Genomic DNA, 57,671 nt, shown 5'->3' with positions numbered 1-57,671 from the left:
ATCCGATCGATAAAGTCCTGTTCGCCGTCATTCGGCCTGCCGGTCATCATTCCCAACATAACGGCTGCGATGGAGGCACCGGAGCCGCTGGCAGCAATACCTGATTGCGGTCACGTTCTTCAGCCAGTTGTTTTGCTCTTTCTTCTTTTGCGGCCTTACGTTCAGCAACTAATGCTGCATTTCTAACACTCTCTAAAGCCCGGTTTACCATTAACCTGACGCCATTGCTTTACTTCCTGAACAATACCTTCGGGGCTGTCATCCTTCCCATCCTCTGGGTAGAAGATAAGGTCGGAGCCTGATGGATGTTCAGCAAGTCGCCTGAACTCCCTGACTCGGCGATTATCGTCCTCTTCTGTTGGCCCCTCTGCTCTGCAGATTTTACGAACTAAATCTAAAAATTCGCTTTCTGAATAGTCGGATAATGTTTTTTTATCACTCATATTATCTACCCTGCCTTATTGAATGAATTTCGATATGACGCTTCGGAGTGGTTACTCCCATATTATCAACGTTATAAACGTCTCCACCTTTACTTATTGGAATAATATGATGAATTTCATAGCGTTCTCTTCCTCCAGCACGATCTACTTCGCGTGTAAAAGGTGAATTACCATTGCGGACATTAGTCTGGTTATGAGGTTTAAATTGTCCTGATAATTCAGGATCTTCTGAAACCTCTAACCAAAATGCCTTGCGGAACTGGTCAAAGTTCGCAAACGTTCGGCCTCGTAGTTTATCTGCTATCTGACCTGGAATCGGGGAACCATTACCGGTATTGGCATCCGACAACCATATCCCGCTGACCTTTTGACCTTTACCAGTAACCTGTCCAGGATTATTTCGTAGATAAACATAAATCGGCGGAATATTCGATACTGGCAGAATAAGAATATAATCCGCAAAATGCTTCTCTTCCGCTGCCGGGGTAGTTGTAGCTCCAATACGGGTATTTTCCAGCAGCGGATCAACCACAACCGGATTGGGTATCCTTACCGGGTTCCGGTTACCTGTATTTAAAGGAACATTGACACCTGAACTGTCTGGCGTCCAGATGATGGTAATATGCGGCTCTTCCTCTGTGGTGAACGTATACGCTTTTCGGCTGCTGTCCCACGCCATTTTACGCACACGCACCATATCCTGACCCGGTGGCGTATGCCAGCCATGAGGAACCGGGTTACCGTGGCTGTCATCTTCCCATGTATAACGCACACGTGTGGGCGCTTCATGCATCTGCTCCAGTCTCAACCGGTCAATAAAGTCCTGTTCGCCGTCATTGAGCCTGCCGGGCATCATTCCCAGTACAACGGCAGCGATAGGGGTACCGGGGCCGCTGGTAGCAATACCCGATTGCGGTCACGTTCTTCAGCCAGTTGCTGAGTTCTTCTTCTGCGGCTTTACATTCAGCAACTAATGCTGCATTTCTAACACTCTCTAAAGCCCGGTTTACCATTCGCCTGATACCATTCTTTGACTTCCTGAACAACGCCTTCGGGACTATCTTCACTCGGATAGTAAATAAGATCCGAGCCATCAGGATGTTCAGTCAACCGTTTAAACTCAAGGATATTTTGGATATCTTCAGCTTCTGTAGTGCTACCGACATCAAATAACTTACGGAAAAAATATAAAAAATCACCCTCTGTATAATCACTAATTTCTTTCATATTATCCGCTTCTGTGAATATCAATATGACGTTTCGGAGTCAGCCCATATTATCGACATTAAGAAAAGGGAATCTACCAACGAAGGGCTGAAGTTGGGAGAAAAGTTATTTTTTTTACCATATCGTCCAGATCATAGCTGACTTGCATTGTTATAGGCATATGAAAATCCTCTATAGTATACCGTTCAGTCCATCCAAAGGATTTGTTTGCTACCTTACGTGGCGGAGCCTCTTTATCTGGTTCCCCGAAGGTGTCATGCATCCACTGTCGTGACATTTCTGCTTTGAGTGGTGTAGGTAAATCATTAGGGAAAATCCACCCTTTTATACCATCCCGCTGAATTCGTAACGTTATTTCCTGAAGGATCATCCCATCTCGTTTGAAAGAAAGAAACACTCCCTCTTTGTCCATATCAAGATTAAGGTCAGGATCTCCATATTCTCCAGAAGGTTTTGTTTTATATGGTATAATGTCCTGATCAACCATTTCGTGATACGTTTGGCCTAAGCAACGGATCAATGTCTCAATATTTATTGTCATTTATATAATCCTATTGCTGAGAAAGGATAAAAAATGAAGCAGCACCCAGAATTTGTGTGCCGATGCTTTTATGAGAAGAGCGAACGCTACCAGCGGAGGTCTGAAGCAGGGAGAAATGTCACAGACCTGACTTGATCTGCTGTGTCATAGCTTATCTGCATCATTGTAGGTATTGGCCGATTTTGGATTTCATAAAGATCTGTCCAGCCAAAAGCTCGTCGCATAACTACCTTTGGAGGACTGCTTCTTAATGGCACACCTATATTTTCATGAACCCATTCCCTCGACATGCTTCTCTGTAATGGCTCTGGTAATTTATTTGGAAATATCCAGTTTTTAGCCTTGTCATTCTGGATTTTAACGACAATAGCCTGCAAGATCCGACCATCCCGCTTGAAGGACAAGAAAAGACCTTCTTTTGCCATATCAAGACTTAAGTCAGGATCCCCGGATGAGCCTGCAGGAGGGCTTTTGTAGGTGATCAATTCATTATCAATAAGTTCCTGATATGTTCTTCCTAAACAGTTTATTAAAGCATCAATATTCACCGTCATTTATATAATCCCATTTCACTGTTTAGTTTATGCATTTTCGCCCTTGCAGCTTCTATCTGACTTTCTGTTGCCCCATGTTCTTTTAAAGCGGGTTTAATGGCATCCAGATTACAGTCAAGAGCAGTCCTGAGATTTTTTGAGTCCAGTTCAATTTGTGTAGATGTGTTACGCCCACCGTAGGTTTCGCTGATTTGCTGATGTACCTTTTTAGGTATCACTATTGCAGCAACATCCTGAGAAGCAAGCTCAATATCTTCAGGTGTCATATCAGGGTAATGTGCTTTCAGATATGCCTTAACTGCTGCTTTCGATGGCATATGATCTGCCTCATATTTTCCCTGCCTTGAGCGCCGAATAAAATCACTGTAAAGCTCAACCTCCAAAAACTCAACAGGTGGTTTGCTCAGGTATATATAAACCGGCGGAATATTCGGCAATGGCAGAATAAGAATATAATCCGCAAAATGCTTCTCTTCCGCTGCCGGAGTGGTTGTAGCCTCAATACGGGTAGCTTCCGGCAGCGGATCAACCACAACCGGATTGGGTATCCTTACCGGGTTCTGGTTGCCTGTTAGAGCAATAATTCAATCAAACAGGTCGAAAAGCCAGCTGATAATTATATCGTTGCAAATCCAGTTGATGCTGAAAGTACGGTTGTATATATGGCAACCATTCTACTATTACATCATATACACCATCATAGATCTGAAGCTCGTTAGATAGACCAATTTTATCCAAAAAATAAACATTATTATCTAAAACATCTGAAAATTTCTTTCCTTCCCCTTCAGCGGTTTGCTTATTAAACCACTGTAGTCTCATTTTATAAGACATATCTGCTCCTATAACGACCATTTATCTCGATAATCAAATGAAATAAAATACTCATAGGATAATAAATCAATATGATGTGTGAAATAAGGTTGTAAATGCTTGACCCAATCACTTTTTAACTCAAAAGAACCATTATTTACAATGTCTTTTGTTGGTAAACCTAAGTCATCAGTCATGACATTGGCATCATCACCAAAATCAATAGAATATTCCTTACCTACTTCCAATTCTGTTAGCTTATCGAACCATTGTAGTCTTAATTTTAGGCCCATCTTAACCTCATAAATAAAGTTTAATATTTCGCCCTAACACAAATCAGAAACTTATAACACTTTACTTTTAAGATATGCAATAAATTCTTTTACTTCATTAACGGTTGTATACCACTCAGAAACTTTTTCCCCATCTGAATATTCATCATACTCCCCAGCATAGTCATTTAACTTATGAGTAGAAAAGCCTTGTATCTCGCCAGCAAAAATCATTTTGTTTTGAATGATAACTTGCTCACCATTATAATAAAGAACCCATGAAAATATAAAGTTAACTGTCTCTGGATTATACATAGATACCGCCAGCACAGAATGATCGCCATTCTTTAAACCTTGTTCAATAGCCTCAAGCCAACTCTCCTGATATTGCTTTATACTCCAATAAGTTAATGGTATTTGAATTCCTTCCTCAAAATCACCAATGACTATTTTAGCTGGCAAGACTATTTCGTTAAATGCAGATTGAATAGCTTCACTCTCTGTAAAAATACCAAACATATCATTATCCCTTTATTCTATTTAAATCTTTGTCATATGTACCTAAACGAACACCTTTTTTACTGATTTTTTTCCAACCATAAGATACGTTGTGTCCATCAACATCAGGAGTTATATAATCTTTTCCATTAAAGAATGCTGGCTGTCCGTGAGAATTAAATGGCACTTTATCCGCTGAAATCCGGCGATCATAACCAAGCTTTCTGGCTGCTTCTTCCGCATATTTTCCCTTCAGTACAGAATTTAAATAAACATAAACTGGCGGAATATTCGGCAATGGCAGAATAAGAATATAATCCGCAAAATGCTTCTCTTCCGCTACCGGAGTGGTCGTTGCCTCAATTCGGGTATCTTCCGGCAGCGGATCAACCACCACCGGATTGGGTATCCTTACCGGGTTCTGGTTGCCTGTATTCAACGGAACATTGACCCCTGAACTGTCTGGCGTCCAGATGATGGTGATACGCGGCTCTTCCTCTGTGGTGAATGTATACGCCTTTCGGCTGCTGTCCCACACCATTTTACGTACACGCACCATATCCTGACCCGGTGGGGTATGCCAGCCATGAGGAACCGGGTTACCTTTAGCATCCTGTTCCCATGTATAACGCACACGTGTGGGGGCTTCATGCATCTGTTCCAGACGCATCCGGTCAATAAAGTCCTGTTCGCCGTCATTGAGCCTGCCGGGCATCATCCCCAACATAACGGCTGCGATGGGGGCGCCGGGGCCGCTGACAGCAATCCTTCCGAGTCCTGCAGCCATCTCACCCGCTTTTACCGCCCACGTTCCTGACGTAATGGCACTTCCACCTGTCAGTCCAAGCGCGAAGGCACCTTCAAGCGCCATTTGAACATTAGCAGTACTCGTCGCTGCGGCTATTGCCCGCTGGTATTCGATTTCTTCATGATTACCGTACCACCATTTATACAACGCACCTCGTTTCCTGGGTTCCGGAATTTCCTCTGCCGGTTTTTTTTCCCTCGCAGACTGAGCGTGCTGGACTACTTCATTATCCGAAGCTGGATCGTCAGGTGGAATCGCCTGATAAAATGCCATTGATGCAAAATTAGTGTGGGGTTCCTGCTCTTTCCCGGCGTCATTACAACCCTCGCCACGAAGGCAGGATTTGGCGAATACCCGATTACGGTCACGTTCTTCAGCCCGTTGTTTAGTTCTTTCTTCTTCTGCGGCCTTACGTTCAGCAATCAGGGTTGCAAGGGCTGCAATAGAAGGATTCGGGCCCACGCCAACCCATTGTCCTGCGGGTGCGATAATTCGGTTAGTTCCGGAAGGACAGCCACAGTGCACGATTGAACCATCCACCGCCGCTATTTTACCATTATTGGTATCACGGGGTTCACCGGATACGATAACCCCTACCTCACCACATTCAGGACAGGGGGTTGTTTTATCCCCAACACGAACCACCCTCCGTCCATGTTCAGTATCATTGGACATAGAGGCGATACATTCAGCACCCGTAGTTGTTTTATCACCCTCCAGTGCTGTTCCTCTTCCATAACAGTCAGATCGATTTCCCATTACGCCACCTCTACAGATAGCAGGAAATCCTCCGGTATCTCTTCTCCTTCGCGACCTGCAATCGTTTCATTATTCATCCCGGACAGTTGTTCTGCTGTAAACGGAGATTTATCCATTGTTGCCAGCAGTTCCGGAGTCAGTTCATTATTATATTGACGATCCATCTCCATTTCCTTGTCATTTAGATGGTTTGATTGATTCAATATTAACCGATTTATAATTTGACTTAAAAGTGATGTTTGTCATGAAGTTATAAAAACCAACGACAGAATCAACAATGATGACGTATTCAGCTTAGAGCCTGGCCCATCAGGCTATTTTACTGGCCATTCTGGCCCTGGGCAGTGCTCGAAATCCTCACGTACTCCGTGTACGCTGTGGTTTCTCCGCGCTGTCCGTATCCAGACTGGCTGCGCCAATAACGCCTGATGGGTCAGGCTCTTAATGACAGAAGAAAGCGAATAAATCATGATTGCATTAATTCAACGTGTGTCTCAGGCGCGTGTGACAGTGGAAAATGATATCACCGGTGAAATTGGGCCAGGGCTTCTGGTGTTATTAGGTATCGAGAAAAATGACGATCAGCAAAAGGCAAATCGTCTGTGTGATCGGGTACTGGGCTATCGTATTTTCAGTGACGCAAGCGGGAAAATGAATCTCAATGTACAGCAGACAGGTGGTAGCGTATTGGTCGTTTCGCAGTTCACCCTGACGGCGGACACCGCGCAGGGCATGCGCCCCGGCTTTTCCCGAGGTGCTGCTCCTGATATCGCCGAGACACTGTATGACTATTTTGTTGCCCGCTGTCGTCAACAGATAAATACCCAGACCGGCAGATTTGCCGCGAATATGCAGGTTTCATTAGTCAATGATGGCCCGGTGACTTTCTGGTTACAGATTTGATATTCTCGCTATTACGATGGCCAGCCGTGCCATCCCGAAAGCGTGCTGACCGAGATACAAACAATACGGACAACAGGACGTCACAACATAAATCAGCTAATAATATCGTTGTGCCATAAACTTTATAATCTCTGGAATATTGCATGAAACAAGTACAACGTCATGACGCCATTATCGAACTGGTAAAAAAGCAAGGCTATGTCAGTACCGAAGAGCTGGTTGAACAATTTGCTGTTAGTCCCCAGACGATTCGCCGTGACCTTAATGATCTCGCCGAACAAAAAGTGATTTTGCGCCATCATGGGGGGGCAGCACTCTCCTCCAGTTCGGTCAATACCTCCTGGCATGACCGGAAAGCGACCCAGACCGCAGAAAAAGAGCGCATTGCCCGCAAAGTTGCCAGCCAGATCCCCAATGGTGCGTCACTGTTTATTGATATCGGCACCACCCCAGAAGCGGTCGCTCATGCCCTCCTGACACACACTAATTTACGTATTGTCACCAATAATCTCAATGTGGCGACGACACTGATGGTAAAAGAGGATTTTCGTATTATTCTCGCCGGTGGTGAGGTGCGCACCCGGGATGGTGGCATTATCGGTGAAGCGACACTGGACTTTATCTCCCAGTTCCGCCTCGATTTCGGTATTCTGGGTATCAGTGGTGTGGATAGTGATGGTTCATTGCTGGAATTTGATTACCATGAAGTACGAACAAAACGAGCCATTATTGATAACTCACGCCATGTGATGCTGGTTGTCGATCATTCAAAGTTCGGGCGTAATGCCATGGTTAATATGGGGAGTATCAGTATGGTCGATGCCGTCTACACCGATGTTACGCCGCCCGCCAGCATACTGAAAGTGATTAAGGATAACAATCTGCAACTGACGTTATGTTAAACCGTCGGCGGCAGCAGTTTTAACGATATACTGCTTTATGCATCACTGTTGCTCGCTTTTTCCCGGCAATAAGGAGAAGGTGGTTCGGGTACACTAACCCTTCATGTTTTCATCAGGGAGCCGAATGCCTTATGTCATCCGCTATTTTTGACAGAGATCAGTTTCAGGCTGCGCTGACGCGTTACTGGCAGCATCTGGGATTATCGTCCGCTTCAGAGATGACCCGACATCAATGGTGGCAGGCGATAAGCCGCGCACTCGCCGGGTTATTAGCCGCTCAACCTGCGGTAAAACCCGCCAGCGGACAGCGCCATGTCAACTATATTTCGATGGAGTTTTTGCCCGGTCGTCTCACCGGCAATAATCTGCTGAATCTGGGCTGGTATCAGGAGGTCAGTGATATTCTGCAAACCTGTAATATCAATTTAAGTGATCTGCTGGAAGAGGAGCGCGATCCTGGATTAGGCAATGGTGGCCTGGGACGGCTGGCAGCCTGTTTTCTCGATGCAATGGCGACCAGTAACCAGCCAGCAACCGGTTATGGCCTGAATTATCAGTACGGTTTGTTTCGTCAGTCTTTCTCTGACGGGCAGCAAATCGAAGCCGCTGATGACTGGCGGCGGGGTGATTATCCGTGGTTTCGTCATAATCAACAACGAGACGTTCAGGTGGGGCTGGGAGGAAGTGTCAACAAAAAGGGGCACTGGCAGCCCGCAGTGATCCTTACCGGCGAAGCCTGGGATCTACCGATCGTCGGTTATGGTAATACAGTGATACAACCACTGAGCTTATGGCAGGCGACCCACACGCAGCCGTTTGATCTGACAAAATTTAATGCCGGAAACTTTCTCGGCGCCCAGCGTCAGGGGGTGAACGCAGAAAAATTAACCCAGGTACTCTATCCGAACGATAATCATCCGGCAGGTAAGAAACTGCGTTTAATGCAGCAATATTTTCACTGTGCCTGTTCCGTGGCGGATATTTTACGGCGTCACCACCAGGCAGGCCGTAAAATATCCGCGCTGGCAGAATATGAAGTGATTCAGCTGAATGATACTCATCCGACCCTCGCGATCCCGGAACTATTACGAATACTGCTTGATGAGCATCAGCTTAGCTGGGATGCGGCGTGGGCAATTGTCAGTCGTACCTTTGCCTACACCAACCATACACTGCTGCCGGAAGCGCTGGAGTGCTGGGATAAGAAATTGCTAAAAGCATTACTGCCACGGCATATGCAGATTATCAATATCATTGATGATCACTTGCAGCGCCAGGTGATGGCAACCTGGCCTGATAACCCGCAGTTATGGCAAAAGCTGGCGATTGTTGATAGCCATCAGGTACGTATGGCTAACCTGTGCGTGGCAAGCTGTTTTGCGGTTAATGGCGCTGCCGCGTTGCACTCTGAACTGGTGGTCAACGATCTGTTCCCGCAATATCATCAGCTCTGGCCGCACAAATTTCATAACGTTACCAATGGTATTACACCGCGTCGCTGGATCAAGCAGTGTAATCCGGCACTGGCGGCGTTACTGGATAAAACGCTCGATGAAAGGTGGATCAGTGATCTCGACCAACTGATTAAGCTGGAAAAATATGCGGATGATGCCGCGTTTCAGCATACCTGGCGTGATATTAAGCAGGCCAACAAACGACGGCTGGCAAAATTTGTCAAAGCGCGTACTGGCATGACCATCAACCCGCAAGCGCTTTTTGATGTGCAGATTAAGCGCCTGCATGAATATAAGCGTCAACACCTCAATCTGCTCAATATCCTGGCGCAATACCAGGAGATTTGCGAAAACCCACACGCAGACCGGGAACCCCGTGTCGTGCTGTTTGGCGCAAAAGCCGCGCCAGGTTATGCACTGGCGAAGAATATTATTCTGGCGATCAATAAAGTGGCGGCCGTGGTGAATAATGATCCACGCGTTGCGGACAAACTCAGGATTGTATTCCTCGCCGATTATAACGTTTCTGTCGCGGAACTACTGATCCCGGCGGCAGATCTCTCAGAGCAAATTTCGACAGCGGGTAAAGAAGCTTCCGGTACTGGCAATATGAAGCTGGCGCTGAATGGCGCACTGACTATTGGCACCCTCGATGGGGCGAATGTAGAGATTGCCGAACGCGTCGGCGAAGAAAATATCTTTATATTTGGTCATACGGTAGCGGAAGTAAAAGCCTTGCAGACGCAAGGTTACGATCCGCGCGTATGGCGTCAGCAGGATAAGCGGCTTGATTCACTGCTCAGTGGGCTGGAATCTGGCCAGTATAGTGAGGGTGATCGCCAGGCTTTCGCCCCGATGTTACACAGCCTGCTTGAGGGCGGCGATCCCTGGCTGGTGCTGGCCGACTTTGCTGATTATATTGCCACTCAACACCAGGTCGATAAATTATATCGTGATCCGCAAGCCTGGACCCGGGCGGCCATTCTTAATGTAGCACGTTGTGGAGTGTTCAGCGCAGATCGTGCTATTCGTGAATATCAACAACATATCTGGCAGGCCATACGCTGAGGATATCATGATGGCGAAAAAACGCGCTTTACAGACGGCAGAAGCGGCGGGGATCATTCCTGATTATATTAATGCGGAGGGTCAGCCACAGGTGATTACGGCGACTACCCAACAGCGCTTGCTGGCGGCGATGCGACATACCGTAACGATGTCAGCAGCCACAGGTCCGCTGCCAGCTGTGCAGATTTTCACGGTCGGTAAAATGATGGCGTTGCCTGTGACCGGAGAGGGGATGTACCAGTGGTCACTCTTTTGCGAAACGGATGAGCAGTATGAGGGAGAAGTGAGTGGCGGAGAAACGCTCTCATTACCGGAAAACCTCCCGGAAGGCTATCATCTGCTGACACTCACTCAGGATGAACGATACTGGCATTGCCAGCTCATTATCGCCCCTGGCCGCTGCTACGAACCGCCAGCCTTGCAGGAAGGGAAAAAATTATGGGGTGCTTGTGTCCAGCTCTACACACTGCGTTCAGAAAGTAACTGGGGAATCGGCGATTTTGGCGACTTACGCGCGATGTTGCCGGAGATTGCCCGCCGTGGTGGTGCGTTTATCGGACTCAATCCGATCCATGCGCTCTACCCGGCCAATCCTGAAAGTGTCAGTCCATACAGTCCTTCTTCCCGTCACTGGCTGAACGTTATCTATATTGATGTCAATGCGGTGGCAGATTTTCACCTCAGTGAAGCGGCACAGGCCTGGTGGCAATCAGCAGAAACGCAACAGGCGCTGAAAGCGGCACGGCACAGTGATAACGTCGATTACACCGCTGTCAGCATGCTGAAAATCACTGCGTTGCGCATGGCGTGGCAGAGATTTTCCACTCGCCGCGATGCGGAAATGACGGCATTCCGGCAATTTATCGCACAGGGTGGTGACAGCCTGTACTGGCAGGCGGCGTTTGACGCGCTGCATAGCTGGCTGGCGCAACAACAGCCATGTTACCGGGACTGGACAGTATGGCCGCAAGCCTATCAGGACAATCATAGCCAGGCCGTGAAAGAGTTCTGTTATCAACAGGCAGATGAGGTCGATTTCTATCTCTGGTTGCAGTGGCTGGCGCATACTCAGTTTGCGGATTGCTGGCAGGTCAGCCAGCAGGCGGCGATGACGATCGGGCTTTATCGTGATTTGGCTGTCGGGGTGGCAGAAGGTGGGGCAGAAACCTGGCGTGATCGGGATCTGTACTGTATGCAGGCATCGACAGGCGCACCACCGGACAGGCTCGGCCCGACAGGGCAGAACTGGGGGCTCCCTCCGATGGACCCGCATGTTATCGTCGCCCGTGACTATCAACCCTTTATCAGCCTGTTGCGTGCAAATATGCAACACTGTGGTGCCTTGCGCATCGACCATGTGATGTCAGTTTTGCGTCTGTGGTGGATCCCCCGTGGTGAAACTGCCGATCATGGCGCCTATGTGCGCTATCCGGTGGACGATCTGCTGGCGATCCTCGCGCTGGAAAGTCAGCGCCATCGTTGCATGGTGATCGGTGAAGATCTTGGCACGGTTCCGGCAGAAGTGGTTGATAAATTACGCCAGCATGGCGTTTACTCCTACAAAGTTTTGTATTTCGAACATGATAAGCACAACCACTTCCATTTACCGCAGCACTATTTATCACAAGCGATGGCAGTAGTGGCCACACATGATTTGCCGACACTGCGTGGTTACTGGCAAAGTCGTGATCTGATGCTGGGGAAATCATTAGGTCTCTACCCGGATGAAGTGATGTGGCGTCAGTTGTATCAGGAGAGGCAACAGGAGAAACAGGGGCTGATAGAGGCATTGCATCAAGCGGGTTGCCTGTCGGAAGAGGCCGGGCAGCATGCGACGCAGATGGTGATGACGGCCACACTCAGCCATGCGATACAGTGTTATCTTGCTGAAAGTCACAGTGCATTATTGGGACTGCAACCGGAAGACTGGATGCAAATGACTGATCCGATCAATATACCGGGAACCAGCAACCAGTATCCCAACTGGCGACGTAAACTGATGATGACGCTGGAACAGATGTTTGCTGATAAACAAATCAATAAGCTGATTAATGAGTTGAATCAACGGCGGCAAAAGCCGCGCTGAGAGCCTGGCCCCTCATCAGACAGGCTTTTTTGCTGCGGGCGCATGCCCGCCATCCTCATCTGCAGTATGCGCCGAGTGGTTTCCGGTCACCCGCACTATTGATGGTAGCGGGTGTGATGAACAAAGAGGGCGTAATCAGTAGTAAGAGTGTTCACCACGCTGGTGTTCGGTTAAGTCGCGTACCCCTTTTAACTCCGGGAACTCGCTTAACAGCTGTTTCTCAATTCCCTCTTTCAGGGTGAAATCGACCATTGAACAACCATTACATCCGCCACCAAATTGCAGAATAGCCAGTCCGTCTTCGGTGATCTCCATCAGTGAAACACGACCGCCATGACTCGCCAGTTGGGGATTAATTTGCGACTGCAACATATATTCCACCCGTTCCATCAGTGGGGCGTCATCGGCGACTTTGCGCATTCTGGCATTGGGGGCTTTCAGGGTAAGCTGAGAACCCAGCTGATCGGTCACGAAATCAATTTCAGCGTCTTCAAGGTAAGGGGCACTGAGTTCATCGACATAAGCGATCAGGTGCTCAAATTTCAGTGCGGTATCACTGTCTTCTACAGCATCAGGCGGGCAGTAGGAGACACCACACTCCGCATTGGGTGTGCCGGGGTTAATGACAAACACCCGGATTTGCGTTCCCTCTTCCTGATTAGCCAGAAGTTTAGCAAAATGCGCCTGTGCGGCATCGGAAATACGGATCATAGCATTGACCTGATAGTTGACTATTTCAATCGGTTATTATACGCCCATAAACAGAGGGCTACAAGGTACGGCACAGACACCATACCTGAACGCTTAGCGCGCCGTTTTGTAATAGCAGGCGGCAAATTTCCGCCACCGTACTACCGGTGGTCACGACATCATCCACCACAGCAATATGTTGATTCTGCACCGATATTGTCAGCTCAAAGGCATGCTTCAGATTTTGTTTACGCTGGTGTGCTGAAAGCTTATGCTGAGGACAGGTAGCGTGGCGGCGGCGTAGCGCCGTACTGTGCCATGCGCAATGTCGCCAGTGTGCCAGTGGGCGACACAGTTCATCACTTTGGTTAAAACCACGCCACCACTGACGACGTTGCCACAATGGTACGCTGATCAGGCGATCCGGGCGGACTAATCCCTGACTGTGGCGAATACGTAACAGCAGCAGCCGAGCCAGTGCGGGGGCGAGTTCAGGATGACGGGTGAATTTTAACCGATGGATCAGACGACTCAGGGGAGGCTGATAGGCATTTACCGTGATCAGCCGTTGCCACGGTGGTGGTTTTTGTATACATCGGCCACAGGGAAAAGCTGACGTTGTCGCAGGCAGTCCACACTGAGGACAGAGTGGTTGCGGATGGATAAGGGAGGCGCTACAACGTGAGCAGATCCCCCAGTGAGCGATAGCAAGCGGCATCTGGCATAGCCAGCATAAGCTGTGCACGGTTAGCATAACGTATTTCTTCTCTTCGGTGAGCGATAAGGAAACAATAACGGATGAACGATGTCTGGTGGCAAACAATCGGTGAGGGAAATTGTCATCTTGTGCTGTTACACGGATGGGGACTGAATGCCAGAGTATGGGATTGCCTGATCCCGCGATTGAGTTCGCATTTTACCTTACATCTGGTGGATCTTCCGGGCTATGGTCGCAGCAATGGCTTTGACGTTTTATCACTGTCAGAGATGGTGCCGTTGTTGCTCAGGCATGCACCAGAGCGAGCAATTTGGCTGGGCTGGAGTCTTGGTGGGCTGGTTGCCAGTCAGGTGGCCTTATCTGCTCCAGAGCAGGTACAGGGACTGGTAACGGTTGCTTCTTCCCCCTGTTTCTGCGCCAATAGCGAGTGGCCGGGAATAAGTGCTGCCGTGCTGAATAGCTTTCAGTTACAGCTATATGAGGATTTCCAGCATACGGTGGCACGTTTTCTGGCTTTGCAAACATCAAGGACAGAAAAGGCGCGTCACGATGCCAGCGTACTGAAGAATGCGGTGCTGTCCTTGCCGATGCCGTCAGTAACCGTATTGAATAGCGGCCTGGAGATCCTCAAAACGACAGACTTACGCCAGCCGCTGACGACATTAACGCTGCCATTCCTGCGTCTGTATGGGCGTCTTGATAGCCTGGTGCCACGTAAGATCATTCCCTGTCTGGACGCATTATGGCCACATAGTCAATCTGTTATCTTTGATAAAGCGGTTCATGCGCCGTTTATTTCACATCCTGAGCAATTTTGCACCACATTGATCACGCTAAAAGAGACGCTTTTGCGCCATTCCGGCGCTGGAGCAGCACCCGGTTAGCGATATAATCCGCTGGCTGACAGCGGATTATTGTCGTAGCGCCCACCACTCCCGCAAACAGGCTTTTCCTTCCGGGCAGCTTTTACAGCTACCTGACAGGCAACCTTCAGTATCTTCTGTCAGACGTACCACTTTGCCCATGGCCTCCAGGCGGCTTAACATCGCATCGATCAGAGGCTGCGGTGTATGCAGACTGGCACTGAGTTGCTTCGACTGCATCCGCCCCTGCAGAGCCAGCATATTACAGACTTCGATCAATGACGCCATTATCATCTCTTAGTGGCACTCTTTCCCTGAACTGGAGCAACAGGAGGCTGGCGTTTTATCCGCGGCCAGCAACGTGGTGGTCAGTCGGCTACGCGCACGACGCAACAGGCTGATAACCACAATATTGAACAGTACCACGGTCAGAATGCAGATCAGACTATAACGTGGATGCTGACTGAAACTGGTGGTTTGATAGTATAGCGCAGAGAGCGACCAGGCAGCATCCAGTCCCCAGAGAATGGAGAACCACATCCAGCCACGGCTGGATTCACGGGTAATCGCCCCCATCACTGAGATACACGGAATATAGAGCAACACGAAAATAAGATAGCTGTAAGCCGCGGCAGCACTGCCGAATTTATGGCTCATCACGCCCATGGCGCTGGTTTCCATTTCACCATCGCCTTTACTGGCTTCAATCGGGTTCGCCAGTACGCTGAGCGTAAAAGTGTCCTGCAGACTCTGTCGGGTATCATCCAGCGCTGCCAGTAGCTCTTCGCCGAGATGAAAGTTTTGCGGATCAAAGTCTTCACTCTGAATATTCTCTGCGGTATAGAGGGTGTTCAGTGTTCCGACCACCACTTCTTTCGCCATCGCGCCGGTAAATAATCCAACGGTCGCCTGCCAGTTATCCTGCTGGATGCCGATCGGCTTAAACAGTGGCGTAATCACGCGGCTGACCGAGGCCAGCGCTGAATCGTTGATGTTATCTACCAGCTTGCCGTTAAGAGAAAAGCTATTCAGGGCGCTGATAAAAATACTGACGATGACGATAATCTTACCGGCGCGGACGACAAAACCTTTCAGGCGTTGCCAGGTCTGAAGCACCAGACTTTTGATATTTGGAACATGATAGACCGGGAGTTCCATCACGAAGGGGGTGGCTTCACCGCGCATGATGGTGTATTTCAGCATCAGACCGGTCAAAACCGCCATTACGATACCGAGAATATAGAGCGAAAAGACAATCAGCGCACCATGCTGCCCGAAGAAGGCGGCAGCAAAGACGGCAAAGATTGCCAGCCGGGCACCGCAGGACATAAAAGGAGCCATCATAATGGTCATCAGACGTTCACGCGGGGCATCCAGGGTGCGGGCACCCATAACCGAGGGAACATTACAGCCAAAACCGACAATCAAAGGTACAAAAGATTTCCCTGGTAGTCCGAGCGATTGCATCAGCCGATCCATAACAAACGCCGCACGCGCCATATAGCCGGAATCTTCAAGAAAAGAGAGAAACAGATACATCATGCCGATTTGTGGCACCAGTGGCAGCACGGTATTGATGCCGCCACCAATTCCTTTCGCCAGAAAGATGGTCAGCCACTCCGGCAGATGCAGGGTATATCCCAGCCACTGAATGCCATGGATAAAGATAGCGACCGAACCGTCATCGAAAATCGGTTGTAGCGCGCCGCCAATATTGATCGCCAGTAAGAACATCAGATACATGACCAGCAGAAAAATAGGGAGCCCCAGCACCCGGTTAAGGATAATTTTATCCATCGCGATGGTAAACCGGCTCGGTTCGGCAGTCAGGGTATTGCTGACCGCATCGCAGATCGCGGCAATGCTTTGATAACGGGCGTCGGCAATATGCAGGGCGGGATCATCAATTTCACGACTGAGATGGCTGAGTGTTTCCTCCAGCTTGTGTCCGGCATCACCAACATAAGCGCGGCTGTAAATATCGCCTTCCAGCATCTGTAATCCCAGCCAGTAGCGTTGCCGTTGCGGTATATTCTGATCCATCGCCTGTGCCAGATTTTCTGCTGCCAGCAACAAGGGCTGTGGATAGTGAACCCGCTCACAGGGTTCATTTTGCTGATGGCGGTCAATAGCCATTTTTAAGGCTGGAATGCCACGACCACGGGTAGAAACCAGCGGGATAACCGGACAGCCCAGACGGTTAGCCAGCGCATCGACATCGATACGGATTTTTTGTTTTTCAGCAATATCCAGCATGTTGAGGGCAACGATGCAGGGAATACCCAGTTCCAGCAGTTGCAGGGTAAGATACAGGTTGCGTTCAAGACTGGAGGCATCGACGACGTTAATCAACATGTCGGCCTCACCGCTAAGGATGTAGTGACAGGCGATCTGTTCATCCAGCGAGGTTTGCGCTGAGATAGTGGTCAGTGAGTAAGTGCCGGGTAGATCGACCAGCGTGACCTGGTAATCGGTGGTTATAAAGGTGCCTTCTTTACGTTCTACTGTCACCCCGGCCCAGTTACCGACACGCTGGCGTGCGCCAGTTAATTGATTGAATAATGTGGTTTTACCGGAATTTGGGTTTCCTACTAAACCAATGGTTAATTTTTTCATACTTCAGATAGTTGTCCCCGATGGTACGACGGCTTCCAGCTCGATTAAATTAAGATCTTTTTTGCGCAATACCAGATTAACATGGCGGGTTTCGATATGAACCGGATCCCCCAGAGGTGCTATGCGAACGATACGAAATAAAGATCCTGGCAACATGCCAAGAGATAACAGTTTTTGACGATAGGCCGGGCTTATATCGCGCGAAAATCCGGTTATTTTCCACGTACTATCAGGCGTGAGTTGCATAAATCCTGCTTAATTTCTGTTTTCATGGCTCATCCCATAAGAGTTATTCTACGGGCCATTCTGGCTGCTGATCATGACCGCAAACCGGATCTGGCGCTGTGTCAGTTATGGTTTTTGTGGGCTGACATGATCAAATATCTGCGCCAGGAATGCCTGCCAGGAGAGACTCTTAGCGCTGGGGATGTTCGAAACCTTCGCGTGCTCAGGGCAGGCAAGGTTTCTCTGCATTATGTTCCAATACCCGATAATGATAATAAGAATGGTTTTTATCTTCAATAAATAAATACTATAAATGTGAATAACGATAACATTCTTATATAACATTGATTTTATTTAAAAAATAAGGAAATTTAATTGATTTTTCAACATAAAATGTGAATAAATATTTTATTTTTTAACATAATGCAAAGCATGATCACATTTTATAAAGTGAATAAAAGTAACTGTTTGTTACGTCAGAGATTGTTCATCAAACAGGGTGGGAGCACGGATGTTGCTACCTGTTCTCTGGCTGACGAAACAGAAGAGGACTAATGATATCCGCTACCGTAATCCGGACAGGAATCAGGCGGTAAACAAGGGATGGTTTTCCGTGAGCGAAACGCTGATGGCTGAGAAAAGTGTCCTGTTTAACTTCAGCGCGACAGTGTCTTTATTCCGACTGACTGCGTCTGGTGGGTCAGGCTTTATAACACACTGGTTTATCAGTATGCCGGGAGAATAATGACATAATATTTTATCATTTTTTATTATCTATAACTTTTTATAGCAATATATTTCTATTTCAATAGAAAGTGATAATTTTTAGATTAAATATCTGACTCTATCTCATGTTAAATGATAAAAATATGAATAAAGAAAGTATTAAGAAACAACAACGCCTGTGTGGTTATGATTTTCAATCATCAGCATTGCCAGCATAAAAAATGTATTTTATTAATATTAAAGAATATTAATCTAATTTTAACGAATCAACTAATTGATAATCAGTAGATGAGCTTGAGGGATCTCAGTACTTAATTCTATAGATAATTGATTTTTATATATTTCATTAATTCAGTATATCGTTTCTTCTACATTTAATGATTGTCAGGGATTAATATTTTTATGAAAAATAATTAACTTGCATTTTATTTATCCCCCGGCATACTAAAGTACGCTAACTAATTGTTCCGAATAGCATACTACTCAGTAATATATGATCAATACATGACTGATTCTTTAATGCTATGAAATTTTGATATCAGAAATATTTCGACAGTGAGCTGGCGGTTGCTTATACCGAAAGACTTATGCTGAATATAATGATATCAGGAGAGGATTGCTTTTAGTTAGCCATATATAACATTTTATTATTTATAAAAGGTGAATATATTTATGAAAGAACTAAATGTTAATGAAATGGAAATGGTCTCCGGAGGCTGCTTTGGTGGCGGTCATGGTGGCGGTCATGGTGGTGGTCGTCCAGGTTGCTCAGGAAATGGTGGCTGGGGCGGTTCATGGGGTGGTGGTTCATGGGGCGGCGGTTCATGGAGTGGCTGCGGCAATGGTTCATGGAACGCTAGCGGCTCATGGAATTGCGGTAATGGCGGCAATAACAAACCTCAACCTGAACCTAAACCGCCTGTTGAGAATTACCACTGGTAATTATTTAACAGATTAAATCTGTATAAGGGCCTGACATCAGGCCCTTAGATCAATCGTTTTCATTACAGATATTTTTGTTCTTCGCGGAAGAGTTTATCTGGGGCAGTTCTTTTTTTCTTATCCAGGCAACATTCTGCCATCCTTGCTGACGATACATCTACTTTATTTTGCTGCTATATCGCTAATCAGATTAAAAACCGGGGCTGTCAGGTTATTTTACTTACTATTTTGATCCAGGTCAGTGCTCGAAATCCTTACGTACTCCGTGTACGCTGCGGTTTCTTCGCGCTGTCCTTGTCCAGACCGGCTGCGTCAATAACGCCTGGTGGCTCAGGCTCTAAGTGCCAGGAAATAATCTATCAGATATTTCTGTTTCTTAAAGATATCACTCAAAATAATCTTGTATACCTACGAATAATAGAATATTTTATTAACTATCATAAAGTTATCCATATAATAATTTCTTTTTATCAGGTCTGGTACGGCAATATAATTAGCTATTTAATGATTAGCTTGTATTTTAGTAGTGCAGTGGTATACTGCCTGCGAATTGTTGGACATAAGTAGTATCATTTTTATATAACACAGGAAAATATATTATGAGAGAATTATGTAACAACGAAATAAAAATAGTCTCTGGTGCCGGGATTGTGACCGATAACCCTGATTTTCAGGCAGCAATGAACTCATACGATAATGGATGTAATTCACTGGCAACACAATATCCAGATCTGGCACCGGCAATCAGTGGTGCGAATCAGATCATGCATGGTGTGGCAAGCATTATTGATTCCGCATTTACCAATGCATGGAAAAATATTCTGCAGCTCCTCGGTTAAACAGCACCGTTGTAACAAGAGCCTGGTCTCAGGCTCTTATATTTTTCTTGCCAGCCATAACTGCAATAGTCTAATTCTGAATTTACAGAATTAACAGGTACTGCTGGGCCCCAGAATGGCAGGAGCAATCGTTCTGATAAGGTTGGCTCCAGGTTATTATTATACCTTTCTCTACTATTATTCTCTTCTGGAATAACTATGATATGGCCTCTGTTTTATGGCCATCATTATCAGCGTTCAGTTTATTATCTCAATAATACATGGAAGGATAGCGTATCTGTTTCAGATACAGTCCATCCGTTTTGCTTAGTGTACGATTTTATATATGGTTCAAAATTTTAATTAGTTAAATAAACTAAAATAAATAAACACTATAAACATAAAGTCTGTATTATATAAGGATTCAGGAATATTATCTGTAAGTTAACTGGCTGATTAACTAAAAAATCGTTTCATGGTGCTCCAGTTGCACGATCAATTAATGTTATATCTTATTAATTATTATGGGTTTTATATCGGTACAACGTCACCCTCATGACAACATGATAAGCTAATGGTTAGTGCGATATTAATAATCTTGCAATTTAATATTGTCGCGGTATGCTAACTACCGCAGTAGGATATCAATAGCATTGTTTTTATATTTATTAAGTGAGGGGTAAACATATTATGAGAGAGTTACACAACAGCGAAGTAAAAATGATCTCAGGTGCTGGTATTATTTCTGACCTGCCAGGCTACCAGGCATACATGGATAGATTTGATATGGTATGTAGCCATATCAAAGATTACTCAAGCAGCCTTACTGGCAGTGTTGATCGGGTTAATAAATTTGTTCATGGCATGGCTGATATTATAGATACAGCTGCCACTAATACGCAAAACAGTATTAATGACCTTATTTCCTGAGTCATTCTGATACAATATAAAAGCCTGATGCCTGGCATCAGGCTTTTATGTCGTAATGAATGAGAAGATAACAAACTTGCTTATGGATGATTAATATTTATACAGTAATTATTGTTTTAATCAGTCAGGTTCACCGATAAACATATCTATTGTATTCATAAACTCTGTATTATATCTCTTTTCCAGATAATTAATTTTAATTTTAATGATTAACCAACTAAAAATTTTATCATCGGCCTTGTATGCATTAATGATAAATGGTGTATCTTATTGATTATTATATATATTATCTCATTTTATGGCTGTCGCCATCACATATTGCTGCACTAATAATATAATAATGTACCATACATTAATATCCTTGCATTTTAATGGCATCAAGGTATGCTAGCGTCAAAAGCCAGGCGTAGACCGCATTGTTTTATATAGTTAAAATAATTCTGTTGTTATATAGAGAATAACATCGAATTTAAAGCTCTCGCCATTATTATAATTTTTAAGATTAATCCTGATGATGGTGAAATGACTTAATTTTTTTAATGAACTGAATAATAAGTTAGAATAATGTTAAAATAACGGGGTGTTTAATAACCTGATATCAAGTCTCTCTCTGAAATTCATCTTGCTCGCAGATGTTTTTCTTTATATATCTTTTATCAACGAGTTTAGTGTTCAGCCCACCAGACTGGCTGCGTCAATAATGCCTGCTGGGATAGGCTCTTAATTAAGGATATCAACTTTGTTCCGTCAGCAAGCTTTAGAAAACAGGAAGATGAAATGGCGCGGACGGGCTATTTTATTACCCGGATTGCCGATGTGGTTAATTATGTCAGGATGTATGATATTTTTTGTGGCTTTTCTGACATTTATTACCGTTGGTTCGTATACCCGTCGCATCAATGTCAGCGGGGAAATTACAACCTGGCCACGCGCAGTCAATATCTATTCTGGAGTACAGGGGTTTGTGGTAAAGCAGTTTGTCCATGAAGGACAGACTATCCAGAAAGGAGATCCCATTTATCAGATTGATGTCAGTAAAAGTACCCTTAATGGTATCGTCAGTGATAATCAGCGCAAAGATATCGAAAATCAGATTATTAGCGTAGATAATATTATTACCCGACTAGAGGAGAGTAAAAAATTTACTCTCGACGCCCTCGAAAAACAACGTTCACAATATGAATCAGCTCTGCAACGTTCATCAGATATTATCAAGCAAGCAGAAGAAGGGATACGTATACTGAAAAACACTATGGAGAGTTATAAGCAATATCGGGCCAAAGGTCTGATCAATAAAGATCAGCTAACCAATCATATTGCAATATATTATCAACAGCAAAATAATCTGCTCAATCTGAATAGCCAGAATGAACAAAATGCGCTACAGATCACCAGTCTGGAGAGCCAGATTCAGACCCAGGCGGCAGAGTTTGATAATCGTATATACCAGATGGAACTACAACGATATGAGCTAAAAAAAGAGCTGGTTGATGCTGATGCCAGTGGAGAAATTATTATTCGGGCATTATCTGCTGGAAAAGTAGATTCGTTAAGTGTTACGGTTGGACAAATGGTTAATGCCGGAGACAGCCTTTTACAAATTATCCCTCAGGATATCAAAAATTACTTTCTTATTCTCTGGGTGCCAAATGATGCCGTTCCTTATATTAAAACCGGAGATAAAGTCAATGTTCGGTATGAAGCTTTCCCGGCACAGAAATTTGGTCAATTCTCAGCAATAGTCACAACCATATCCAGAGTACCAGCTTCACCTCAGGAGATGATAACCTATCAGGGTGCTCCCAAAAATACCATCGATAATACTGTCCCCTGGTATAAGGTTATCGTGAAACCAGACCAGCGGTTGATTAAGTATGATAATCACGTTCTCTCACTGGAAAATGGTATGAAAGCACAAAGTACGTTATTCCTCGAAAAAAGACATATTTATCAATGGATGCTTTCTCCCTTCTATGATATGAAATATAGTGCTACAGGACCTGTCAATGAGTAATGGAATTTTTAAACGCATCGTCAATCAACTTGATATAAAATGGCACCGTCGGATTCCGATTATTCATCAAACCGAAACCTCTGAGTGTGGTCTGGCATGCCTGGCAATGATTTGTAGCCATTTCGGTAAAAATATTGATCTGATATCGCTTCGCCGACAGTTTAATCTTTCCGCTCGTGGTACCAGTCTTGAAGGAATTACCAGTATTGCCGAACAATTGGGTATGGCAACACGTGCACTATCACTGGAGTTAAATGAATTAGGTGAGCTAAAAACCCCCTGTATTCTCCACTGGGATTTTAGTCATTTCGTCGTACTGATTAATGTAAAGCGTCATCGCTTTATTCTGCATGATCCCGCCCGTGGAAGAAGAACGGTCGGACTGGAGGAAATGGCGCGCTATTTTACTGGCGTAGCACTGGAAGTCTGGCCGGGAACTCATTTTTCAGCTGAGACGGTACAAAATCGTATTCATATCCGGTCATTGATTAATAGCATTTACGGTATTAAAAGTACGCTGGCAAAAATATTCTGTTTGTCAGTCATTATTGAAGCCCTTAACCTTGTGATTCCAATAGGAACACAACTGGTGATGGATCATACTATTCCGTCAGGAGATAAAGGATTATTAACGCTTATTGTATCTGGTTTAATGTTCTTTATTTTGTTACGTTCAGCCACAGGTATGATTCGTGCGTGGTCTTCCCTGGTGATGTCAACGCTGATCAATGTACAATGGCAATCAGGGTTATTTAATCATCTGTTACGATTACCACTGGGATATTTTGAACGCCGTAAGCTGGGCGATATTCAGTCACGTTTTAGCTCACTCGATAGTCTGAGAGAAACGTTCACTACCGGTATACCTGGCGCCATCATGGATGGCATTATGGTGATCGGTGTAACGGTGATGATGATATTATATGGTGGTTCGCTTACCTGGGTGGTATTCGGATTTACTATAATTTACGTGTTTATTCGTATCGGCACATATAGTTATTATCGCCAGTTATCGGAAGAAACCCTTGTCCGGGAAGCGAGAGCCAGTTCTTATTTTATGGAAACACTATATGGTATTGCCACCATAAAAATACAAGGGATGGCTGAGCGACGCGGCATGCACTGGCTGAACCTGAAAATTGATGCGATCAATACGGGTATTAAATTAACAAAAATGGATCTGCTGTTTGGTGGCATAAATACCTTTGTGGCCACTTGTGATCAGATAGCTATTTTATGGTTAGGCACCACGCTGGTGATCGATAACCAGATGACAATAGGTATGTTTATCGCCTTTGGATCTTTTCGTGATCAATTTTCTGAACGCATCTCATCGTTAACCAATGTCCTTCTGAAACTGAAGATGATGAGCTTGCATAATGAGCGTATCGCTGATATTGCCTTACATGAAAAAGAAGAGAAAAAGCCTGATCTTAATATTGCGATAAATATGCAGCCGGTATCACTGGAAACGGTTGACTTAAGTTACCGCTATGACAGCCAGTCTGCACCTGTATTCAGTCATTTGTCACTCTCGGTTGCCGCCGGAGAAAGTATCGCGATAGCGGGGGCATCCGGAGCCGGGAAAACGACATTAATGAAAGTATTATGTGGCCTGTTTATCCCAGACAGCGGTAAAGTTTTAGTTAATGGTACAGATATCAGACAATTAGGTATCAATAATTACCATCGTATCATTGCCTGTGTCATGCAGGATGATCGCCTTTTTTCCGGTTCAATCCGGGAAAATATCTGTGGGTTTGACGAAAAGATAGATGAAGAATGGATGTTTGAGTGTGCCAAAGCCAGTTATATTCACGATGTTATAATGAGAATGCCAATGGGCTATGAAACACTGATCGGTGAATTAGGTGAAGGACTTTCCGGCGGCCAAAAACAGCGTCTTTTTATTGCTCGCGCCCTGTATCGTAAACCAGGAATATTATTTATGGATGAAGCCACGAGTTCACTGGATACAGAAAGCGAAAGTTTTGTTAATGCAGCAATAAAAAGCCTGAATATTACCAGAATTATTATTGCACACCGGGAAACGACGCTTAAAACCGTTGACAGAAGGATTATTATTTAGAGCATGCAGGCTATTTTACTTGTTATTCTGGCTCTGGACAGGGCGCAAATTAGCTTACGCTGTAGGGTGTGTCCCGTAACTATTTTTTGTACAATCTGGTATCTGTCTCACTACAGGAAGTCCTTTAGATATGGCTCGCTACGATTTCCCGGATGAGGCGTGGGCACTGATCTCTCCCATGCTGCCACCTGAAAAAGCCTCTTCCAGAGGGGGACGCCCTTATTTTTCTCACAGACACGTCATGAATGGCATATTCTGGATCCTTTGTTCCGGTGCCCCATGGCGGGATTTACCTGAACGTTACGGCTGCTGGAAAACGATATATAACCGTTTTAACCGGTGGTCAAAAAGTGGCGTAATGAACAGTATTTTCAATAAATTACTTCAGATACTTGATGAAAAATCGTTGATTGACTGGGATGTCATCGCACTTGACGGAAGTAACATCAGGGCCCTGAAAGCGGCTGCGGGTGCAAAAAAAAATATCCCGATGACTCAGATGACCATGGGCTGGGTCGCTCACGCGGCGGCTTTGGCACCAAAATCCATCTGGCAACAGATGGTACAGGATTACCCTTAAGTTTCTGCCTGAGCGGTGGGCAGGCTCACGAAAGTCAGTACGCAAAACCCTTACTCAGACAAATCGGTGTTATTCGAAAAAGTGGTTGTCTGAAGTCGCGCCCCAAAGCTGTGCTGGCGGATAAAGGATACTCAGGCGGTAATCTTCGTATTTATTTAAAAACGAAGGGAATAAAGGCAGTTATTCCTTTCAAATCAAACGAAAAAGCAAGCCGTGATGGTCGTCGAGCGCTGGATCGTCAGTTATATAAAAAGCGCAATGTGGTGGAACGCTGCTTTGCAATACTGAAAGAAAACCGTCGAATAGCCACGCGCTCAGAAAAAACAGCCAGAAACTATCTGAGCATGCTAAAACTGGGGGCAATCAGGTTGTTTTTAAGGCGCTTGTTAGGTTAAGGGACACAGCCTAGTTTCTCCGCGCTGTCCGTATGTCAGTAACGCCAGGCAGAATGGACTGCTGGTGTTTCATTAATGGTTTGTGCCGGATTCTGCTCTTCCCCGCCAGATAACTCCGGTATTTTTGATTATTACAGATGCGCGGCAATCAACTGCTGATTATGCTGATACATGGTGAAGAGATAGCTATTGTAGCTCGACCCTCTGGTTGAGTAGCTCTCCAGCTTATGAATCATCGTACTGGTTGTCACTTCCTGATCCATTTTACGTAACTGAGCACGGGATTGACGAAAGGAGTGATAGGCCGGATGGGTATTCAGGTTGGTCACGTAAGCCTGCACTGAGTGCTCGACAGAAGCAAACTGAGAATAACCTTTTATTTCTCCCCCGCACTGACTACTACCGCATTTCATACCAAACAAATTATTATTGATGCGCGCCAGTTTAGATGTTCCCCAGCCGCTTTCTGCCGCCGCCGTCGTCGCAACCATACTGTCAGGGATGATATCCACACGCTCCATCAGTGTATTCCACGGAATATGTCGGGTATTCCCCGACCAGCGCACTTTATAACGTGAGGCTATCTTGCTCAGACGGGCACGATCAGCCGATGACCAGTGTTTATCGGACTGTTTGGTGATCAGCCAGTTTCGATCTGCAGTAATCACCTGACTCTGTCTGGTAATATGGGGCATAACGGTACGGAGGAATGCTTTTTTACGTGGTGTCCCGGAAGGATATTTTCGCAAATCAGGCAGCGAATGACGGGTTATATTCTTGCCAGAATGCGCTTGTTGTTCACTGACCTTAACGTTATTTTTCTTTGTTTTGTTTTTCCTGACGTTATTTTTCTTAGTGATTGCGGCATTCTGGCTCTTTGTTGTTGTCTGACTGGCAGCCAGCGTATTGGCTGAAAATACACCAATGACTAACATCAGTAGTGCTGCCCCATAGCGTCGTCCGAGTCCTGTTATCATCGTCTCTCCAGATTAAGGGCCTGACCCATCAGGCTATTTTAGCTCCTGGTATTCTAACAGATATCACTGGCTCACTGAATATCGTCTGATTTTCACTCAGGAGAAGAGTACCTTATCACGTAAAAAGTGCTGATTACCACGACGGAGTGTAAAGCCTGTGCGATCAAAATATTCAAGGATCTGGATCGCCAGCTTGCGGCCAACATTCAGTGTATCGCGAAAGTCTGCCGCACAGGTCGATCCCTTGCTCTGATCCAGTTCACGAATCATTTTTGCGAATGCAACAATACGTTCATGACGGTAATAGCGATCTTTAACAATCGCGGTAATCAATCCTTGCTGTGCAGCCCGACACAGCAAGGTACGCATCAGTGACTCTTCAACATTCACGGCTTTCGCCAGATCGCGTACCCACCAGGGGTCATCAGTAAACAGCTCCACCACTTGTTGCCAGATTTCCTGTTGTTCAGCGCTGAAACCGATTTGGTATTCCGGCAGATGTAGCCAGCCACGATGGCTACAGATGATCCCATTAGCACGCATTTGCTCAATCAGAAGTAATACCAGCGCTTCATCTTCCACTGGCAATGCCATACGCCGCAGACGTTCACGTCCAGGTCCCGGCTCATCGGGATATCGATGATGATAATCAGCCAGTGCCGCCAATAATTTTTCCTGCCAGCGTGCCGCCAGTGATGTACTGAGCACTCGCTGCCCTGCCTGCACATAATCAATATGTTGCAGCAATGTCGCGAGACCTTGCTGATTAAGCTGGCGTGCCCAGCTAAATGTATTCAGACACACCGCGCCGCGTTGCAGGTTGGTATTGAGCGCCTGAAGATCATCCGTCGTCAGTGCCAGTTCATGCAGCCACTGCAGGTATTCCGCTTTACGTTTACCACGGTGTGGCGGGTTTAACTTTATCACTCTTGCTCCGGCGAGCGTGGTACGGGCAGAGATATCACGTAACACCAGGCGATCGTTATCCGCAAGCCATAACGGGCTATCCAGTACCAGTTCGGCAAGGTTGCCCTCCAGCAACGAGATACGCCCGGTAATATGGCTCGCCGCATGATGAAGATGCAATGGTTGCCATTGGGTTAGCGGACGATGACATTGCAGCTGAACAATGGCGCGTTGCGAGGCTTCGGGTGGCTGTACGGATAACAACCAGTCACCCCGGTTCAGCGCCTCTTTTGTCACACTCCCTGTTATATTCAGTGCGATACGTTGTCCGCCACAGGCTCGTTCAGCGGGCTGATTCTGCGCATGCAATCCACGCACACGTATCGGTTTGTTCACTCCGGTCAACCATAATGTATCACCGACATTAACTGCACCGCTCAGGGCCGTACCAGTGACGACTAATCCCACCCCTTTAACGGTAAAAGCACGGTCAATGGCCAGACGAAAACGCTGATGTTGTCGGTGTATAGGTTCCGGCAGTTGTTGCAGATGATGACGTAATGCATCAATACCCCGATGTGTTGTCGCCACGGTGACAAAAAACGCTGTATTCGAAAAACCAAATTCTGCCAGCACCGCTTCCACATCGGCACGCACTTCACTCACCCGCGCGCACGTAACCCGATCAGCTTTTGTTAGCGCCACCGTCAGTGTGGGATGACCAGTTAATTGCAGAATAGCCAGATGTTCGCGGGTCTGTGCCATCACACCATCATCGCAAGCGACGACCAGCAAAGCATGATCAATGCCGCCCACACCGGCCAGCATATTAGATAAAAACTTTTCATGACCAGGAACATCGATAAATCCCAGGACACGCCCATCCGGCTGGGGCCAGTAGGCATAACCGAGATCGATGGTCATCCCGCGCGATTTTTCTTCCGGCAGGCGATCGGCATTAATGCCAGTGATCGCCTGTAACAGTGTGGTTTTACCGTGATCAACATGTCCAGCCGTGGCAATAATCATTGTAAAATCATCTCGATAAACCTGGGTTCGTCTTCCAGACAGCGCAAGTCCAGCCACAAGCGACCCGCATAAATCCGCCCGAGGATCGGCATCGGCAACTGACGCCAGCCTGTTGCCAGGGCGGCTAACTGACTGTCATGCCCATGATGCGGCGTCAACGTCAACGCAAATCCGGGTAACCGATCAACCGGCAATGAACCACTGCCGATCTGTGACTGACAGGCTTCTATCCGGATGTCAAAATCAGTATACCGCGATGCCAGTAAGGGTTGTAAACGTTGTGCCTGATCATAAATCTCCCCGGCAGTACGAGTTAACAGACGTAATGTCGGCAGATTATCAGGTAACGTTTCGGGATGCAGATAGAGGCGTAATGTTGCCTCCAGTGCCGCGAGGGTCATTTTATCCGCCCGTAAAGCGCGTTTTAGTGGATGTTGCTGCAAACGGGTAATCATCGCTTTATTACCGACGATAATCCCTGCCTGTGGCCCTCCCAGCAGTTTATCTCCGGAAAAGCTCACCAGATCCACCCCGGCGGCGATCATCTCCTGTGGCATCGGCTCTTTTGGCAGGCCATAGCGACTTAAATCAATCAGTGAGCCACTGCCCAGATCAACCACCACCGGGCGTTGTGACTCACGGCCAACCGCGACCAGCTCTGTCGCATCCACCGCAGTAGCAAAGCCCTCAATGCTGTAGTTACTGGTATGGACTTTCATCAACAGCCCAGTATTGTCATTGACAGCCTGTTGATAATCTTTGCGGTAGGTACGATTGGTGGTGCCGACTTCATGTAAAACGCAACCTGCCTGGCACATAACATCGGGGATGCGAAAAGCACCGCCAATCTCAACCATTTCGCCACGCGACAGTACCACTTCTTTACCCGATGCCAGTACCGTTAATATCAGCAAGACCGCTGCTGCATTATTATTGACAATACACGCATCCTCCGCACCAGTAAGACGACACAATAAATCTGCGAGTGCCTGATCACGATGACTGCGCCCGGCAGCATCCAGACTGTACTCCAGAGTAACGGGCACACGCATTGCTTGTGTTACCGCCTCTACTGCTGCAGGTGCCTGAATCGCGCGACCAAGATTAGTGTGCAATACCGTCCCGGTCAGATTGAAAACCGGACGTAACGCACTGCATGTCGTTTCGGCCATCCGCCGCTCAGCCTCTTGCGCCCAGTTGTCACACCAGGCGGGTAATCTCTGTTGCTGAACAATAAACGCCCGGGCTTCATGCAACATCTCACGCAGTAATGTCACCATCTGAACATGGCCATAATGCGTCAGCAAAGCTGAAAAAGCGGGCTCATGAAGTAAGCGGTCAATAGCCGGAAGGCGGGTGTAAAGTGCATGAATATCAGTTGTCATCAATAGCCCTGGCAGTCAGTTATTTTTCCCCTCAGCCAACAGGAGAGGGCATTAACTATCAGCGACGATTGTAACGCTTGCAGGAAAAAACTGTTACCCGCCCAGACGTATTCATCAGCGGTTTATCACATGACGCTTGAATAATAAGTGATCGAGACTGGCAGGTTATAACCTGCCAGTGACTCAGCTAACAATGGTGTTTTCGATCAATCAGCTTTTATGCTGATGACTGACCGGACGATACAAGTGCCGGTAATGTTCCAGACGATTTAAAAACAGTGCTTCTTTATTTTGCGGCACATCGGGTGGTATATGTTGTGAAGGAGGAGATTTTTCTAAATACTCCATAAAAGCCTGGCTTGACGCCATAAAATCAATTGATTTATCAATTACATATTGTAAACCATCACCTGTTTTCATCATCATACCCTCATCTGCCAGGAGAGAATGTTGTCAATCAATAACCAGCAAAAAAACATGCACAATCTGACACTCAGGGCGGTTATCCTCTCAGATGTCATTGCTGAAAGATTATAGTTCATATCATGTTTTAGAGCCTGGCCGCTAACAGGCCAGATCCAGAATGAGCCTGATGAATCCGGCACAATCTGGCGCTAATTCTGCTATTCTGCCCCGATGTTTAAGAGCCTATCCCATTAGGCTATTTTACTTGCCATTTTGGTCCTGGGTAGTGCTCGAAATCCTCATGTACTCCATGTACGCTGCGGTTTCTCCGCGCTGTCCGTATCCAAACTGGCTGCGTCAATAACGCCTGGTGGGCCAGGCTCTAAGGGGGCAGCATGCTAAATATTGTACTATTCGAACCAGAGATCCCACCGAATACCGGGAATATTATCCGTCTGTGTGCTAATACCGGTTTCAGCCTGCATATTATCGAACCGATGGGTTTTAGCTGGGATGATAAGCGATTACGACGTGCCGGGCTGGATTATCATGAATTCGCGACAGTTCAGCGTCATCATGATTATGCCGCCTTTCTTAAATCAGCAAAACCGCCGCGGCTGTTCGCCCTGACCACGAAAGGAACACCAGCACACAGCGCCGTCGATTATCAGGAGGGCGATTTTTTAATCTTTGGCCCGGAAACACGCGGTTTACCAGCTTCCCTTCTCGACACGCTACCCGCCACACAGAAAATTCGTATTCCAATGACAGCGGGCAGCCGGAGTATGAATCTGTCAAATGCGGTATCAGTCGTGGTGTATGAAGCCTGGCGCCAGCTTGGTTATCCTGGCGCTGTTCTGCGCGATTAACGATATCCCCGGCAAAAGCGTTGATTTGTCGTCATATCGGTAAAATTAAATGCCATCGCCATACTCAAACGTATGGCGGATACCGTTAAAACGCTGATCCATATCCATCGCCGGTTTATCGCTCTCTGGCGTACCGACAATACGTGCCGGAACACCAGCAACGGTTGTATGTGGTGGTACAGGCTGCAATACGACCGACCCGGCACCAATTTTCGCTCCGCGCCCAACCTCAATATTACCCAGAATTTTGGCACCAGCACCAATCATCACCCCTTCACGAATTTTAGGATGACGGTCACCGCAGGTTTTTCCCGTTCCTCCCAGGGTCACGGATTGCAGGATAGATACATCGTTCTCAATCACGGCTGTTTCTCCGACGACAATACCGGTAGCATGATCCAGCATGATCCCCTGGCCAATCTGTGCCGCAGGGTGAATATCTACCTGGAAAGCAATAGAAATTTGATTTTGCAGGAAAATCGCCAGAGCATAACGTTTCTGCTGCCATAACCAGTGACCAATACGGTAGGCTTGTAAGGCATGAAAGCCCTTTAGGTACAATAAGGGTGTCGAATATTTATCTACCGCGGGATCACGGGCACGAACTGCCTGGATATCGCAGGCGGCAGAAATAATCATCTCCGGATTAGCGGCATAAGCCTCTTCGACGATCTCACGAATAGTAATAGCAGGCATAATCGGCGTGGCCAGCTTATTCGCCAGCATATAACTGAGGGCATTACCCAGATTTTCATGCTTGAGTAACGTAGCATGATAAAAACTCGCGAGCATAGGCTCACCATCAGCCAAAACACGGGCTTCAGCCTTAATGTTATTCCAGACGACATCCCATTCTTCACAAGGCATAGCTCACTCCAGACGATAATTATTCCCGATCAGTTCGCTGCTAACCGGGCAAAACTGGCTGGTTGTTGATGCGTTCATCCTTGCATGCCCGACCCAATAAGGTCAATGCTGCCTTGCGGACATTTTTTCCCCGATATAATACCTGATATATTTGCTCAGTGATGGGCATCTCCACACCGAAACGCTGTGCCAGGATATGAACTTCCCGGGTATTGCGGTAACCCTCCACCACCTGACCAATCTTATCCTGAGCGCTTTGTATATCCACACCCTGCCCAAGCATCATACCGAAACGGCGGTTACGTGACTGGTTATCGGTACAGGTTAATACTAAGTCTCCCAGTCCTGCCATGCCCATAAAAGTTTGTGGATCGGCTCCTAATGCGATCCCCAGGCGTGACATTTCGGCCAGACCACGGGTAATCAATGCGGTGCGCGCATTAGCGCCAAACCCGATGCCATCGGACATTCCGGCCCCAATAGCAATCACATTTTTCACTGCGCCACCCAGCTGCACACCAGTAAAATCCGGATTGATATAGACGCGAAAATTTTTGTCACAATGCAGAAGTTGCTGCAAATCACGAGCAAACTGCGACTCTGTCGATGCCAGTGAAATGGCCGTCGGTAATCCTGCCGCCAGTTCTTTGGCAAAAGTCGGGCCAGAAATCACCGCCAGAGGCAGCGTTTTGCCTAATATTTCACGAGCCACATCCTGCAATAAACACCCGGTTTCTGCCTCCAGCCCCTTTGTTGCCCATGCCAGGCGCGTATCAGGGCGCATCAGTGGTTTGATCTGGCGTAACACCTCAGCAAAAACATGGCTGGGTACAACGAGCAAAATATTGTGACTGGCTGCTAGTGCCGCCGCCAAATCCTGTTCCAGTTGTAAGGTATCAGGAAATGGCACCGCAGGAAGAAAAGCGGCGTTACAACGATCCTGTTGTAACCTGGCGATATGTTGTGGGTCATGACCCCAAAGTACTACTTTATGGCCATTTCTTGCTAAGGTGATAGCCAGAGCGGTGCCGTATGAACCAGCACCGATAACCGTCATTGCAACATCAGGTGCGTTCATCAGGAATCCTGATGTTGTTCGCTATTTTCACCTGCTTGCTGTTGCAGATAGTTCATAAACAGCGCGTCGAAGTTGACGGGAGCAAGGTTGAGTTGCGGGAAAGTACCACGAGAAACCAGATTCGTTATGCATTCACGCGCATAAGGGAACAAAATATTGGGGCAGTATGCGCCGAGGCAGTGCGCCATCTGATTATCGTCAATGCCGGTAATGGAAAAAATACCTGCCTGCTGTACTTCACACAAAAATGCCGTATCTTCGCCCAGATTTGCGGTCACCGTAACACGTAGCACGACTTCAAAGACACCTTCTGCTAACTGGCTGGAAGCTGTGTCCAGATCCAGTTTGACTTCCGGCTGCCACTCTTGCTGGAAAATCTGTGGTGCATTCGGCGATTCAAAGGAGATATCCCTCGTATAAATACGCTGGATCTGGAAAGTCATTTCGCTACTGTTTTGTTCTGACATAAATAAACCTTTTCGTGTTGTCCTTAAAAAAGCTGTCCGCCCCGGAGGAAGACAATATTAGTGCAGCAGGGGATCAAGCCCACCGTGTGAGTCGAGCGCATACAAATCATCGCAGCCGCCGATATGCTGGCCGTCAATAAAAATCTGCGGTACCGTTTCCCGGCCACTACGCTGGATCATCTCTGCACGCCGTTCTGCATTACCATCGATCGACAGTTCATTGAACGTAACACCTTTACTGCTCAGCAATGCTTTTGCACGCGCACAGTATGGGCATGTCGCTTTGGTATAGATATCAATCTTAGCCATGATGCTACTCCTGTTCTTACCCTAAGCATTTTACATGACGCAGGCCATCCTTCACGCCTGAAGCATTGGTCTGCATTATAAAAACGATAAGGTAAATTATTTACCGCTCACCAGCGGAAGATTTTCGCTATTCCAGCCAGCGATGCCTTCTTTGAGTACAAAAACCTTTTCGAACCCAGCCTTGTTCAGCTCACTGGCAGGTTCCTGGACCTGCATACCTGTGCTATCTACAACGATAATAGGTTGCGCTTTGTGTTTTTCCAGTTTGCCAATGTTATTCGCTTTAATATCACCCGGTAACACATTGATAGCGCCGAGAATATGGCCTTTACGAAAATCATCAGACGAACGCAGATCGACAACCACAGCATCTTCTTTATTGATAAAGTGGATTGCCTGACCACAAGTCACCACTTTTATTTTTGACATCAGCCCTTTCACCGTGGTGTACAACACGGCTATCAGTAACGCAACCCATGCGATACACAAAACAGGATGGCGAGAGATAAACGGCATATATTCTTGCATAGCGGGTTTTAGCTTCCGGTTAAATGATACAAACAGGACAAGGAGTATACCTGTGCATGGCAGTAAATACAGCCAGCAGCCATGATGTAATCTCTTTTCTGCGTGCTATTACGAAAAATTTTCTCATCGTAACAGTTTGTTGCTGCTTTTTGCTTCCTTTCTTTGATCTTTCATAGTGCTTTGAACGATTCAGCTAAAGTAGAATCTCATCCATTTTTGGTCTTTGAGTATAAGGTTATTGCAATGTCGAATAATAAAAAGCCAATGGTACTGGTCATCCTGGATGGCTATGGTTATCGCGAAGATCCGCAGGATAACGCGATTTACAGCGCACATACCCCGGTGATGGATGCCTTATGGCAACAATGTCCCCATACTTTGATTGATGCTTCCGGTCTGGAAGTGGGCTTGCCAGATCGTCAGATGGGGAACTCTGAAGTCGGTCACGTTAATCTCGGCGCAGGCCGCGTCGTTTATCAGGATCTGACGCGGCTTGATGTCGCTATCAAAGAACGGACGTTTTTCACTAATCCAGTGCTAAGCGCGACGGTTGATAAAGCGGTTGCGGCGGGTAAAGCCATACATATCATGGGACTGTTATCTCCGGGGGGCGTTCACAGTCATGAAGATCATATTATGGCAATGGTCGCGCTGGCTGCAGAACGTGGGGCAGAGAAAATTTATCTGCACGCATTCCTTGATGGTCGTGATACACCACCCCGTAGCGCAGAAAAGTCACTGGCAAAACTGGCAGCGCAATTTGCAGCGCTGGGTAAAGGGCGCATCGCTTCCATTATTGGTCGTTATTATGCGATGGATCGCGATAATCGCTGGGATCGCGTTGAACAGGCCTATGATCTGATCACCCTGGCACAGGCAGAATTTCAGGCTGCTACGGCGGTAGAAGGCTTACAGGCTGCTTATGCCCGCGATGAAAATGACGAATTTGTCAAAGCAACCGTCATTCGGGCGGCGGGTCAGGAAAATGCAGCACTGGAAGAGGGCGATGCCCTGATTTTCATGAATTTCCGTGCTGACCGCGCGCGCGAAATTACACGTGCCTTTATAGATAGCGATTTCGCTGGATTTGCACAGAAAAAACGCATAAAAACGGACTTTGTGATGCTGACGGAATATGCTGCCGATCTCAAAACCGCTTGCGCTTATCCGCCAGACGCGCTGGTCAATACCTTTGGCGAGTGGATGGCAAAACACGATAAAACACAGCTACGTATCTCTGAAACCGAGAAATATGCGCATGTCACTTTCTTTTTTAACGGCGGGACTGAACAACCCTTTGCGGGCGAAACACGCATTTTAATCAATTCACCGTCAGTCGCGACCTATGATATGCAACCCGAAATGAGCTCTGCCGAACTCACGGAAAAACTCCTTGCTGCTATCAACAGCGGACAGTATGACACCATTATCTGCAATTACCCCAATGGTGATATGGTCGGTCATACCGGGGTGATGGAAGCGGCAATTAAAGCCATCGAAACCCTCGATCATTGCATGGGGCAGGTAGCTCAGGCAGTGAAATCGGTGGGAGGGCAGTTACTGATCACCGCTGATCATGGCAATGCGGAACAGATGCGCGATCCGATCACCGGCCAGGCTCATACCGCCCACACCAATTTGCCGGTTCCGCTGATTTATGTCGGAGCTAAAAATGTAAAAGTTGTTGCCGGAGGCAAGCTTTCTGATATTGCGCCGACGATGTTATCGCTGATGGAAATGACAATCCCACAAGAGATGACTGGTAAGCCGCTGTTCATCGTGGAATAATCTTCCCTATGAAGGGAAATGCGAGTTATTCAAATACCGGGATCACGGTAATTATTCGATCCCTGCTTTACGCCAGTGCACTCAGTGCTGGCGTAATGCTGTCTGTCGCTTTTGCCGGCGACAACTATCAGGATCAGCTTAAATCCATTCAGGCTGATATTGTTATCCGGCAACAGGCGATTCAGCGGCAGCAGCAACGACGTACCACCATGCTCAGTCAGCTAAAAGCACAGGAAGTCACCATTTCCACCACCGCGCGTCAGTTGCGTGAAAATCAGGAAATTCTGAACCAGCTTAATCGCCAGATTGAAAAACTGAACACTTCTATCGCCAGTCTTGAGCAACGATGTGACGCGCAAACACGTACCTTATCAGCTCAGCTTGAGGCGGCGTTTCGCCGGGGACGCGATAGCGGAATACAGATGATCCTCAGTGGTGAAGAGGGTCAGCGTAATCAGCGTATACAAGCCTACTACGGTTACCTTAACCAGGCGCGTCAGGAAACCATTAGCCAGTTGCAACAGACGCGCCAGCAAGTCGCGGCACAAAAGAGTGCGCTGGAAAGTAAAAAGAACCAGCAACAGAAGCTGGTCTATGAACAACAAACGCAACAAACCAAACTGGAACAGACCCGCAAAGAGCGTAAGAAAACCCTCTCTGCCCTTGAGTCCTCGATCCAGAAAGGCCAGCAACAACTTAGTGAAATGCGAGCGAATGAATCACAACTGCGCAATCGCCTCACCCAGGTAGAGGCCGCTGCGCGACCCCGGGTGCAGCAGGAAGCTCGCGAAGTTCAGCAAGTCCGTGAGCGTCAACAGAATGCATCACGTCAAGGCACTGTCTATAAACCGACAGAAAGTGAAAATTCCTTAATCGCCCGCACCGGCGGTTTAGGCTCTCCGCGTGGCCAAAACTACTGGCCAGTTCGTGGCACACTATTACACCGTTATGGCGAACGGCTGCAGGGTGAACTCCGCTGGAAAGGCATCGTTATCACGGCTTCTGAAGGGACTGAAGTCAGAGCGATTGCCGATGGTCGGGTGATCCTTGCTGACTGGCTGCAGGGCTACGGTCTGGTGGTGGTTATTGAGCATGGTAAAGGCGATATGAGCCTTTATGGTTATAATCAAAGTGCGCTGGTCAATGTGGGCACCCAGATTCGGGCAGGGCAGCCGATTGCGCTCGTTGGTAACAGTGGTGGTCAAGAGCAGCCATCGCTCTATTTCGAAATTCGCCGTCAGGGGCAGGCGGTTAATCCACAACCGTGGTTAGGACGATAAATTTTGTGCACGGGTAAAGTTGTTATCATAATCATCAGTATGCTGACTTTCGCGTTACCTGTCAGTGCTGGCAAGTTATCTATCGTTATTGATGATTTTGGCTATCGCCCACAGCTGGAAAATCAGCTCCTCGCTCTGCCGCCCACCATTGCTGTCTCTGTATTACCTAATTCCACTTATGCTTATGAAATGGCGAGCCGGGCACATGCGCGCGGTCATGAAGTGCTCATTCATTTACCGATGGCACCTTTCAAAAAGCAGCCGCTGGAAAAAGACACGCTACGCCCTGATATGAGTCAGGCCGAGATCGAACGTATTATTCACGATGCCTTACGCAAAGTGCCATTCGCAACCGGCCTCAACAACCATATGGGCAGCGCGATGACCGCCAGTCTGCCGGGAATGCAAAAAGTGATGCAGGTGCTGGCTCACACGTCACTTTATTTTCTCGATAGCGTGACTGTCGGTAGTACCCAGTCAATCCGTGCGGCACAAGGCACTGGCGTAAAAGTGATCAAACGTAAAGTCTTCCTCGATAACTCACCAGATGAGGCCAGTATTCGCGCCCAGTTCAATCAGGCTATCAAGCTGGCGCGCCGTGATGGCTCTGCGATTGCTATCGGCCATCCGCGCCCCAGTACGGTACGCGTGCTGCAACATATGGTCTATCATCTGCCACCGGATATCACCCTTGTGCGCCCCAGCAGCTTGCTAGAGGAGCCTCAGTTCGATACTGCCACCGCCACGCCACCGCCAGCCCGAATCGTTCGACAAAAGCCATTTCATGGTATCAAGATGTGTCGACGACAACATCCGCAACCTCCCGTTAATGGTCGTCGTTTCTTCAGCGTGCTGAGCTCATCCATCCGCGAGAGTTCGTTGGTGCAGGACTTTCTGCAACAGTGGCGCGGCGAGGAGAACCTACCGCCAGAAAAAAATTAGCGATCAGCAGGTTTTTCTGTGACAGGGTGCGGTTTATCGCTATAGAGATACCAGGCTTTAAAATACTTCAGGAAACTGTATAAAACGGCGTATATGCCGGTCACGACCCCAACCTTGCCGTGGCGCCATGCTCCGCTGAACAGATACCACTTAAAAAATGCGCCTATTGCACTGGTTATCCCGCGCCCCAGCGATGGCCTGATCTTCTTATATTTGACCAGTCGGCTGGTATAGCTATTGAGCTTGGTAAAGACCTCATGCAAGGAGTAAAAAGTATCATGACGGACATGCCCAGGCAGTTTGATCGAACGCGCATAACCTGTCACCTGATCATCGACCGGGCGATCATTAAAAGCAGCGACAGTACGATTAAATAAACGCACCGGGTAATCCGGCGAGGATACCGGATAAATAGTCCGCACCTCTTTACCCAATACTCGCCAGTAGCGAGGCAAGCGCCATGCACAGGCAGGATCGATACTATCCTGAGAGGCTTTCATCTGCAAAATAGTATCGATAACTTGATTATCGAGTATTTCATCACTGTCCATACATAATACCCAGTCATGGTTGGCTAAAGAGATGGCGTAATTCATTTGTGCACTGTGAAAAGTATAAGGATGATGACGTACCTTCAGCTCCCAATGGCGGCAAATAGACAATGTTGTATCCGTGCTGCCGGAATCGACAACAATGCACTCATCAGCCACCTTTAAGAGCGGCGGTATAACTTCATTCAGCAATCTGGCAGAATTAAAAGTAAGCAAGCAAACGGAAAGTTTGAACATGATTTTTATATAACTCAATATTAATTAAGCGATTTTGTAAATCAGAAATTGAAAAATAAACAGTGAAGACAAATGATGCCGGGTAGAGATATTTTTTTAATTTAAAAAGAGTTCATAAATAATAATAATCTATCATTGCCTGAGTGCCACTTTGTTTTGCTCTTAATTAATAAAAGTGATCTTTCGCTGAAAAAAAGTCGTGGAATTCAACACCTGGTGGGCCAGGCGTTGAGTCTGTTGGCAATATTACTGTTGTGAAAGGCGGGGAGGGGATAGGTCGCAGCATGCATGTCCAGGCTGGTGGTATCAGCCCCATCGTTGCGCGCTGCTGCGATACCCAGGTTTACGGCTCACTGGCGGCGCGAAAGCCATTGGCCAGATCGGCAATTAAATCCTCACTGGCCTCGATACCTGCCGATATCCGCAAAAGCATCTCTGAAATCCCGGCGGCGGCACGCGCTTCGGGCGACATGCCGGCGTGAGTCATCGTGGCCGCATGTGAAATTAAACTCTCTACCCCGCCGAGTGATTCAGCGAGAGTAAAAAGTGACAATCCGGCTAAAAAACGCCGCAATGTCTGCTCATCACCCGCCAGCTCAAAACTTAACATCGCACCGAATCCTTTTTGCTGATGTGCGGCAATCTGATGGCCTGGATTTTCCGCTAAAGAGGGGTGATACAACTTTTTAACTAACGGCTGTGTCTGCAGATAATCGATAATCGCCAGCGCATTACGCTGCGCCGCATTGATACGCAGTGGCAATGTCCGCAAACCACGCAGTAATAAATAGCTGTCGAAAGCGCTCCCTGTTACGCCAATATTATTCGCCCACCATGCCAGTTCACTGACCAGCTTCGGCTCTTTAGCGATCACTGCCCCGGCAACAAGATCAGAGTGACCATTGAGATATTTAGTGCAGGAGTGCAGGACGATATCCGCCCCCAGCGCTAGTGGATTTTGTAATACCGGACTAAGGAACGTGTTATCCACGACACTGATAGCACCCGATTCACGAGCCAGCGCACAAATTTTAGCGATATCGACCACCCGCAGTAGCGGATTACTGGGACTTTCGATCAGGATAAGTTGCGGTTTTTCAGCCAGCGCCTGACTTAGCGCCTGTTCATCACCCAAATCGACAAATTGCACCTGATAGCAGCCACGTTTTGCCAGACTGTCAAACAGGCGATAACTGCCGCCATAACAGTCATGCGGGGCGATGAGCAGATCGCCTGGTTTGAGTAACACCGTCGTCACCAGCAGGATTGCCGACATCCCGGTATTGGTCAATACCGCGCCACTTCCCCCTTCCAGTTCGGCTAATGCATGTTGTACCACATCGCGCGTCGGGTTACCGCGACGCGAATAATCATGGGCGCGAGGTTGATTAAAAGCGGAGAAATTATAGGTACTGGAAAGATGAATCGGTGGCGCCACGCAACCGTACTGTTGGTCTTCATTTAAACCGCTACGCGCTGCGATGGTGGCTGGATGACGGCTCATAGTGATCATACCCCCGGGCTGAAATGATGAAAGGTCAGACACCAGAGTAATCATTACAATAACAGACGTCAACACATCCAGACATCTAAACATCTTTACTGATAGATTGAGCAAAAAGCAAATAGCCGTTAAAATTACCCTTATTATTAGTAGACGTCTACTGGAGCTTATTTGCTGTCAGAACCTGTATACTGCGGTAAAATAGATATTATTCTGGCTCGGATCTTCCATCAGGGCTGTTAATTTATAACAAAATCATTAAAGGTATCTCTCTCTATGGCTGAATGGAATGGCGAATATATCAGCCCCTATGCTGAGCACGGTAAGAAGAGTGAACAGGTAAAAAAAATTACGGTATCCATTCCTCTGAAAGTATTAAAGATTCTTACCGATGAACGCACACGTCGTCAGGTTAATAACCTGCGTCATGCCACCAATAGCGAACTATTGTGTGAAGCGTTCCTGCATGCATTTACTGGCCAACCCTTACCTGACGACGCCGATCTGCGCAAAGAGCGTAGCGATGAAATCCCGGAAGTGGCGAAACAAATTATGCGTGAGATGGGCACTGACCCGGATACATGGGAATACTGAGCCAACAAAAAGGCCGCCCGGATAAGGCGGCCTTCTTTCAATATCGGGACAGTTATTTTTTGCTACCCGGTACGCTGAAACGTTTGTTAAAGCGATCAACCCGGCCGCCGGTTGCGACATCACGCTGTTTACCGGTGTAGAATGGGTGGCATTGACTGCACACGTCAAGATTCAGATCGTGGCCGACAGTAGAGTTGATTTTCATGACATTACCACAAGAGCAGGTTGCAGTAATTTCTTCATATTTGGGATGAATATCTTTTTTCATGGGGGAACCTCAGTCAAAGGCCGCGTCGCTCTTCCGGCCCTTACGCCAGACACCACGCGATGTTAATAATTCCCGGTATGATTGATAACCGGTAACAGAGCTTAATATCGCATACATGCGGTATTAAAGGCGGCGAATCATACAGAATTTAACCATAATATGCAATCTGATCCGCGCGGCTTTATCACAATGTGTATACTGAGCGGCCAGATTGCTAGTCAGGAAGATGCCATGCCGATTGCCCAGGTTGCCTTACCCGTCCCACTTCCCCAGACCTTCGAGTACCTGATACCGGACAGTATGCAGGTCAATGTGGGCTATCGTGTGCGGGTTCCGTTTGGTAAGCAGGAGCGTATTGGGATCGTCACCGCCATCAGCGAACAAAGCGAACGACCATTAAACACGCTAAAACCGCTCAGCGAAGTCCTTGACAGCGAACCTGTCTTTTCTTCTGCAGTCTGGCAGCTTCTATTATGGGCCGTTGATTACTATCATCATCCTGTCGGTGATGTGCTGTTCCACGCGCTGCCGGTGCTGTTACGGCAGGGAAGAGCAGCCAGCATGGCACCCTTACAGTATTGGTTTATCACTGCGCAGGGAGAAGCTATCGATATCAATAGCCTCAAACGTGCCCCTAAACAGCAACAGGCGCTGGCGGTATTACGTCAGGGAAAAATCTGGCGTCATCAGGTCGCTGAGCAAGCATTGAGCGATACCGTGCTGCACGCGCTGCGCAAAAAAGGGCTCTGTGAGCTGGCCAGTGCTGCGCCATCGGTGGTCGACTGGCGGACACAGTTTGCGGTCTGTGGTGAGAAATTACGCCTCAATAGCGAACAAGCGATTGCTGTCGGCGCGATTCACAGCGCCGCTGATCACTTTTCACCGTGGTTACTGGCGGGGATCACCGGTTCCGGTAAAACAGAAGTTTATCTGAGTGTACTGGAAAACGTGCTGGCACAAGGTCGCCAGGCGCTGGTCATGGTGCCGGAAATTGGTCTGACACCACAAACGATTACCCGTTTCCGGCAACGGTTTCATGCCCCGATTGAAGTTCTGCACTCCGGCCTCAACGACAGTGAACGGCTGGCCGTATGGATCAAGGCTAAAAACGGTGAAGCGGCCATTGTTATTGGTACGCGCTCGTCACTCTTTACCCCCTTTCAGGATCTGGGGGTGATTGTGATCGATGAAGAACACGATAGCTCTTATAAACAACAGGATGGCTGGCGCTATCAGGCTCGTGATCTGGCCGTCTGGCGTGCTCATAACGAGAAAATTCCGATTATTCTTGGTTCAGCAACACCGGCACTGGAGACGTTGTATAACGTTCATCAGGGGAAATATCGTCAGTTGAAGCTTACCAGACGTGCTGGTAATGCGACCCCTGCGCGGCAACAGCTGCTGGATCTCAAAGGCATTCCGCTGCAAGCCGGTCTTTCCCCGGCCTTGCTGGCGCGTATGCGCCAGCATTTGCAGGCCAATAATCAGGTAATGTTATTCTTAAATCGCCGTGGTTTCGCGCCTGCACTACTCTGTCATGATTGCGGCTGGATCGCCGAGTGTCCGCGTTGCGATAGCTATTACACACTACATCAGGCACACCAGCTGCTGCGATGTCATCACTGTGATAGCCAGCGCCCGATCCCGCACCAGTGCCCTTGTTGTGGATCAACGCACCTGTTGCCGGTGGGCATGGGTACGGAGCAACTGGAGCAGGTATTAGCGCCGTTATTCCCGGGGGTGCCTCTCTCGCGTATCGATCGTGATACCACCAGCCGTAAAGGTGCGCTGGAACAATACCTTGCTGATATTCATCGCGGTGGAGCACGCATTCTGATCGGCACACAAATGCTGGCAAAGGGCCACCACTTTCCGGATGTCACCCTGGTTGCACTGCTGGATGTCGATGGCGCACTGTTTTCCGCTGATTTTCGTGCCACGGAACGCTTTGCTCAGCTCTATACACAAGTCTCAGGGCGCGCCGGTCGCGCCGGGAAACAGGGTGAAGTCATTTTACAAACGCATCATCCTGAACATCCGCTGTTGCAAACCTTACTGAATCAGGGTTATGACGCTTTTGCTCACCAGGCGCTGGCCGAACGCCAGGCCATGCGCTTACCGCCGTGGACCAGCCATATTTTGCTGCGTGCTGAAGATCATAACAATCATCAGGCGCCGCTGTTTTTACAGCAATTACGCCAGCGACTGCAGACCCAGTTACTCACCGACGACGGATTATGGATACCCGGCCCGGTTCCGGCCCAGGCACCGAAGCGGGGAGGACGCTGGCGCTGGCAGCTCTTATTACAGCACCCTTCGCGCATCCGGTTACAACAGATTGCCGGTAACCTGCTGGCGCTTATCCACACCCTACCTGAGGCTCGCAAAGTGAAATGGAGTCTTGATGTCGATCCAACGGAAAACTAAACAATTTGTTGCGAGTCAGATCGTAAAGATTAACATTCGCTTATTTTAAGCAAAATATCTGTCACTCTCTGTACTGACTATCTGCTAAAAAGAATGCCATTCCAGAAATGCAAGGAGTGTATCTGTCGCCGTCAGTAAGGAGAGAAACAGGTGAAAGACAAAAAACAGACTGTTACTGCAACGATGAAGGATGTTGCGCTAAAAGCAAATGTTTCTACCGCAACGGTATCACGGGCATTAATGAATCCTGATAAGGTGTCTCTGGCCACTCGCCAGCGCGTAGAGGAGGCCGCCAATGCGATCGGCTATCAATCCCAATGGCCTGGGCGCCATATAAGACGCCACGACTCCTGTACGATTCTGGTTATCGTACCGGATATCAGCAACCCTTTTTTCAGTGAAGTGATTCGTGGGATCGAACTGACGGCGACACAGCAAGGTTATCTGGTACTGATTGGCAATTGCGCATATCAGAATCAACAGAAAAAAAATTTTTTTAACCTGATTGTTAGCCGAAAAATAGATGGAATACTCCTGTTAGGCTCCCGGCTTCCCTTTGACACTGAGCTCATCAGACAACAGCAGAAACTCCTGCCGATAGTCATGGCCAATGAATTTTTACCTGAGCTTGCGCTACCTGCGGTACATGTTGATAACCTGACCGCCGCATTTCATGCCGTTCACTATCTGCACCAGGCCGGACATCGACGCATTGCCTGTATTACGGGACCGAAAGACATGCTACTATGCCAGTATCGCCTCCAGGGCTATATCCAGGCGCTTCGTCGTGGCGGAATACCTGTCGATCCACACTATATTGTTCACGGCAATTTTACTTATGAAGCAGGCGTTGAAGCGCTGGAGCAACTTCTGACATTACCGGTGCCTCCCGGTGCAATATTCTGTCATAATGATCTTATCGCGCTGGGGGTTTTATGGCAGGCAAAACGTCGGAATCTGAAAATACCCGATGATCTGTCTATCGTCGGTTTCGATAATATTGCGTTAGCGGAATTTTGCGACCCACCATTAACCACGGTTGCGCAACCCTGCTTTGATATTGGCTGTAAAGCCATGCTGCTATTATTAGAGCAGCTAAATGGTCATCGTATAAACAGTGGCTCACGATTACTGGATAGCGAATTGATCGTTCGTGGTAGTACACGACAAATCAGTGCATAAGTCACAGTTTTTGAGCTGCCTCTTCTGGTCAAAGGCTCGTAGCTTAAGTAACATGGCGGGCTGGTGAATGAATAAGACAGCGAAACGATAGTGGCACAACGAGATTATGTACGCTGCAGCCAACCGGCTTCTTCGCGGCGCAAAAAGGGTCATACCCGAAATACTAAACCTAAGAATAAACCCAATGGCTCTTCAGTGGCTTCACTGACGGTGGTTGCTATTGCAGCAGCTGTCGTAGTCGCTTTTATCGGGGGACTGTACTTTATCACGCACCATAAAAAAGAAACCACCGAAGTATCGCAAAACCGCCAGGCGACCGTTACCCTCCTGCCACCAAAACCTGAGGAGCGCTGGCGCTATATTAAAGAGCTGGAAAATCGTCAACCTGAAATACGTCAACCGACGGAACCGACAGCGGGGGGAGAAGTGGTGAACACGGATCAACTCACCGCTGAACAACGTAAAATGCTGGCACAGATACAGGCGGATATGCGCCAGCAACCCACCCGGTTGGCTGAAGTGCCCTGGAATCAACAAACGGAGTCTCAGCGCCTGGCGCAGCAGCAAAGCAGAGCACAACAACAGGGGGCTACCGTTCTGCCATCGCAGAAACCGGCACTCCGATCCACACCGGCCATATCACAGCCCAATCAGGCTTTAGCGCAGACACTGGCGGCAACGCCACCAAAACCACCGTCAGACACCTCTGCGACGCGCGTTGAGGAAGATAAAAAAGAGAATCGTAACTGGTTCATCCAGTGCGGTTCGTTTAAAAATGCCGAACAGGCAGAAACGGCACGTGCACAGCTGGCATTTGAAGGCTTTGCCTCACGAATTACCATCAACAATGGCTGGAATCGCGTCGTTATTGATCCCCGGAAAGGAAAAGATAATGCCGAAAATCTGCTTGAACGCCTGAAGATAGCAGGACATGCGAACTGCATTCGTCTCGTGACCAGGGGTTGAAAAAAACTGAAGTTCCCCCATCTACGATCACAATCTGCCTCGCACTAACTGCGAGGACCCTGATTTTTTACCGGGAGGTCAACTCGTGACAACAATAGTAAGTGTGCGCCGTAACGGCCATGTCGTTATTGCTGGTGATGGCCAGGCCACACTGGGCAATACCGTCATGAAAGGTAATGTGAAAAAAGTGCGTCGCCTCTATAACGATAATGTGATAGCTGGTTTCGCGGGTGGTACGGCCGATGCATTCACCCTGTTCGAACTCTTTGAGCGTAAACTGGAAATGCATCAAGGCCATCTGGTCAAAGCGGCGGTGGAACTGGCGAAAGACTGGCGTACCGATCGTATGCTACGTAAACTGGAAGCACTGCTGGCTGTCGCCGATGAAAATGCATCGCTGATCATCACCGGTAACGGTGATGTCATACAACCAGAAAATGATCTGATCGCTATCGGCTCAGGTGGCCCTTACGCTCAGGCTGCTGCACGTGCTCTGCTGGAAAATACCGAAATGGGGGCGCGTGACATCGCGGAGAAAGCATTGGATATTGCGGGCGATATCTGTATTTATACTAACCATTTCCACACTGTCGAAGAACTAACCTCTAAAGTGTAAGGATCCCCTATGCCTGAAATGACCCCACGCGAAATTGTCAGCGAACTGAACAAACATATTATAGGCCAGGACGCCGCCAAGCGATCAGTGGCTATCGCGCTACGTAATCGCTGGCGTCGTATGCAGCTGAATGAAGAGCTGCGCTATGAAATTACCCCGAAAAATATTCTGATGATCGGCCCCACCGGTGTGGGCAAAACCGAAATCGCCCGTCGTCTGGCAAAACTGGCTAATGCGCCGTTTATCAAAGTAGAAGCGACCAAATTCACCGAAGTGGGTTATGTGGGTAAAGAAGTCGATTCGATTATCCGTGATCTGACGGATGCCGCGATCAAAATGGTTCGCATGCAATCTATGGAGCAAAACCGTCAGCGGGCAGAAGAGCTGGCGGAAGAGCGTATCCTTGATGTCCTGATCCCACCGGCGAAAAATAACTGGGGTCAGACAGAACCGTCCCATGAGCCCTCTGCGGCACGCCAGTCATTTCGCAAAAAACTGCGTGAAGGGCAGCTCGACGATAAAGAAATAGAAATCGATTTCGCTGCTGCGCCCATCGGGGTTGAAATCATGTCTCCCCCTGGCATGGAAGAGATGACCAGCCAGCTGCAATCCATGTTCCAGAGCATGGGCAGTCAGCGCCAGAAACCACGGAAACTGAAAATCAAAGATGCAATGAAGCTATTGATTGAAGAAGAAGCGGCGAAGCTGGTCAACCCGGAAGAACTGAAGCAGAATGCGATTGATGCTGTCGAACAGCACGGCATTGTGTTTATTGATGAAATCGACAAAATTTGCAAACGGGGCAATAGCGCTGGTCCGGATGTCTCCCGTGAAGGGGTACAGCGTGACCTGCTGCCCCTGGTGGAAGGCTGTACCGTATCGACTAAACACGGCATGGTGAAAACCGATCATATTCTGTTTATCGCCTCCGGTGCATTCCAGATAGCCAGTCCAGCTGACCTGATCCCTGAATTGCAAGGGCGTTTACCGATTCGTGTTGAACTTAAAGCGCTGACCACCGAAGATTTTGAGCGGATCCTGACCGAACCCAACGCTTCTATTACCGTTCAGTACAAAGCGCTGATGGCCACCGAAGGTGTTAATATCACCTTCACGGAAGACGGGATTAAGCGTATCGCGCAGGCAGCCTGGCAGGTCAATGAATCGACTGAAAACATTGGTGCTCGCCGTCTGCATACCGTGATGGAACGTCTGATTGAAGATATCTCTTTTGACGCCAGTGAAATGAACGGCCAGGAGATTATTATCGACGCTGATTATGTCGGTAATCATCTTGATGTACTGGTAGCAGATGAAGATCTTAGTCGTTTTATCTTATAATCCAGCGTAATATATTTTCATCATCATTGATGGGGCTATATGCCCCATTTTTTTGACCAGGACTTATGACTGAACAATCCATAAACCGTTCTCAGGCCTGGCTGGAAAGTTTGCGGCCCAAAACACTACCGCTGGCCTTTTCCGCCATTATTGTCGGTACTACGCTGGCATGGCAGCAAGGATACTTCGACCCGCTGGTCGCATTACTGGCGTTGATCACCGCTGGCCTGTTACAAATTTTATCCAATCTGGCTAATGATTATGGCGATGTCACAAAGGGCAGTGATAAGCCAGATCGTATCGGGCCATTACGCGGTATGCAGACCGGGGCGATCACCCAGCGACAAATGAAGTACGCACTGGTTATTACCGTGGTACTCAGTTGTTTTTCCGGCATCGCGCTGCTGCTTTGTGCCTGGCAAACGATGGCTGATTTTATAGGCTTTATGGTGCTGGGGGCGCTGGCGATAATCGCGGCGATTACCTATACCGTCGGCACCCGGCCTTATGGTTATATCGGCCTGGGCGATATCTCCGTGCTGGTATTTTTTGGCTGGCTGAGCGTGATGGGAAGCTGGTATCTTCAGGCTCACCGCATTGACGCCACGATTTTCCTGCCAGCAACCGCCTGCGGCCTGCTTGCCGCAGCGGTACTAAATATTAATAACTTACGCGATATCGATAGTGACAGAGAAAATGGTAAAAATACCCTTGCCGTGCGTTTTGGCCCGCTCAATGGTCGGCGCTACCACGCTGTTTTGCTGCTGGGTGCGCCACTCTGTCTGGCGTTATTTAATCTGATGAGCCGATCGCATCTCTGGAACTGGTTATTTATACTCGCCGTGCCTCTGCTGGTGAAACAAGCGCGGTTTGTGATCCATGAGCGCGAACCGGTGGCGATGCGCCCGATGCTGGAGCAGACAGTGAAAGCTGCACTTTTCACCAACTTACTCTTTGTTATCGGTATTATTTGCAGCAAACTGATGGGCTAGCTGATAAATATCAATGAATAGCTGATGATTTTGCCAACAGCACTGTTTGCGGGATATACTAAAACCCTCCTATGCCAACTGACGCTAATCCTATGAAATATGATACTTCCGAGCTTTGTGACATCTACCAGGAAGATGTCAATGTCGTAGAACCGTTGTTCTCCAACTTTGGTGGACGGGCATCGTTCAGTGGACAAATCATCACCGTAAAATGTTTTGAAGATAACGGACTCCTGTACGATATGCTGGCACATAATGGCCGTGGTCATATTTTACTGGTCGATGGTGGGGGGGCTGTCCGTCGCGCATTAATTGACGCCGATCTGGCCCGTCTGGCCGCAGAAAACGAATGGGAAGGGATCGTGGTTTACGGTGCGGTACGTCAGGTTGATGATCTGGCTGAGCTGGATATCGGTATTCAGGCGCTCGCCGCTATCCCGGCAGGTGCAGCGGGTGAAGGCGTGGGTGAAAGCGATGTGCGCGTTAACTTCGCGGGTGTCACATTCTTCTCAGGTGATTATCTGTATGCCGACAATACGGGCATTATCCTTGCTGAAGATGAACTGGCGATGGATGAATAACCCCTTGCTCGCCATGATGGGCAGCATGAAGAAATCCGTGCATAACAGATTAATACTCGCGCTGCCCACGGTCAGAACAGCAAGTCAATGACCTCTGACAGGGGGCAGGCGCTAAAATAGACCGGCGAAACGATCATCTGGCCTGTACGGCAAAGAGACAAAAAAACCTTCTCACTGAGAAGGCTTCCGGTATTTGATATTATCCATTTGAGGATTAGTACAGTTTTTTCGCACACGTCAACCAGTCACTCTTGAACGGACGTTTCATATTCTCGATGGCATCGATAATATCGTGATGTACCAGCTTTTCATTCTGGATACCGACACAACGCCCACCAAAACCTTCCAGCAGTAACTCAACGGCGTAAGTTCCCATCCGTGACGCCAGAATACGATCATAAGGTACTGGCGCACCGCCGCGCTGAATATGGCCCAGAACAGTGGCACGGGTTTCACGTCCGGTCTCTTTTTCAATGTAATGTGCCAGCTCGTGAACATCACACATATGCTCTGTGATGGTGACAATAGCGTGTTTCTTGCCCTTGGCGATGCCGGCTTTGATTCCGTACACCAGCTCATCGCGTGAGAACCCTACTTCCGGCACTACAATAAACTCACAACCCCCCGAAATAGCCGCGGCAAGCGTGAGATCACCACAATAACGCCCCATCACTTCGACAATAGAGATACGTTGATGAGATGACGAAGTGTCACGCAGGCGGTCAATCGCTTCGACAACCGTGCTCAATGCGGTAAAGAAGCCAATCGTGTAGTCAGTACCTTTGATATCGTTATCGATCGTACCCGGCAGGCCAATGCACGGAAACCCCATTTCTGTCAGACGCATCGCGCCCATATAGGAGCCATCACCCCCGATCACCACCAGCGCATCGAGGCCTCGTTTTCTCATATTTTCTATTGCGACAGCACGAATATTGTCTTCACGAAATTCAGGGAAACGCGCCGATCCCAGGAACGTCCCGCCACGATTAATCATGTCGGAAACACTATAGCGATCAAGCTGAGACATCCGGTTTTCATACAGACCGAGATAACCATCATAGATACCAAACACTTCCAGACCTTCCGTTAATGCTGTACGTACCACACCACGGATTGCTGCATTCATACCAGGTGCATCACCACCACTGGTCAATACACCGATTCTTTTAATCATAACAACCTCTGAATTTAAGAAGCAAAAATAAGCGTGTTAGCTGACCCGAATCTGAGTCAGATATGCACGGCAATGGCGGCAATAATATATCAAATGCGACCGACTGAAAGGATTCAGGTCAGACTAATAGTCGGTAATTTATACAAAAATACGACTCGTGCAACACTATTTTTGAGATGATAGGGCATTGACAGACAATCTTCTGAAGATCAGGCATCAACCTGCGATGACGGCGCTACAGCAGAACAAGGGTCCTGATGAATAATGACATCCGCGCCAGGAAAACGCTGCAAAATCGCCTGTTCTACCTGTTCAGCGATATCATGTGCCTGAACGAATAGCAGATTATCGGCCAGTTCGAGATGTATCTGAATAAAACGTGTTGGCCCGGCCTGCCGTGTCCGTAGATCGTGGGCACCGCTGACACCCGGCCAGTGGGTCACAATATCAATGATTTCCTGTCGCTCTTCATCGGGTAACGAGCGATCCAGCAATAACTGAATGGCGTGATATCCCATCCGTAGCGCACTGTATAGAATATAGACACCGATAACCAGGGCAAATAATGCATCTGCACGGTGCCAGCCATACCACGATAACCCCAGCGCCAGCAGAATGGCACCATTCATCATGACATCCGACTGATAGTGCAGCATATCTGCTCTTATCGCCTGACTTTGTGTTTTGCGCACCACCCAGCGCTGAAACGAGACCAGTATCAGTGTACTTAGCAGTGCAATCAGGGTCACAATAATACCGATACTGACTGCGCGCATAGGCTCGGGTTGTACCAGGTGCTGAATACCGGTTAAAAACAGAAAGAGTGCCGAACCACTGATAAACATACTTTGTGCCAGTGCCGCCAGTGATTCCGCTTTACCGTGACCAAAGGTATGTTCTTTATCGGCCGGTTGTAACGAGTAGCGTACGACCAGTAAATTAGTTAATGAAGCGGCAATATCGACCAGCGAATCGACCAGTGCCGCCAGGATACTCACTGATCCGGTATACCACCAGGCAAAAATCTTAATCAACAGCAAAATGAATGCCATTGTCGTCGCGGCAATCGCCGCACGTGTGACTAACCGCCCATAAGATGAGTTCATCGATATCCTGCTCCTTATCCCCGCGATATTATGAGTATAAACCGAACTTTTATCGTATCGGCTCTGCAGGTAATAAGAAGACAGCGGCCATATCGCCTGACAGGACAGCAATATAGCCCACTGATAGCTTATCGGTCAGTCATGGCGTGATCATTTTGTATCGCTTTATTCTCCCGCTGTTGCCCTGATAAGGTGAATGCGGAAATCAATGTCGCCAGCAGCGCAATACTGCCGAGCATGAAATAAGTATGCTGAAAACCAATCCGGTCGTACATATTACCGGCAAATACCGATAATGGAATGGCAGCGACTTGTTTAGCAAACTGAAAACCCACTAGGTAGATCGTTGCTGAAAGACGTGTATCGAATACGCCAGTAATATATTTAAAGGCACCCACCAGTAAAAACGGCACTTCAAGCGCGTGCAGCATTTTTAGCGCCACCACTTCCACGGCGTTACTGGCAAAAGAGGAGCCGATCATTCGTGTCGCCATCACCAGCCCGGCAATTAATAACGTATTTTTAGCGCCGATACGATTAATAATCCACGGTGAACAAAACATAATCGCGGCGTTACAAATTTCGCCTGCCGTCGTCGCGAAACCAAAAGCACGGGTGCCTGCTTCAGGGGTAGTAAAATAGGATTTAAAAAAAGTGGCAAATTGCTGGTCAAAAACATCATAAACACAGGCGACACCAACAACATATAAAATAAACATCCATATTTTTCGCTGACTAAACAGACGTAGCGCACTTCTTAAATCAATAGCTGAACTGTTCGCCCCTAAGGAGTCCATCACCTGGGCTGTATGATTAGCCTGTGGTCGGGCAAAAGCCACCAGCACCAGCAGCAGTAATGCCGCCGCTGATCCCATCCAGAAAACCGACGCGGGATTGATACCAAACAGCATCCCCGCCGTTGAGGCACACAGCGCCCAGCCCAGACAACCAAATGTCCGCGCTTTACCATATTCAAAACCACTGTTACGGCTTACCCGCTCGATATAGGCTTCCATCGCGCCACCCCCGGCGGAAAAAACAAATCCGATATAGGCGCCACCGCTTAATGCGCCTAACCAGATATTGCTTTTCAGCAACGGTGCAAAAACATAGAGAAAAAACGGCGCGATCAGCACCAGCAACAGCGAAATGATCCACATCAGATTCTTTTTCAGCCCTAGTTTATCGGAAATCACCCCTAATACCGGTTGAAAGCAGATCGCAAACAGCGACAAACTGGAAAAGACAATCCCTGTTTTAGTTTTATCCAGACCGATCACATCGGAGAGCCAGATCGGCAGAAACGGAAAGCATGTCGCCATAATGAAGAAATAGAGAAAGAAGAACAGCCCGAAAATCCAGAAATTGGGGTTGTTTTGATGGGTACAGCTTGTCGGGATCATGTTGTACTCCTTAAATGAAGAACGGCCAGCCCGTTAGTGTCGGTCACACACGTTGCAAGCCAATCAGAATCGCACTTTCAGGATCAAGGATCGGTAAGGCCAGTCCCGCCTGTTGCAGCCACTCACCACTGACCGTTTGTGGCGTCACCATCCACTGCGGCAATTTGCGCATGGTATGTCCCCCTTCACCGGTTAGCTGAATATTCGGGTGATCCAGCAGCGTCACCTGATAACGCGCTTCGGCCGCCAGTCCCGCCATACGCAACGGTGCCAGCAGGCTGTAATCGGGCATCGCCAGTTGGCTGACAAGGAACAGCGCCTGACACTTGTCCTCACTGACGATGCCCTGCGCCAACGTGGTACTGTCTGCCATATCCAGCCGCCACAGCACTCCGTGATGGATGACATGTCGCCACTGTTTGTACAGTGCAGCATACTGGCGATAACCTGCACGCTCCTGCTCATCAGCGCATACCGGGTCCAGTTCCAGTCCCAGATGACCAAACAATGCGGTCAGACCACGAAAGGCGATACTGTGTTGACGGAAGGTGGCATGACAACGGCGATGGCCGATATGTGCGCCCATCACTTCTGGCGGGAAGAAATAGCTCATTCCGCGCTGAATAAGATTACGCTCCAGCGCGTCATTGTTATCAGAGACCCAGAAACGGTGGCATCGTTTAAGAACCTCGAAATCAATACGCCCACCGCCCGATGCGCAGGATTCAAATTCAACCTGTGGGAAACGGGCGATCAGCGTATCCAGCAGACGATAAAACTGATGTGTCTGAGCGTCGGCAGCGGCCTGACCATGATGCGCCGGTTGCACCAGCTCACGGTTCATATCCCACTTGACGTAATCGATCGGGTGCTCTGCCAGTAGCCAGCTGATCCGTGCCAGCAGATAGTCAAACGCTTCGGGGATATTGAGATTGAGAACATATTGATGACGACCGGTCAGCGGGGTATAGCCGGGGAGGGCGAGGATCCAGTCCGGATGTGCGCGATAGAGATCCGAATCAGGATTGATCATCTCCGGCTCGACCCAGATACCAAACTCCATCCCCAGCGATTTGACATGTTCAATCACCGGGAGCAGGCCATCAGGATACTTGTGCTGATCAAGATACCAGTCGCCAAGCGCAGCCCGATCATCGTTGCGCCCTTTAAACCAGCCATCGTCGATAATGAAACGCTCGACCCCCAGCGCAGCGGCTTCATCTGCCATGCGCATGATGTATTGCGGATGATGATCGAAGTAGATCCCCTCCCAGGTATTCAGATGGATCGGCCGGGGTTTATTTTCCGGGAAATGGATGATCTGCTCACGCAGATAACGGTGAAACTGTTGACTCATACCATTCAGCCCGTGTGCGGAATAGCTGGCATATAACCAGGGAGTCCATAAGGTTTCGCCTTCCGCCAGCGTTTTTTCTCCCGGCAGATATAACGCTTCAGCCTGCAAATAACGTCGGCCATCGGTTTTGACTTCCGCCCGTAAACGATGATTACCACTCCAGCCCGCATGAACTCCCCACACTTCACCCTGCATTTCACTGAAAGCGATATTGCCGGTGATCAACGCTGGAAAGTGTTCATGGGATGTGCGCCCACGCCGGTTTTCGATCACAAAACTGTCATGGGTCAGGATCAGTCGATGTGGCTGGAACTCGCGTGTCCAGCGACCATGAAAGGCCATCACCTCACGCGCCCGTTCGGCAACCGGTAGTGTGATAGCCAGTCTTTCCACCTGCCAGGCGGGGGAACGCAGGTTGGTCAAGCCGTGGCGGATCGCCAGCACACCGCACTTATTGAGCTGAATTTCACTGCATAAGCGCAAACCTGCCTGCTTATCCTCACTGAGCAGCGTCAGGCGTTGTCCCTCCTGCACCACCTCCTGAGTCGTGAATATCGGCGAGCCATCCAGCCCCTGGCGATGGCCTTCAATCCCTGGGGCACCAAATAACCCATGACCCGATTCCGCCATCAGAGTCAGCGGTGAGTCGACATCAAGGCGACCATTGGCGACAGGGCGTGCCAGGGTTGTGCTGTCCTCAGCTGAAAAATGGTGTAAATGGGGGCCCCAGTAAATAATTTCGGCGCAGGGATGGGTTTTGATCACCACATCTCCCTGCTCACTTTGCAGACGTAAAATCGAATCAGACATCATGCTCCTCCACAAAAACTGACCGCTTACTGTTGATCCGAAACGTTTCGGATAACAACTAAAACGTTTCGGTTTTGTGATCAGAGCGAGGATTTAAGCGTACAAAAAAAGATCAGGCGGTATCGCCAGGGATAAATTCGGGTTGCCAGAGCACCTGTAACGCGGAGAGATCTTCACCGGCAATCAACCGTCTGACCATACCGGCGATCTGACGACCGACACCCTGGCGCGTGGCCTGAATCACGGCGGCGACCTGTGTATCAAGAATACTATCAGCGGGTAAACCATCGTAAACCACCAGAGCCACACGCTGTTCACCGCTCAGACGACCTGACTGCGAGAGGGCCATCGCAGCACCATCGCCATGAATATTGCTGTCCGTCAGGATCGCCGTTGGTGGTGCCACTTCGGCGAGCAGCGCCCGCGTTGCCTGATATCCTCCGCGCCGGGTGGGCGGCACAAGACGCAATCCATCGTCAGCAAGGCCAGATTCACGCAGGGCATCGAGATAACCACGCCGCCGCTGAGAAATAAACGCCTGATTATTATCTTCGCTCAATAAGGCGATACGCCGATGACCGTGATGAATGAGATAGCGAGTCGCCTGATAAGTCCCGGCATAATTATCAAAATCGAACCACGCATAGGGGTGTGGCAGGCGACTACGACCGAGGGCGAGAAAAGGCAAACCAGCCGCCAGCAGTTGCACCAGACGCGGATCATCATCGAGGGTATGGGTCACAATCAGCGCATCAACACGACGACTTTGCACCATACGCATATAGCTATGTGTCTCTGCCTGCTCATCATCAGCAAGCAGCAATAGATCAATTTCATCGCGTGCCAGTTCGTGGCTGATCTCGCCCACCATGTCAAAAAATATCGGGTTACTCAACGGGGAAGAACGAACCGGAAACACCAGCCCTACCGCATCAATTTTCCCCATTTTCAGCCGACGGGCAAAAGTATTAGGACGGTAACTGCGGCGCTGTGCTTCGGCTTCAACACGCGCCCGTGTCTCGGGTGAGACATCATCATAACCATTGAGCGCCCGGCTGACGGTTGTTACCGAGATCCCCAGTTCTTTAGCGATAGATTTCAGCGACATAATGATTTGAGTCCAGGCAAAGATAGCCGTTAGTTTCCTGCAATATCAGGGTAGCGTCCAGTGATGATCAGAAGATGGCGCGGATCATTCGGCAATCAGCCGCTGTGGATGGGTATAAATCGTTGCCCTGCCAGGCTGACAGAATCCTGCCAGCGTCAGATTGCAGCGTTGCGCCACTTCCACTGCCAGCAGCGTGGCAGCAGACACCGCAAACAGGATCTCGACACCACACATCGCGGCTTTCTGAACCATTTCATAACTGGCACGGCTGGAGACCAGCGCCGCGCCTTGTTGCCAGTGATCACCCTCCTCGCTACGCCGTCCGAGTAATTTATCCAGCGCAACATGACGGCCAACATCTTCATATCCGCCTGCCAGTTCACCGGATGGCGATAACCAGACCGCTGCATGGGTACATCCTGTTATGCGCCCCACCGGTTGAACGTCACGTAAATGTGCCAGTACGGAATCAAGATGCGCCAGATGGAAGGTTTGCGTAAAGGGTAAAGAAGGTATTGGCTTACTGATATCATTCAGTTGTTCCACACCACAGACACCACATCCGGTTCTGCCAGCCAGCGCACGCCGATATGCTTTCAGCGCCATAAAACGACGGCTGGACAACTCAATCTGGACCTCCAGACCGTGACAGGCTTCTGTAATGTCTATCCCGTAGATCTCACGCCG

60 protein-coding genes (2 of these 60 only partly in view) are annotated in these 57,671 nt (G+C 48.2%); 25 read left to right on the top strand and 35 right to left on the bottom strand.

Features of this window, described 5'->3' with window-relative positions:
- The 12 genes from PT300_01990 to PT300_01935 all read right to left on the bottom strand — a co-directional run.
- On the bottom strand, positions 1–59 hold the 5' portion of the coding sequence (locus PT300_01990) for an S-type pyocin domain-containing protein (protein ID MDF7679452.1). The gene continues 811 nt to the left of window position 1, outside the view; 59 of the gene's 870 nt are visible here — the first part of the coding sequence; its start codon is at positions 57–59; the stop codon falls past the left edge of the window.
- Positions 60–182: 123 nt separating this feature from the next.
- Positions 183–443, bottom strand: a complete 261-nt coding sequence (locus PT300_01985; GenBank protein MDF7679451.1) for a bacteriocin immunity protein — start codon at positions 441–443, stop codon at positions 183–185.
- Position 444: 1 nt separating this feature from the next.
- Positions 445–1,299, bottom strand: a complete 855-nt coding sequence (locus PT300_01980; protein MDF7679450.1) for an S-type pyocin domain-containing protein — start codon at positions 1,297–1,299, stop codon at positions 445–447.
- Between the two features lie 128 nt (positions 1,300–1,427).
- Positions 1,428–1,670 carry a bacteriocin immunity protein gene (locus PT300_01975; GenBank protein ID MDF7679449.1) on the bottom strand — a complete coding sequence of 81 codons (243 nt, stop codon included), beginning with the start codon at positions 1,668–1,670 and terminating at the stop codon, positions 1,428–1,430.
- 73 nt (positions 1,671–1,743) lie between these two features.
- Positions 1,744–2,211 (bottom strand): DUF6392 family protein, encoded by a 468-nt coding sequence (locus PT300_01970; GenBank protein ID MDF7679448.1) that lies wholly within the window; start codon positions 2,209–2,211, stop codon positions 1,744–1,746.
- An 86-nt stretch (positions 2,212–2,297) separates the two neighbouring features.
- Positions 2,298–2,765, bottom strand: a complete 468-nt coding sequence (locus PT300_01965) for a DUF6392 family protein (protein ID MDF7679447.1) — start codon at positions 2,763–2,765, stop codon at positions 2,298–2,300.
- Positions 2,762–3,346 carry an S-type pyocin domain-containing protein gene (locus PT300_01960; GenBank protein MDF7679446.1) on the bottom strand — a complete coding sequence of 195 codons (585 nt, stop codon included), beginning with the start codon at positions 3,344–3,346 and terminating at the stop codon, positions 2,762–2,764. Before PT300_01960 ends, PT300_01965 begins: the two co-directional genes overlap by 4 nt.
- Positions 3,347–3,353: 7 nt before the next feature.
- Positions 3,354–3,599 carry a colicin E3-like toxin immunity protein gene (locus PT300_01955; protein MDF7679445.1) on the bottom strand — a complete coding sequence of 82 codons (246 nt, stop codon included), beginning with the start codon at positions 3,597–3,599 and terminating at the stop codon, positions 3,354–3,356.
- A gap of 8 nt (positions 3,600–3,607) precedes the next feature.
- A complete protein-coding gene (locus PT300_01950) occupies positions 3,608–3,871 on the bottom strand; it encodes a colicin E3-like toxin immunity protein (GenBank protein ID MDF7679444.1) in 264 nt (87 codons plus the stop codon).
- 51 nt (positions 3,872–3,922) lie between these two features.
- Positions 3,923–4,369 carry a hypothetical protein gene (locus PT300_01945; protein MDF7679443.1) on the bottom strand — a complete coding sequence of 149 codons (447 nt, stop codon included), beginning with the start codon at positions 4,367–4,369 and terminating at the stop codon, positions 3,923–3,925.
- A gap of 4 nt (positions 4,370–4,373) precedes the next feature.
- On the bottom strand, positions 4,374–5,915 hold the full coding sequence (locus PT300_01940; GenBank protein ID MDF7679442.1) for an S-type pyocin domain-containing protein: 1,542 nt from the start codon (positions 5,913–5,915) through the stop codon (positions 4,374–4,376).
- Positions 5,915–6,079 (bottom strand): hypothetical protein, encoded by a 165-nt coding sequence (locus tag PT300_01935; protein MDF7679441.1) that lies wholly within the window; start codon positions 6,077–6,079, stop codon positions 5,915–5,917. Before PT300_01935 ends, PT300_01940 begins: the two co-directional genes overlap by 1 nt.
- Positions 6,080–6,383: 304 nt before the next feature.
- On the opposite strand from PT300_01935, the gene dtd reads away from it, so the two are divergent.
- The 4 genes from dtd to malQ all read left to right on the top strand — a co-directional run bounded on the left by dtd (position 6,384) and on the right by malQ (position 12,328).
- Entirely contained in the window at positions 6,384–6,818 is a 435-nt protein-coding gene (gene dtd / locus PT300_01930) for a D-aminoacyl-tRNA deacylase (GenBank protein ID MDF7679440.1), read from the top strand.
- A gap of 143 nt (positions 6,819–6,961) precedes the next feature.
- On the top strand, positions 6,962–7,720 hold the full coding sequence (locus PT300_01925; protein ID MDF7679439.1) for a DeoR/GlpR family transcriptional regulator: 759 nt from the start codon (positions 6,962–6,964) through the stop codon (positions 7,718–7,720).
- 131 nt (positions 7,721–7,851) lie between these two features.
- Positions 7,852–10,242, top strand: coding sequence for a maltodextrin phosphorylase (gene malP / locus PT300_01920; protein MDF7679438.1), 2,391 nt, complete (start codon positions 7,852–7,854; stop codon positions 10,240–10,242).
- Positions 10,243–10,252: 10 nt separating this feature from the next.
- Entirely contained in the window at positions 10,253–12,328 is a 2,076-nt protein-coding gene (malQ, locus tag PT300_01915; protein ID MDF7679437.1) for a 4-alpha-glucanotransferase, read from the top strand.
- 135 nt (positions 12,329–12,463) lie between these two features.
- Here malQ and nfuA read toward each other — a convergent pair whose 3' ends face one another.
- Together nfuA and gntX are read right to left on the bottom strand one after the other, a co-directional pair.
- Positions 12,464–13,039: a Fe-S biogenesis protein NfuA gene (nfuA, locus tag PT300_01910; protein MDF7679436.1), complete on the bottom strand. Its 576-nt coding sequence runs from the start codon at positions 13,037–13,039 to the stop codon at positions 12,464–12,466.
- Positions 13,040–13,097: 58 nt separating this feature from the next.
- Entirely contained in the window at positions 13,098–13,772 is a 675-nt protein-coding gene (gene gntX / locus PT300_01905; protein ID MDF7679435.1) for a DNA utilization protein GntX, read from the bottom strand.
- Between the two features lie 44 nt (positions 13,773–13,816).
- Here gntX and bioH point away from each other — a divergent pair, with 44 nt between their 5' ends.
- Complete coding sequence (gene bioH, locus PT300_01900) at positions 13,817–14,620, top strand: pimeloyl-ACP methyl ester esterase BioH (protein MDF7679434.1); 804 nt, start codon at positions 13,817–13,819, stop codon at positions 14,618–14,620.
- Positions 14,621–14,647: 27 nt separating this feature from the next.
- Here bioH and feoC read toward each other — a convergent pair whose 3' ends face one another.
- The 3 genes from feoC to feoA are packed head-to-tail and all read right to left on the bottom strand — an operon-like array spanning position 14,648 to position 17,461.
- Entirely contained in the window at positions 14,648–14,887 is a 240-nt protein-coding gene (gene feoC, locus PT300_01895; protein MDF7679433.1) for a [Fe-S]-dependent transcriptional repressor FeoC, read from the bottom strand.
- Between the two features lie 9 nt (positions 14,888–14,896).
- Positions 14,897–17,215, bottom strand: a complete 2,319-nt coding sequence (gene feoB / locus PT300_01890) for a Fe(2+) transporter permease subunit FeoB (GenBank protein MDF7679432.1) — start codon at positions 17,213–17,215, stop codon at positions 14,897–14,899.
- A gap of 3 nt (positions 17,216–17,218) precedes the next feature.
- Positions 17,219–17,461 (bottom strand): ferrous iron transporter A, encoded by a 243-nt coding sequence (feoA, locus tag PT300_01885; protein MDF7679431.1) that lies wholly within the window; start codon positions 17,459–17,461, stop codon positions 17,219–17,221.
- Here feoA and PT300_01880 point away from each other — a divergent pair.
- From PT300_01880 to PT300_01845, 8 genes are all read left to right on the top strand, one after another.
- A complete protein-coding gene (locus PT300_01880) occupies positions 17,456–17,740 on the top strand; it encodes a hypothetical protein (GenBank protein MDF7679430.1) in 285 nt (94 codons plus the stop codon). The two genes, feoA and PT300_01880, sit on opposite strands and share 6 nt — an antisense overlap.
- Before the next feature lie 211 nt (positions 17,741–17,951).
- Positions 17,952–18,185, top strand: coding sequence for a hypothetical protein (locus PT300_01875; protein ID MDF7679429.1), 234 nt, complete (start codon positions 17,952–17,954; stop codon positions 18,183–18,185).
- Positions 18,186–18,838: 653 nt separating this feature from the next.
- Positions 18,839–19,108 carry a hypothetical protein gene (locus PT300_01870; GenBank protein MDF7679428.1) on the top strand — a complete coding sequence of 90 codons (270 nt, stop codon included), beginning with the start codon at positions 18,839–18,841 and terminating at the stop codon, positions 19,106–19,108.
- Between the two features lie 599 nt (positions 19,109–19,707).
- Positions 19,708–19,947 carry a hypothetical protein gene (locus PT300_01865; GenBank protein MDF7679427.1) on the top strand — a complete coding sequence of 80 codons (240 nt, stop codon included), beginning with the start codon at positions 19,708–19,710 and terminating at the stop codon, positions 19,945–19,947.
- A gap of 669 nt (positions 19,948–20,616) precedes the next feature.
- Positions 20,617–20,856, top strand: a complete 240-nt coding sequence (locus PT300_01860) for a hypothetical protein (GenBank protein ID MDF7679426.1) — start codon at positions 20,617–20,619, stop codon at positions 20,854–20,856.
- A 739-nt stretch (positions 20,857–21,595) separates the two neighbouring features.
- The gene (locus PT300_01855; GenBank protein MDF7679425.1) at positions 21,596–22,870 is read left to right on the top strand and encodes an HlyD family secretion protein; all 1,275 of its coding nucleotides are present in this window, start codon (positions 21,596–21,598) and stop codon (positions 22,868–22,870) included.
- Positions 22,863–24,959 (top strand): peptidase domain-containing ABC transporter, encoded by a 2,097-nt coding sequence (locus PT300_01850; protein MDF7679424.1) that lies wholly within the window; start codon positions 22,863–22,865, stop codon positions 24,957–24,959. The genes PT300_01855 and PT300_01850 overlap by 8 nt, the downstream gene beginning before the upstream one ends.
- Positions 24,960–25,089: 130 nt before the next feature.
- A protein-coding gene (locus PT300_01845; GenBank protein ID MDF7679423.1) for an IS5 family transposase occupies positions 25,090–25,934 on the top strand; the annotation gives its coding sequence in 2 pieces (ribosomal slippage) (positions 25,090–25,435 and positions 25,435–25,934; 846 coding nt in all).
- Positions 25,935–26,065: 131 nt separating this feature from the next.
- Here PT300_01845 and PT300_01840 read toward each other — a convergent pair.
- From PT300_01840 to PT300_01825, 4 genes are all read right to left on the bottom strand, one after another.
- A complete protein-coding gene (locus PT300_01840; protein MDF7679422.1) occupies positions 26,066–26,911 on the bottom strand; it encodes a protein bax in 846 nt (281 codons plus the stop codon).
- Between the two features lie 96 nt (positions 26,912–27,007).
- Positions 27,008–28,846, bottom strand: a complete 1,839-nt coding sequence (gene selB / locus PT300_01835) for a selenocysteine-specific translation elongation factor (GenBank protein ID MDF7679421.1) — start codon at positions 28,844–28,846, stop codon at positions 27,008–27,010.
- Positions 28,843–30,231, bottom strand: coding sequence for an L-seryl-tRNA(Sec) selenium transferase (gene selA, locus PT300_01830; protein MDF7679420.1), 1,389 nt, complete (start codon positions 30,229–30,231; stop codon positions 28,843–28,845). The genes selB and selA overlap by 4 nt, the downstream gene beginning before the upstream one ends.
- A gap of 210 nt (positions 30,232–30,441) precedes the next feature.
- A complete protein-coding gene (locus tag PT300_01825; protein ID MDF7679419.1) occupies positions 30,442–30,654 on the bottom strand; it encodes a hypothetical protein in 213 nt (70 codons plus the stop codon).
- A gap of 377 nt (positions 30,655–31,031) precedes the next feature.
- Between PT300_01825 and trmL the strand changes: the two genes are divergently transcribed.
- Positions 31,032–31,505 (top strand): tRNA (uridine(34)/cytosine(34)/5-carboxymethylaminomethyluridine(34)-2'-O)-methyltransferase TrmL, encoded by a 474-nt coding sequence (gene trmL / locus PT300_01820; GenBank protein MDF7679418.1) that lies wholly within the window; start codon positions 31,032–31,034, stop codon positions 31,503–31,505.
- 45 nt (positions 31,506–31,550) lie between these two features.
- On the opposite strand, the gene cysE is transcribed toward trmL, so the two are convergent.
- The 5 genes from cysE to PT300_01795 form a co-directional block, all read right to left on the bottom strand.
- Positions 31,551–32,372 carry a serine O-acetyltransferase gene (gene cysE, locus PT300_01815; protein MDF7679417.1) on the bottom strand — a complete coding sequence of 274 codons (822 nt, stop codon included), beginning with the start codon at positions 32,370–32,372 and terminating at the stop codon, positions 31,551–31,553.
- Positions 32,373–32,412: 40 nt separating this feature from the next.
- On the bottom strand, positions 32,413–33,450 hold the full coding sequence (gpsA, locus tag PT300_01810) for an NAD(P)H-dependent glycerol-3-phosphate dehydrogenase (protein ID MDF7679416.1): 1,038 nt from the start codon (positions 33,448–33,450) through the stop codon (positions 32,413–32,415).
- Positions 33,450–33,917: a protein-export chaperone SecB gene (gene secB / locus PT300_01805; GenBank protein MDF7679415.1), complete on the bottom strand. Its 468-nt coding sequence runs from the start codon at positions 33,915–33,917 to the stop codon at positions 33,450–33,452. The genes gpsA and secB overlap by 1 nt, the downstream gene beginning before the upstream one ends.
- A 57-nt stretch (positions 33,918–33,974) precedes the next feature.
- Positions 33,975–34,226 (bottom strand): glutaredoxin 3, encoded by a 252-nt coding sequence (grxC, locus tag PT300_01800; GenBank protein MDF7679414.1) that lies wholly within the window; start codon positions 34,224–34,226, stop codon positions 33,975–33,977.
- A gap of 96 nt (positions 34,227–34,322) precedes the next feature.
- Positions 34,323–34,754: a rhodanese-like domain-containing protein gene (locus PT300_01795; GenBank protein MDF7679413.1), complete on the bottom strand. Its 432-nt coding sequence runs from the start codon at positions 34,752–34,754 to the stop codon at positions 34,323–34,325.
- Between the two features lie 243 nt (positions 34,755–34,997).
- Here PT300_01795 and gpmM point away from each other — a divergent pair, with 243 nt between their 5' ends.
- From gpmM to PT300_01780, 3 genes are read left to right on the top strand one after another with little or no spacing between them, the layout of a single operon-like run.
- Positions 34,998–36,542: a 2,3-bisphosphoglycerate-independent phosphoglycerate mutase gene (gpmM, locus tag PT300_01790; GenBank protein MDF7679412.1), complete on the top strand. Its 1,545-nt coding sequence runs from the start codon at positions 34,998–35,000 to the stop codon at positions 36,540–36,542.
- 8 nt (positions 36,543–36,550) lie between these two features.
- Positions 36,551–37,822, top strand: coding sequence for a murein hydrolase activator EnvC (gene envC / locus PT300_01785; protein ID MDF7679411.1), 1,272 nt, complete (start codon positions 36,551–36,553; stop codon positions 37,820–37,822).
- A gap of 39 nt (positions 37,823–37,861) precedes the next feature.
- Positions 37,862–38,764, top strand: a complete 903-nt coding sequence (locus tag PT300_01780; protein MDF7679410.1) for a divergent polysaccharide deacetylase family protein — start codon at positions 37,862–37,864, stop codon at positions 38,762–38,764.
- On the opposite strand, the gene PT300_01775 is transcribed toward PT300_01780, so the two are convergent.
- Entirely contained in the window at positions 38,761–39,552 is a 792-nt protein-coding gene (locus PT300_01775; protein ID MDF7679409.1) for a glycosyltransferase family 2 protein, read from the bottom strand. The two genes, PT300_01780 and PT300_01775, sit on opposite strands and share 4 nt — an antisense overlap.
- Before the next feature lie 343 nt (positions 39,553–39,895).
- A complete protein-coding gene (gene metB / locus PT300_01770; GenBank protein MDF7679408.1) occupies positions 39,896–41,056 on the bottom strand; it encodes a cystathionine gamma-synthase in 1,161 nt (386 codons plus the stop codon).
- A 276-nt stretch (positions 41,057–41,332) separates the two neighbouring features.
- Between metB and metJ the strand changes: the two genes are divergently transcribed.
- On the top strand, positions 41,333–41,650 hold the full coding sequence (gene metJ / locus PT300_01765; GenBank protein MDF7679407.1) for a met regulon transcriptional regulator MetJ: 318 nt from the start codon (positions 41,333–41,335) through the stop codon (positions 41,648–41,650).
- A gap of 52 nt (positions 41,651–41,702) precedes the next feature.
- Here the strand turns inward: metJ and rpmE are convergent, their stop codons facing one another.
- Positions 41,703–41,918: a 50S ribosomal protein L31 gene (gene rpmE, locus PT300_01760; protein ID MDF7679406.1), complete on the bottom strand. Its 216-nt coding sequence runs from the start codon at positions 41,916–41,918 to the stop codon at positions 41,703–41,705.
- 231 nt (positions 41,919–42,149) lie between these two features.
- Here rpmE and priA point away from each other — a divergent pair, with 231 nt between their 5' ends.
- The 7 genes from priA to rraA all read left to right on the top strand — a co-directional run bounded on the left by priA (position 42,150) and on the right by rraA (position 50,023).
- Complete coding sequence (gene priA / locus PT300_01755) at positions 42,150–44,345, top strand: primosomal protein N' (GenBank protein MDF7679405.1); 2,196 nt, start codon at positions 42,150–42,152, stop codon at positions 44,343–44,345.
- A 150-nt stretch (positions 44,346–44,495) separates the two neighbouring features.
- Positions 44,496–45,527, top strand: a complete 1,032-nt coding sequence (gene cytR, locus PT300_01750; GenBank protein ID MDF7679404.1) for a DNA-binding transcriptional regulator CytR — start codon at positions 44,496–44,498, stop codon at positions 45,525–45,527.
- 90 nt (positions 45,528–45,617) lie between these two features.
- Positions 45,618–46,493, top strand: a complete 876-nt coding sequence (ftsN, locus tag PT300_01745; GenBank protein ID MDF7679403.1) for a cell division protein FtsN — start codon at positions 45,618–45,620, stop codon at positions 46,491–46,493.
- 85 nt (positions 46,494–46,578) lie between these two features.
- Positions 46,579–47,109 carry an ATP-dependent protease subunit HslV gene (gene hslV, locus PT300_01740; GenBank protein ID MDF7679402.1) on the top strand — a complete coding sequence of 177 codons (531 nt, stop codon included), beginning with the start codon at positions 46,579–46,581 and terminating at the stop codon, positions 47,107–47,109.
- 9 nt (positions 47,110–47,118) lie between these two features.
- Positions 47,119–48,450 carry an HslU--HslV peptidase ATPase subunit gene (gene hslU, locus PT300_01735; GenBank protein MDF7679401.1) on the top strand — a complete coding sequence of 444 codons (1,332 nt, stop codon included), beginning with the start codon at positions 47,119–47,121 and terminating at the stop codon, positions 48,448–48,450.
- A gap of 65 nt (positions 48,451–48,515) precedes the next feature.
- A complete protein-coding gene (gene menA, locus PT300_01730; protein ID MDF7679400.1) occupies positions 48,516–49,442 on the top strand; it encodes a 1,4-dihydroxy-2-naphthoate polyprenyltransferase in 927 nt (308 codons plus the stop codon).
- A 92-nt stretch (positions 49,443–49,534) separates the two neighbouring features.
- Complete coding sequence (gene rraA, locus PT300_01725; GenBank protein MDF7679399.1) at positions 49,535–50,023, top strand: ribonuclease E activity regulator RraA; 489 nt, start codon at positions 49,535–49,537, stop codon at positions 50,021–50,023.
- 214 nt (positions 50,024–50,237) lie between these two features.
- Here rraA and pfkA read toward each other — a convergent pair whose 3' ends face one another.
- The 6 genes from pfkA to fdhD form a co-directional block, all read right to left on the bottom strand.
- Entirely contained in the window at positions 50,238–51,200 is a 963-nt protein-coding gene (gene pfkA / locus PT300_01720; GenBank protein ID MDF7679398.1) for a 6-phosphofructokinase, read from the bottom strand.
- A gap of 209 nt (positions 51,201–51,409) precedes the next feature.
- Positions 51,410–52,306: a CDF family cation-efflux transporter FieF gene (gene fieF, locus PT300_01715; protein MDF7679397.1), complete on the bottom strand. Its 897-nt coding sequence runs from the start codon at positions 52,304–52,306 to the stop codon at positions 51,410–51,412.
- A gap of 128 nt (positions 52,307–52,434) precedes the next feature.
- Entirely contained in the window at positions 52,435–53,709 is a 1,275-nt protein-coding gene (locus PT300_01710; protein ID MDF7679396.1) for an MFS transporter, read from the bottom strand.
- A 43-nt stretch (positions 53,710–53,752) separates the two neighbouring features.
- On the bottom strand, positions 53,753–55,876 hold the full coding sequence (locus PT300_01705; protein MDF7679395.1) for an alpha-galactosidase: 2,124 nt from the start codon (positions 55,874–55,876) through the stop codon (positions 53,753–53,755).
- Between the two features lie 112 nt (positions 55,877–55,988).
- On the bottom strand, positions 55,989–56,984 hold the full coding sequence (locus PT300_01700; GenBank protein MDF7679394.1) for a substrate-binding domain-containing protein: 996 nt from the start codon (positions 56,982–56,984) through the stop codon (positions 55,989–55,991).
- Between the two features lie 84 nt (positions 56,985–57,068).
- On the bottom strand, positions 57,069–57,671 hold the 3' portion of the coding sequence (gene fdhD / locus PT300_01695) for a formate dehydrogenase accessory sulfurtransferase FdhD (GenBank protein MDF7679393.1). 201 nt of this gene lie beyond the right edge of the window; the window shows 603 of its 804 coding nt (coding positions 202–804); its start codon lies beyond the right edge, outside the window; its stop codon occupies positions 57,069–57,071.

Source organism: Enterobacteriaceae bacterium ESL0689 (assembly GCA_029433525.1).
In the GTDB taxonomy this organism is placed as follows: domain Bacteria; phylum Pseudomonadota; class Gammaproteobacteria; order Enterobacterales; family Enterobacteriaceae; genus JAQTIF01.
This window is presented reverse-complemented; position numbering and strand designations above follow the sequence as displayed.

What these genes read in the sequence shown, in the direction of transcription:
- PT300_01985 (MDF7679451.1), bottom strand. Translation starts at nt 443, where the DNA reads ATGAGTGATAAAAAAACATTATCCGACTATTCAGAAAGCGAATTTTTA.
- PT300_01980 (MDF7679450.1), bottom strand. Translation starts at nt 1,299, where the DNA reads ATGATGCCCGGCAGGCTCAATGACGGCGAACAGGACTTTATTGACCGG.
- PT300_01975 (MDF7679449.1), bottom strand. Translation starts at nt 1,670, where the DNA reads ATGAAAGAAATTAGTGATTATACAGAGGGTGATTTTTTATATTTTTTC.
- PT300_01970 (MDF7679448.1), bottom strand. Translation starts at nt 2,211, where the DNA reads ATGACAATAAATATTGAGACATTGATCCGTTGCTTAGGCCAAACGTAT.
- PT300_01965 (MDF7679447.1), bottom strand. Translation starts at nt 2,765, where the DNA reads ATGACGGTGAATATTGATGCTTTAATAAACTGTTTAGGAAGAACATAT.
- PT300_01955 (MDF7679445.1), bottom strand. Translation starts at nt 3,599, where the DNA reads ATGTCTTATAAAATGAGACTACAGTGGTTTAATAAGCAAACCGCTGAA.
- PT300_01950 (MDF7679444.1), bottom strand. Translation starts at nt 3,871, where the DNA reads ATGGGCCTAAAATTAAGACTACAATGGTTCGATAAGCTAACAGAATTG.
- PT300_01945 (MDF7679443.1), bottom strand. Translation starts at nt 4,369, where the DNA reads ATGTTTGGTATTTTTACAGAGAGTGAAGCTATTCAATCTGCATTTAAC.
- PT300_01940 (MDF7679442.1), bottom strand. Translation starts at nt 5,915, where the DNA reads ATGGGAAATCGATCTGACTGTTATGGAAGAGGAACAGCACTGGAGGGT.
- PT300_01935 (MDF7679441.1), bottom strand. Translation starts at nt 6,079, where the DNA reads ATGGATCGTCAATATAATAATGAACTGACTCCGGAACTGCTGGCAACA.
- dtd (MDF7679440.1), top strand. Translation starts at nt 6,384, where the DNA reads ATGATTGCATTAATTCAACGTGTGTCTCAGGCGCGTGTGACAGTGGAA.
- PT300_01925 (MDF7679439.1), top strand. Translation starts at nt 6,962, where the DNA reads ATGAAACAAGTACAACGTCATGACGCCATTATCGAACTGGTAAAAAAG.
- malP (MDF7679438.1), top strand. Translation starts at nt 7,852, where the DNA reads ATGTCATCCGCTATTTTTGACAGAGATCAGTTTCAGGCTGCGCTGACG.
- malQ (MDF7679437.1), top strand. Translation starts at nt 10,253, where the DNA reads ATGGCGAAAAAACGCGCTTTACAGACGGCAGAAGCGGCGGGGATCATT.
- nfuA (MDF7679436.1), bottom strand. Translation starts at nt 13,039, where the DNA reads ATGATCCGTATTTCCGATGCCGCACAGGCGCATTTTGCTAAACTTCTG.
- gntX (MDF7679435.1), bottom strand. Translation starts at nt 13,772, where the DNA reads ATGCTAACCGTGCACAGCTTATGCTGGCTATGCCAGATGCCGCTTGCT.
- bioH (MDF7679434.1), top strand. Translation starts at nt 13,817, where the DNA reads ATGAACGATGTCTGGTGGCAAACAATCGGTGAGGGAAATTGTCATCTT.
- feoC (MDF7679433.1), bottom strand. Translation starts at nt 14,887, where the DNA reads ATGGCGTCATTGATCGAAGTCTGTAATATGCTGGCTCTGCAGGGGCGG.
- feoB (MDF7679432.1), bottom strand. Translation starts at nt 17,215, where the DNA reads ATGAAAAAATTAACCATTGGTTTAGTAGGAAACCCAAATTCCGGTAAA.
- feoA (MDF7679431.1), bottom strand. Translation starts at nt 17,461, where the DNA reads ATGCAACTCACGCCTGATAGTACGTGGAAAATAACCGGATTTTCGCGC.
- PT300_01875 (MDF7679429.1), top strand. Translation starts at nt 17,952, where the DNA reads ATGTTGCTACCTGTTCTCTGGCTGACGAAACAGAAGAGGACTAATGAT.
- PT300_01870 (MDF7679428.1), top strand. Translation starts at nt 18,839, where the DNA reads ATGAAAGAACTAAATGTTAATGAAATGGAAATGGTCTCCGGAGGCTGC.
- PT300_01865 (MDF7679427.1), top strand. Translation starts at nt 19,708, where the DNA reads ATGAGAGAATTATGTAACAACGAAATAAAAATAGTCTCTGGTGCCGGG.
- PT300_01860 (MDF7679426.1), top strand. Translation starts at nt 20,617, where the DNA reads ATGAGAGAGTTACACAACAGCGAAGTAAAAATGATCTCAGGTGCTGGT.
- PT300_01850 (MDF7679424.1), top strand. Translation starts at nt 22,863, where the DNA reads ATGAGTAATGGAATTTTTAAACGCATCGTCAATCAACTTGATATAAAA.
- PT300_01840 (MDF7679422.1), bottom strand. Translation starts at nt 26,911, where the DNA reads ATGATAACAGGACTCGGACGACGCTATGGGGCAGCACTACTGATGTTA.
- selB (MDF7679421.1), bottom strand. Translation starts at nt 28,846, where the DNA reads ATGATTATTGCCACGGCTGGACATGTTGATCACGGTAAAACCACACTG.
- selA (MDF7679420.1), bottom strand. Translation starts at nt 30,231, where the DNA reads ATGACAACTGATATTCATGCACTTTACACCCGCCTTCCGGCTATTGAC.
- PT300_01825 (MDF7679419.1), bottom strand. Translation starts at nt 30,654, where the DNA reads ATGATGAAAACAGGTGATGGTTTACAATATGTAATTGATAAATCAATT.
- trmL (MDF7679418.1), top strand. Translation starts at nt 31,032, where the DNA reads ATGCTAAATATTGTACTATTCGAACCAGAGATCCCACCGAATACCGGG.
- cysE (MDF7679417.1), bottom strand. Translation starts at nt 32,372, where the DNA reads ATGCCTTGTGAAGAATGGGATGTCGTCTGGAATAACATTAAGGCTGAA.
- gpsA (MDF7679416.1), bottom strand. Translation starts at nt 33,450, where the DNA reads ATGAACGCACCTGATGTTGCAATGACGGTTATCGGTGCTGGTTCATAC.
- secB (MDF7679415.1), bottom strand. Translation starts at nt 33,917, where the DNA reads ATGTCAGAACAAAACAGTAGCGAAATGACTTTCCAGATCCAGCGTATT.
- grxC (MDF7679414.1), bottom strand. Translation starts at nt 34,226, where the DNA reads ATGGCTAAGATTGATATCTATACCAAAGCGACATGCCCATACTGTGCG.
- PT300_01795 (MDF7679413.1), bottom strand. Translation starts at nt 34,754, where the DNA reads ATGCAAGAATATATGCCGTTTATCTCTCGCCATCCTGTTTTGTGTATC.
- gpmM (MDF7679412.1), top strand. Translation starts at nt 34,998, where the DNA reads ATGTCGAATAATAAAAAGCCAATGGTACTGGTCATCCTGGATGGCTAT.
- envC (MDF7679411.1), top strand. Translation starts at nt 36,551, where the DNA reads ATGAAGGGAAATGCGAGTTATTCAAATACCGGGATCACGGTAATTATT.
- PT300_01780 (MDF7679410.1), top strand. Translation starts at nt 37,862, where the DNA reads ATGCTGACTTTCGCGTTACCTGTCAGTGCTGGCAAGTTATCTATCGTT.
- PT300_01775 (MDF7679409.1), bottom strand. Translation starts at nt 39,552, where the DNA reads ATGTTCAAACTTTCCGTTTGCTTGCTTACTTTTAATTCTGCCAGATTG.
- metB (MDF7679408.1), bottom strand. Translation starts at nt 41,056, where the DNA reads ATGAGCCGTCATCCAGCCACCATCGCAGCGCGTAGCGGTTTAAATGAA.
- metJ (MDF7679407.1), top strand. Translation starts at nt 41,333, where the DNA reads ATGGCTGAATGGAATGGCGAATATATCAGCCCCTATGCTGAGCACGGT.
- rpmE (MDF7679406.1), bottom strand. Translation starts at nt 41,918, where the DNA reads ATGAAAAAAGATATTCATCCCAAATATGAAGAAATTACTGCAACCTGC.
- priA (MDF7679405.1), top strand. Translation starts at nt 42,150, where the DNA reads ATGCCGATTGCCCAGGTTGCCTTACCCGTCCCACTTCCCCAGACCTTC.
- hslU (MDF7679401.1), top strand. Translation starts at nt 47,119, where the DNA reads ATGCCTGAAATGACCCCACGCGAAATTGTCAGCGAACTGAACAAACAT.
- menA (MDF7679400.1), top strand. Translation starts at nt 48,516, where the DNA reads ATGACTGAACAATCCATAAACCGTTCTCAGGCCTGGCTGGAAAGTTTG.
- rraA (MDF7679399.1), top strand. Translation starts at nt 49,535, where the DNA reads ATGAAATATGATACTTCCGAGCTTTGTGACATCTACCAGGAAGATGTC.
- pfkA (MDF7679398.1), bottom strand. Translation starts at nt 51,200, where the DNA reads ATGATTAAAAGAATCGGTGTATTGACCAGTGGTGGTGATGCACCTGGT.
- fieF (MDF7679397.1), bottom strand. Translation starts at nt 52,306, where the DNA reads ATGAACTCATCTTATGGGCGGTTAGTCACACGTGCGGCGATTGCCGCG.
- PT300_01710 (MDF7679396.1), bottom strand. Translation starts at nt 53,709, where the DNA reads ATGATCCCGACAAGCTGTACCCATCAAAACAACCCCAATTTCTGGATT.
- PT300_01705 (MDF7679395.1), bottom strand. Translation starts at nt 55,876, where the DNA reads ATGTCTGATTCGATTTTACGTCTGCAAAGTGAGCAGGGAGATGTGGTG.
- PT300_01700 (MDF7679394.1), bottom strand. Translation starts at nt 56,984, where the DNA reads ATGTCGCTGAAATCTATCGCTAAAGAACTGGGGATCTCGGTAACAACC.